At 50.8% G+C, this 55808-nt stretch carries 62 protein-coding genes (1 of these 62 running past the window's edge); 30 read left to right on the forward strand and 32 right to left on the reverse strand.

Annotated features, from left to right (window positions below; genetic code table 11):
- Positions 1-297 carry the 5' portion of a 7-methyl-GTP pyrophosphatase gene (gene yceF / locus ACJHX4_RS04470; protein ID WP_012896768.1) on the reverse strand. Its footprint begins 288 nt before the window's first position, so only the first 297 of its 585 coding nucleotides appear in the window; it begins with the start codon at positions 295-297; its stop codon lies beyond the left edge, outside the window.
- 198 nt (positions 298-495) lie between these two features.
- Here yceF and yceD point away from each other — a divergent pair, with 198 nt between their 5' ends.
- From yceD to ptsG, 14 genes are all read left to right on the forward strand, one after another.
- Positions 496-1017 (forward strand): 23S rRNA accumulation protein YceD, encoded by a 522-nt coding sequence (gene yceD / locus ACJHX4_RS04475; protein WP_001174481.1) that lies wholly within the window; start codon positions 496-498, stop codon positions 1015-1017.
- A gap of 51 nt (positions 1018-1068) precedes the next feature.
- Positions 1069-1242 (forward strand): 50S ribosomal protein L32, encoded by a 174-nt coding sequence (gene rpmF, locus ACJHX4_RS04480; protein ID WP_000290727.1) that lies wholly within the window; start codon positions 1069-1071, stop codon positions 1240-1242.
- A gap of 80 nt (positions 1243-1322) precedes the next feature.
- Entirely contained in the window at positions 1323-2393 is a 1071-nt protein-coding gene (plsX, locus tag ACJHX4_RS04485) for a phosphate acyltransferase PlsX (RefSeq protein ID WP_000197578.1), read from the forward strand.
- A 67-nt stretch (positions 2394-2460) separates the two neighbouring features.
- The gene (gene fabH, locus ACJHX4_RS04490) at positions 2461-3414 is read left to right on the forward strand and encodes a beta-ketoacyl-ACP synthase III (RefSeq protein WP_000288138.1); all 954 of its coding nucleotides are present in this window, start codon (positions 2461-2463) and stop codon (positions 3412-3414) included.
- 15 nt (positions 3415-3429) lie between these two features.
- Positions 3430-4359, forward strand: a complete 930-nt coding sequence (gene fabD / locus ACJHX4_RS04495) for an ACP S-malonyltransferase (RefSeq protein WP_000191372.1) — start codon at positions 3430-3432, stop codon at positions 4357-4359.
- Positions 4360-4371: 12 nt separating this feature from the next.
- Positions 4372-5106: a 3-oxoacyl-ACP reductase FabG gene (gene fabG, locus ACJHX4_RS04500; RefSeq protein WP_001008535.1), complete on the forward strand. Its 735-nt coding sequence runs from the start codon at positions 4372-4374 to the stop codon at positions 5104-5106.
- Between the two features lie 210 nt (positions 5107-5316).
- Positions 5317-5553 (forward strand): acyl carrier protein, encoded by a 237-nt coding sequence (acpP, locus tag ACJHX4_RS04505; protein ID WP_000103754.1) that lies wholly within the window; start codon positions 5317-5319, stop codon positions 5551-5553.
- 87 nt (positions 5554-5640) lie between these two features.
- The gene (fabF, locus tag ACJHX4_RS04510; protein WP_000044679.1) at positions 5641-6882 is read left to right on the forward strand and encodes a beta-ketoacyl-ACP synthase II; all 1242 of its coding nucleotides are present in this window, start codon (positions 5641-5643) and stop codon (positions 6880-6882) included.
- Positions 6883-7001: 119 nt separating this feature from the next.
- Positions 7002-7811 carry an aminodeoxychorismate lyase gene (gene pabC, locus ACJHX4_RS04515; protein ID WP_000478684.1) on the forward strand — a complete coding sequence of 270 codons (810 nt, stop codon included), beginning with the start codon at positions 7002-7004 and terminating at the stop codon, positions 7809-7811.
- Positions 7812-7813: 2 nt separating this feature from the next.
- Complete coding sequence (gene yceG / locus ACJHX4_RS04520) at positions 7814-8836, forward strand: cell division protein YceG (RefSeq protein WP_000756838.1); 1023 nt, start codon at positions 7814-7816, stop codon at positions 8834-8836.
- Complete coding sequence (tmk, locus tag ACJHX4_RS04525) at positions 8826-9467, forward strand: dTMP kinase (protein WP_001257002.1); 642 nt, start codon at positions 8826-8828, stop codon at positions 9465-9467. The genes yceG and tmk overlap by 11 nt, the downstream gene beginning before the upstream one ends.
- The gene (holB, locus tag ACJHX4_RS04530) at positions 9464-10468 is read left to right on the forward strand and encodes a DNA polymerase III subunit delta' (RefSeq protein WP_001267919.1); all 1005 of its coding nucleotides are present in this window, start codon (positions 9464-9466) and stop codon (positions 10466-10468) included. Before tmk ends, holB begins: the two co-directional genes overlap by 4 nt.
- 10 nt (positions 10469-10478) lie before the next feature.
- On the forward strand, positions 10479-11276 hold the full coding sequence (locus ACJHX4_RS04535) for a metal-dependent hydrolase (protein ID WP_000480245.1): 798 nt from the start codon (positions 10479-10481) through the stop codon (positions 11274-11276).
- A gap of 294 nt (positions 11277-11570) precedes the next feature.
- On the forward strand, positions 11571-13004 hold the full coding sequence (ptsG, locus tag ACJHX4_RS04540; RefSeq protein WP_000475726.1) for a PTS glucose transporter subunit IIBC: 1434 nt from the start codon (positions 11571-11573) through the stop codon (positions 13002-13004).
- Between the two features lie 59 nt (positions 13005-13063).
- Here the strand turns inward: ptsG and fhuE are convergent, their stop codons facing one another.
- Positions 13064-15253, reverse strand: coding sequence for a ferric-rhodotorulic acid/ferric-coprogen receptor FhuE (gene fhuE / locus ACJHX4_RS04545; RefSeq protein ID WP_000953406.1), 2190 nt, complete (start codon positions 15251-15253; stop codon positions 13064-13066).
- A gap of 333 nt (positions 15254-15586) precedes the next feature.
- Here fhuE and hinT point away from each other — a divergent pair, with 333 nt between their 5' ends.
- From hinT to ACJHX4_RS04585, 8 genes are all read left to right on the forward strand, one after another.
- Entirely contained in the window at positions 15587-15946 is a 360-nt protein-coding gene (gene hinT / locus ACJHX4_RS04550; protein ID WP_000807125.1) for a purine nucleoside phosphoramidase, read from the forward strand.
- Positions 15947-15948: 2 nt separating this feature from the next.
- Complete coding sequence (locus ACJHX4_RS04555) at positions 15949-16326, forward strand: YcfL family protein (RefSeq protein WP_001225291.1); 378 nt, start codon at positions 15949-15951, stop codon at positions 16324-16326.
- A gap of 13 nt (positions 16327-16339) precedes the next feature.
- Positions 16340-16981: a penicillin-binding protein activator LpoB gene (gene lpoB, locus ACJHX4_RS04560; protein ID WP_000164453.1), complete on the forward strand. Its 642-nt coding sequence runs from the start codon at positions 16340-16342 to the stop codon at positions 16979-16981.
- A complete protein-coding gene (thiK, locus tag ACJHX4_RS04565; RefSeq protein ID WP_001116601.1) occupies positions 16962-17786 on the forward strand; it encodes a thiamine kinase in 825 nt (274 codons plus the stop codon). The genes lpoB and thiK overlap by 20 nt, the downstream gene beginning before the upstream one ends.
- A gap of 10 nt (positions 17787-17796) precedes the next feature.
- Positions 17797-18822: a beta-N-acetylhexosaminidase gene (nagZ, locus tag ACJHX4_RS04570; RefSeq protein ID WP_000529298.1), complete on the forward strand. Its 1026-nt coding sequence runs from the start codon at positions 17797-17799 to the stop codon at positions 18820-18822.
- Between the two features lie 22 nt (positions 18823-18844).
- A complete protein-coding gene (gene ycfP, locus ACJHX4_RS04575) occupies positions 18845-19387 on the forward strand; it encodes an alpha/beta hydrolase YcfP (RefSeq protein WP_000587933.1) in 543 nt (180 codons plus the stop codon).
- 398 nt (positions 19388-19785) lie between these two features.
- Positions 19786-21090: an NADH-quinone dehydrogenase gene (ndh, locus tag ACJHX4_RS04580; protein WP_001295966.1), complete on the forward strand. Its 1305-nt coding sequence runs from the start codon at positions 19786-19788 to the stop codon at positions 21088-21090.
- Between the two features lie 226 nt (positions 21091-21316).
- A complete protein-coding gene (locus ACJHX4_RS04585; RefSeq protein ID WP_001043459.1) occupies positions 21317-21856 on the forward strand; it encodes a glycine zipper 2TM domain-containing protein in 540 nt (179 codons plus the stop codon).
- 61 nt (positions 21857-21917) lie between these two features.
- Here ACJHX4_RS04585 and comR read toward each other — a convergent pair whose 3' ends face one another.
- Complete coding sequence (gene comR / locus ACJHX4_RS04590) at positions 21918-22550, reverse strand: TetR family copper-responsive transcriptional repressor ComR (RefSeq protein ID WP_001295967.1); 633 nt, start codon at positions 22548-22550, stop codon at positions 21918-21920.
- 240 nt (positions 22551-22790) lie between these two features.
- Between comR and bhsA the strand changes: the two genes are divergently transcribed.
- Positions 22791-23048, forward strand: coding sequence for a multiple stress resistance protein BhsA (gene bhsA, locus ACJHX4_RS04595; protein WP_000800153.1), 258 nt, complete (start codon positions 22791-22793; stop codon positions 23046-23048).
- An 82-nt stretch (positions 23049-23130) separates the two neighbouring features.
- On the opposite strand, the gene ldtC is transcribed toward bhsA, so the two are convergent.
- From ldtC to ACJHX4_RS04610, 3 genes are all read right to left on the reverse strand, one after another.
- Positions 23131-24093, reverse strand: a complete 963-nt coding sequence (ldtC, locus tag ACJHX4_RS04600) for a L,D-transpeptidase LdtC (protein ID WP_012578883.1) — start codon at positions 24091-24093, stop codon at positions 23131-23133.
- Between the two features lie 142 nt (positions 24094-24235).
- Positions 24236-27682 (reverse strand): transcription-repair coupling factor, encoded by a 3447-nt coding sequence (mfd, locus tag ACJHX4_RS04605; RefSeq protein WP_001295968.1) that lies wholly within the window; start codon positions 27680-27682, stop codon positions 24236-24238.
- 126 nt (positions 27683-27808) lie between these two features.
- Entirely contained in the window at positions 27809-28882 is a 1074-nt protein-coding gene (locus ACJHX4_RS04610) for an acyltransferase family protein (protein ID WP_000810241.1), read from the reverse strand.
- A 260-nt stretch (positions 28883-29142) separates the two neighbouring features.
- Between ACJHX4_RS04610 and lolC the strand changes: the two genes are divergently transcribed.
- Genes lolC through cobB form a run of 5 tightly spaced genes read left to right on the forward strand, consistent with a single transcriptional unit; the run spans position 29143 to position 34057 of the window.
- Positions 29143-30342 (forward strand): lipoprotein-releasing ABC transporter permease subunit LolC, encoded by a 1200-nt coding sequence (gene lolC, locus ACJHX4_RS04615; protein WP_000284714.1) that lies wholly within the window; start codon positions 29143-29145, stop codon positions 30340-30342.
- A complete protein-coding gene (gene lolD / locus ACJHX4_RS04620; RefSeq protein ID WP_001033695.1) occupies positions 30335-31036 on the forward strand; it encodes a lipoprotein-releasing ABC transporter ATP-binding protein LolD in 702 nt (233 codons plus the stop codon). Before lolC ends, lolD begins: the two co-directional genes overlap by 8 nt.
- Positions 31036-32280, forward strand: a complete 1245-nt coding sequence (lolE, locus tag ACJHX4_RS04625) for a lipoprotein-releasing ABC transporter permease subunit LolE (RefSeq protein ID WP_001251354.1) — start codon at positions 31036-31038, stop codon at positions 32278-32280. Before lolD ends, lolE begins: the two co-directional genes overlap by 1 nt.
- 28 nt (positions 32281-32308) lie before the next feature.
- A complete protein-coding gene (gene nagK, locus ACJHX4_RS04630; RefSeq protein WP_000291272.1) occupies positions 32309-33220 on the forward strand; it encodes an N-acetylglucosamine kinase in 912 nt (303 codons plus the stop codon).
- A 15-nt stretch (positions 33221-33235) separates the two neighbouring features.
- A complete protein-coding gene (gene cobB / locus ACJHX4_RS04635) occupies positions 33236-34057 on the forward strand; it encodes a Sir2 family NAD+-dependent deacetylase (protein ID WP_000952746.1) in 822 nt (273 codons plus the stop codon).
- A gap of 137 nt (positions 34058-34194) precedes the next feature.
- Here cobB and ACJHX4_RS04640 read toward each other — a convergent pair whose 3' ends face one another.
- From ACJHX4_RS04640 to potA, 6 genes are read right to left on the reverse strand one after another with little or no spacing between them, the layout of a single operon-like run.
- Positions 34195-34983 (reverse strand): TPM domain-containing protein, encoded by a 789-nt coding sequence (locus ACJHX4_RS04640; RefSeq protein ID WP_000720215.1) that lies wholly within the window; start codon positions 34981-34983, stop codon positions 34195-34197.
- Positions 34980-35441, reverse strand: a complete 462-nt coding sequence (locus ACJHX4_RS04645; RefSeq protein WP_001295970.1) for a DUF3592 domain-containing protein — start codon at positions 35439-35441, stop codon at positions 34980-34982. The genes ACJHX4_RS04640 and ACJHX4_RS04645 overlap by 4 nt, the downstream gene beginning before the upstream one ends.
- A 57-nt stretch (positions 35442-35498) precedes the next feature.
- Positions 35499-36545, reverse strand: a complete 1047-nt coding sequence (gene potD / locus ACJHX4_RS04650; RefSeq protein ID WP_000759309.1) for a spermidine/putrescine ABC transporter substrate-binding protein PotD — start codon at positions 36543-36545, stop codon at positions 35499-35501.
- Complete coding sequence (potC, locus tag ACJHX4_RS04655; RefSeq protein ID WP_000580316.1) at positions 36542-37336, reverse strand: spermidine/putrescine ABC transporter permease PotC; 795 nt, start codon at positions 37334-37336, stop codon at positions 36542-36544. Before potC ends, potD begins: the two co-directional genes overlap by 4 nt.
- The gene (potB, locus tag ACJHX4_RS04660; protein WP_000799401.1) at positions 37333-38190 is read right to left on the reverse strand and encodes a spermidine/putrescine ABC transporter permease PotB; all 858 of its coding nucleotides are present in this window, start codon (positions 38188-38190) and stop codon (positions 37333-37335) included. Before potB ends, potC begins: the two co-directional genes overlap by 4 nt.
- Positions 38174-39310, reverse strand: a complete 1137-nt coding sequence (gene potA, locus ACJHX4_RS04665) for a spermidine/putrescine ABC transporter ATP-binding protein PotA (protein ID WP_000531594.1) — start codon at positions 39308-39310, stop codon at positions 38174-38176. Before potA ends, potB begins: the two co-directional genes overlap by 17 nt.
- Before the next feature lie 249 nt (positions 39311-39559).
- Here potA and pepT point away from each other — a divergent pair, with 249 nt between their 5' ends.
- The gene (gene pepT / locus ACJHX4_RS04670) at positions 39560-40786 is read left to right on the forward strand and encodes a peptidase T (protein WP_000359446.1); all 1227 of its coding nucleotides are present in this window, start codon (positions 39560-39562) and stop codon (positions 40784-40786) included.
- Positions 40787-40834: 48 nt separating this feature from the next.
- On the opposite strand, the gene roxA is transcribed toward pepT, so the two are convergent.
- From roxA to rluE, 8 genes are all read right to left on the reverse strand, one after another.
- Positions 40835-41956 (reverse strand): [50S ribosomal protein L16]-arginine 3-hydroxylase, encoded by a 1122-nt coding sequence (gene roxA, locus ACJHX4_RS04675; protein WP_001295435.1) that lies wholly within the window; start codon positions 41954-41956, stop codon positions 40835-40837.
- A 75-nt stretch (positions 41957-42031) separates the two neighbouring features.
- Positions 42032-43492: a two-component system sensor histidine kinase PhoQ gene (phoQ, locus tag ACJHX4_RS04680; protein WP_000735412.1), complete on the reverse strand. Its 1461-nt coding sequence runs from the start codon at positions 43490-43492 to the stop codon at positions 42032-42034.
- A complete protein-coding gene (phoP, locus tag ACJHX4_RS04685; RefSeq protein ID WP_001265481.1) occupies positions 43492-44163 on the reverse strand; it encodes a two-component system response regulator PhoP in 672 nt (223 codons plus the stop codon). The genes phoQ and phoP overlap by 1 nt, the downstream gene beginning before the upstream one ends.
- 168 nt (positions 44164-44331) lie before the next feature.
- Positions 44332-45702, reverse strand: coding sequence for an adenylosuccinate lyase (gene purB / locus ACJHX4_RS04690; RefSeq protein ID WP_000423736.1), 1371 nt, complete (start codon positions 45700-45702; stop codon positions 44332-44334).
- A 3-nt stretch (positions 45703-45705) separates the two neighbouring features.
- Positions 45706-46347: a high frequency lysogenization protein HflD gene (gene hflD / locus ACJHX4_RS04695; RefSeq protein ID WP_001295971.1), complete on the reverse strand. Its 642-nt coding sequence runs from the start codon at positions 46345-46347 to the stop codon at positions 45706-45708.
- A gap of 35 nt (positions 46348-46382) precedes the next feature.
- The gene (gene mnmA, locus ACJHX4_RS04700; protein ID WP_001295972.1) at positions 46383-47489 is read right to left on the reverse strand and encodes a tRNA 2-thiouridine(34) synthase MnmA; all 1107 of its coding nucleotides are present in this window, start codon (positions 47487-47489) and stop codon (positions 46383-46385) included.
- 53 nt (positions 47490-47542) lie between these two features.
- The gene (gene nudJ / locus ACJHX4_RS04705; protein WP_000476093.1) at positions 47543-48004 is read right to left on the reverse strand and encodes a phosphatase NudJ; all 462 of its coding nucleotides are present in this window, start codon (positions 48002-48004) and stop codon (positions 47543-47545) included.
- A 9-nt stretch (positions 48005-48013) separates the two neighbouring features.
- The gene (gene rluE / locus ACJHX4_RS04710) at positions 48014-48667 is read right to left on the reverse strand and encodes a 23S rRNA pseudouridine(2457) synthase RluE (RefSeq protein ID WP_001248677.1); all 654 of its coding nucleotides are present in this window, start codon (positions 48665-48667) and stop codon (positions 48014-48016) included.
- Between the two features lie 171 nt (positions 48668-48838).
- On the opposite strand from rluE, the gene icd reads away from it, so the two are divergent.
- A complete protein-coding gene (icd, locus tag ACJHX4_RS04715; protein ID WP_000444487.1) occupies positions 48839-50089 on the forward strand; it encodes an NADP-dependent isocitrate dehydrogenase in 1251 nt (416 codons plus the stop codon).
- Between the two features lie 113 nt (positions 50090-50202).
- Here the strand turns inward: icd and ACJHX4_RS04720 are convergent, their stop codons facing one another.
- From ACJHX4_RS04720 to ACJHX4_RS04775, 12 genes are all read right to left on the reverse strand, one after another.
- The gene (locus tag ACJHX4_RS04720) at positions 50203-51345 is read right to left on the reverse strand and encodes a site-specific integrase (RefSeq protein ID WP_000741335.1); all 1143 of its coding nucleotides are present in this window, start codon (positions 51343-51345) and stop codon (positions 50203-50205) included.
- A complete protein-coding gene (locus ACJHX4_RS04725) occupies positions 51335-51571 on the reverse strand; it encodes an excisionase (protein ID WP_000088653.1) in 237 nt (78 codons plus the stop codon). The genes ACJHX4_RS04720 and ACJHX4_RS04725 overlap by 11 nt, the downstream gene beginning before the upstream one ends.
- Positions 51572-51710: 139 nt before the next feature.
- Positions 51711-51950 (reverse strand): DUF4222 domain-containing protein, encoded by a 240-nt coding sequence (locus tag ACJHX4_RS04730; RefSeq protein ID WP_000490213.1) that lies wholly within the window; start codon positions 51948-51950, stop codon positions 51711-51713.
- Positions 51934-52260: an ASCH domain-containing protein gene (locus ACJHX4_RS04735; RefSeq protein ID WP_000002139.1), complete on the reverse strand. Its 327-nt coding sequence runs from the start codon at positions 52258-52260 to the stop codon at positions 51934-51936. The genes ACJHX4_RS04730 and ACJHX4_RS04735 overlap by 17 nt, the downstream gene beginning before the upstream one ends.
- On the reverse strand, positions 52260-52481 hold the full coding sequence (locus ACJHX4_RS04740; protein ID WP_000763374.1) for a TraR/DksA family transcriptional regulator: 222 nt from the start codon (positions 52479-52481) through the stop codon (positions 52260-52262). The genes ACJHX4_RS04735 and ACJHX4_RS04740 overlap by 1 nt, the downstream gene beginning before the upstream one ends.
- A 98-nt stretch (positions 52482-52579) precedes the next feature.
- Positions 52580-52795, reverse strand: coding sequence for a hypothetical protein (locus tag ACJHX4_RS04745; protein WP_000188879.1), 216 nt, complete (start codon positions 52793-52795; stop codon positions 52580-52582).
- A gap of 76 nt (positions 52796-52871) precedes the next feature.
- Positions 52872-53063 carry a DUF1382 family protein gene (locus ACJHX4_RS04750; RefSeq protein WP_000548516.1) on the reverse strand — a complete coding sequence of 64 codons (192 nt, stop codon included), beginning with the start codon at positions 53061-53063 and terminating at the stop codon, positions 52872-52874.
- On the reverse strand, positions 53036-53218 hold the full coding sequence (locus tag ACJHX4_RS04755) for a DUF1317 domain-containing protein (protein WP_000149537.1): 183 nt from the start codon (positions 53216-53218) through the stop codon (positions 53036-53038). The genes ACJHX4_RS04750 and ACJHX4_RS04755 overlap by 28 nt, the downstream gene beginning before the upstream one ends.
- Positions 53215-53895: a lambda exonuclease family protein gene (locus ACJHX4_RS04760; RefSeq protein WP_000186848.1), complete on the reverse strand. Its 681-nt coding sequence runs from the start codon at positions 53893-53895 to the stop codon at positions 53215-53217. Before ACJHX4_RS04760 ends, ACJHX4_RS04755 begins: the two co-directional genes overlap by 4 nt.
- Positions 53892-54677 (reverse strand): phage recombination protein Bet, encoded by a 786-nt coding sequence (gene bet, locus ACJHX4_RS04765; protein ID WP_000100847.1) that lies wholly within the window; start codon positions 54675-54677, stop codon positions 53892-53894. The genes ACJHX4_RS04760 and bet overlap by 4 nt, the downstream gene beginning before the upstream one ends.
- 5 nt (positions 54678-54682) lie before the next feature.
- Positions 54683-54979, reverse strand: coding sequence for a host-nuclease inhibitor Gam family protein (locus ACJHX4_RS04770; RefSeq protein WP_000995418.1), 297 nt, complete (start codon positions 54977-54979; stop codon positions 54683-54685).
- Positions 54980-55054: 75 nt separating this feature from the next.
- Entirely contained in the window at positions 55055-55261 is a 207-nt protein-coding gene (locus ACJHX4_RS04775) for a phage encoded cell division inhibitor protein (protein ID WP_000233576.1), read from the reverse strand.
- Positions 55262-55808 lie beyond the last annotated feature (547 nt).

The raw sequence follows: 55808 nt of genomic DNA on the forward strand, positions 1-55808 counted from the left end.
GATATTGCCGCTGGCTTTGCGTAATTGCAGACGGGCATTTTCTTCCGTTAACGGTTTACCGGTGATTTCGCCATCAAGAACACATACCTGGTCTGAACCAATAATTAAATGATCCGGATAACGTGACGCCAGAGATTGCGCTTTTTCTTGTGCCAGTCGAAGCACCAACTGTCGCGGTGATTCGTCGCTGCGTGGAGTTTCGTCGACCTCGGGTGCTGCACATTCAAAAGAGATTTGCAGTTTTTCCAGAAGAGCGCGACGCCAGGGCGAGGTGGAGGCTAAAATAAGTTCAGGCATATTTTTTTCCATCAGATATAGCGTATTGATGATAGCCATTTTAAACTATGCGCTTCGTTTTGCAGGTTGATGTTCGTTATCAGCACTGAACGAAAATAAAGCAGTAACCCGCAATGTGTGCGAATTATTGGCAAAAGGCAACCACAGGCTGCCTTTTTCTTTGACTCTATGACGTTACAAAGTTAATATGCGCGCCCTATGCAAAAGGTAAAATTACCCCTGACTCTCGATCCGGTTCGTACGGCTCAAAAACGCCTTGATTACCAGGGTATCTATACTCCTGATCAGGTTGAGCGCGTCGCCGAATCCGTAGTCAGTGTGGACAGTGATGTGGAATGCTCCATGTCGTTCGCTATCGATAACCAACGTCTCGCAGTGTTAAACGGCGATGCGAAGGTGACGGTAACGCTCGAGTGTCAGCGTTGCGGGAAGCCGTTTACTCATCAGGTCTACACAACGTATTGTTTTAGTCCTGTGCGTTCAGACGAACAGGCTGAAGCACTGCCGGAAGCGTATGAACCGATTGAGGTTAACGAATTCGGTGAAATCGATCTGCTTGCAATGGTTGAAGATGAAATCATCCTCGCCTTGCCGGTAGTTCCGGTGCATGATTCTGAACACTGTGAAGTGTCCGAAGCGGACATGGTCTTTGGTGAACTGCCTGAAGAAGCGCAAAAGCCAAACCCATTTGCCGTATTAGCCAGCTTAAAGCGTAAGTAATTGGTGCTCCCCGTTGGATCGGGGATAAACCGTAATTGAGGAGTAAGGTCCATGGCCGTACAACAGAATAAACCAACCCGTTCCAAACGTGGCATGCGTCGTTCCCATGACGCGCTGACCGCAGTCACCAGCCTGTCTGTAGACAAAACTTCTGGTGAAAAACACCTGCGTCACCACATCACTGCCGACGGTTACTACCGCGGCCGCAAGGTCATCGCTAAGTAATTACGCGTCTGCGTGATGAAGCTTAGTGAGGATTTTCCCCAGGCAACTGGGGAAAGACCAAACCGGGCGGCGACGATACCTTGACACGTCTAACCCTGGCGTTAGATGTCATGGGAGGGGATTTTGGCCCTTCCGTGACAGTGCCTGCAGCATTGCAGGCACTGAATTCTAATTCGCAACTCACTCTTCTTTTAGTCGGCAATCCCGACGCCATCACGCCATTACTTGCTAAAGCTGACTTTGAACAACGTTCGCGTCTGCAGATTATTCCTGCGCAGTCAGTTATCGCCAGTGATGCCCGGCCTTCGCAAGCTATCCGCGCCAGTCGTGGGAGTTCAATGCGCGTGGCCCTGGAGCTGGTGAAAGAAGGTCGAGCGCAAGCCTGTGTCAGTGCCGGTAATACCGGGGCGCTAATGGGGCTGGCAAAATTATTACTCAAGCCCCTGGAGGGGATTGAGCGTCCGGCGCTGGTGACGGTATTACCGCATCAGCAAAAGGGCAAAACGGTGGTCCTCGATTTAGGGGCCAACGTCGATTGTGACAGTACAATGTTGGTGCAATTTGCCATTATGGGCTCAGTTCTGGCTGAAGAGGTGGTGGAAATTCCTAATCCTCGCGTGGCGTTGCTCAATATTGGTGAAGAAGAAGTAAAGGGTCTCGACAGTATTCGGGATGCCTCAGCGGTGCTTAAAACAATCCCTTCTATCAATTATATCGGCTATCTTGAAGCCAATGAGTTGTTAACTGGCAAGACAGATGTGCTGGTTTGTGACGGCTTTACAGGAAATGTCACATTAAAGACGATGGAAGGTGTTGTCAGGATGTTCCTTTCTCTGCTGAAATCTCAGGGTGAAGGGAAAAAACGGTCGTGGTGGCTACTGTTATTAAAGCGTTGGCTACAAAAGAGCCTGACGAGGCGATTCAGTCACCTCAACCCCGACCAGTATAACGGCGCCTGTCTGTTAGGATTGCGCGGCACGGTGATAAAAAGTCATGGTGCAGCCAATCAGCGAGCTTTTGCGGTCGCGATTGAACAGGCAGTGCAGGCGGTGCAGCGACAAGTTCCTCAGCGAATTGCCGCTCGCCTGGAATCTGTATACCCAGCTGGTTTTGAGCTGCTGGACGGTGGCAAAAGCGGAACTCTGCGGTAGCAGGACGCTGCCAGCGAACTCGCAGTTTGCAAGTGACGGTATATAACCGAAAAGTGACTGAGCGTACATGTATACGAAGATTATTGGTACTGGCAGCTATCTGCCCGAACAAGTGCGGACAAACGCCGATTTGGAAAAAATGGTGGACACCTCTGACGAGTGGATTGTCACTCGTACCGGTATCCGCGAACGCCACATTGCCGCGCCAAACGAAACCGTTTCAACCATGGGCTTTGAAGCGGCGACACGCGCAATTGAGATGGCGGGCATTGAGAAAGACCAGATTGGCCTGATCGTTGTGGCAACGACTTCTGCTACGCACGCTTTCCCGAGCGCAGCTTGTCAGATTCAAAGCATGCTGGGCATTAAAGGTTGCCCGGCATTTGACGTTGCAGCAGCCTGCGCAGGTTTCACCTATGCATTAAGCGTAGCCGATCAATACGTGAAATCTGGGGCGGTGAAGTATGCTCTGGTCGTCGGTTCCGATGTACTGGCGCGCACCTGCGATCCAACAGATCGTGGGACTATTATTATTTTTGGCGATGGCGCGGGCGCTGCGGTGCTGGCTGCCTCTGAAGAGCCGGGAATCATCTCCACCCATCTGCATGCCGACGGTAGCTATGGTGAGTTGCTGACGCTGCCTAATGCTGACCGTGTGAATCCAGAGAATTCAATTCATCTGACGATGGCGGGCAACGAAGTCTTCAAGGTTGCGGTAACAGAACTGGCGCACATCGTTGATGAGACGCTGACGGCGAATAATCTTGACCGTTCTCAACTGGACTGGCTGGTTCCGCATCAGGCTAACCTGCGTATTATCAGTGCAACAGCGAAAAAACTCGGCATGTCGATGGACAATGTCGTGGTGACGCTGGATCGCCACGGTAATACCTCTGCGGCCTCTGTCCCGTGCGCTCTGGATGAAGCTGTACGCGACGGGCGCATTAAGCCGGGGCAGTTGGTTCTGCTTGAAGCCTTTGGCGGTGGATTCACCTGGGGCTCCGCGCTGGTTCGTTTCTAGGATAAGGATTAAAACATGACGCAATTTGCATTTGTGTTCCCTGGACAGGGTTCTCAAACCGTTGGAATGCTGGCTGATATGGCGGCGAGCTATCCAATTGTCGAAGAAACGTTTGCTGAAGCTTCTGCGGCGCTGGGCTACGACCTGTGGGCGCTGACCCAGCAGGGGCCAGCTGAAGAACTGAATAAAACCTGGCAAACCCAGCCAGCGCTGTTGACTGCATCTGTTGCGCTGTATCGCGTATGGCAGCAGCAGGGCGGTAAAGCACCGGCAATGATGGCCGGTCACAGCCTGGGGGAATACTCCGCGCTGGTTTGCGCTGGTGTGATTGATTTCGCTGATGCGGTGCGTCTGGTTGAGATGCGCGGCAAGTTCATGCAAGAAGCCGTACCGGAAGGAACGGGTGCTATGGCGGCAATCATCGGTCTGGATGATGCGTCTATTGCGAAAGCGTGTGAAGAAGCTGCAGAAGGTCAGGTCGTTTCTCCGGTAAACTTTAACTCTCCGGGACAGGTGGTTATTGCCGGTCATAAAGAAGCGGTTGAGCGTGCGGGTGCTGCTTGTAAAGCTGCGGGCGCAAAACGCGCTCTGCCGCTACCAGTGAGCGTACCGTCTCACTGTGCGCTGATGAAACCAGCAGCCGACAAACTGGCAGTAGAATTAGCGAAAATCACCTTTAACGCACCAACAGTTCCTGTTGTGAATAACGTTGATGTGAAATGCGAAACCAATGGTGATGCCATTCGTGACGCACTGGTACGTCAGTTGTATAACCCGGTTCAGTGGACGAAGTCTGTTGAATACATGGCAGCGCAAGGCGTAGAACATCTCTATGAAGTCGGCCCGGGCAAAGTGCTTACTGGCCTGACGAAACGCATTGTCGACACCCTGACCGCCTCGGCGCTGAACGAACCTTCAGCGATGGCAGCGGCGCTCGAGCTTTAAAAGAGGAAAATCATGAATTTTGAAGGAAAAATCGCACTGGTAACCGGTGCAAGCCGCGGAATTGGCCGCGCAATTGCTGAAACGCTCGCAGCCCGTGGCGCGAAAGTTATTGGCACTGCGACCAGTGAAAATGGCGCTCAGGCGATCAGTGATTATTTAGGTGCCAACGGCAAAGGTCTGATGTTGAATGTGACCGACCCGGCATCTATCGAATCTGTTCTGGAAAAAATTCGCGCAGAATTTGGTGAAGTGGATATCCTGGTCAATAATGCCGGTATCACTCGTGATAACCTGTTAATGCGAATGAAAGATGAAGAGTGGAACGATATTATCGAAACCAACCTTTCATCTGTTTTCCGTCTGTCAAAAGCGGTAATGCGCGCTATGATGAAAAAGCGTCATGGTCGTATTATCACTATCGGTTCTGTGGTTGGTACCATGGGAAATGGCGGTCAGGCCAACTACGCTGCGGCGAAAGCGGGCTTGATCGGCTTCAGTAAATCACTGGCGCGCGAAGTTGCGTCACGCGGTATTACTGTAAACGTTGTTGCTCCGGGCTTTATTGAAACGGACATGACACGTGCGCTGAGCGATGACCAGCGTGCGGGTATCCTGGCGCAGGTTCCTGCGGGTCGCCTCGGCGGCGCACAGGAAATCGCCAACGCGGTTGCATTCCTGGCATCCGACGAAGCAGCTTACATCACGGGTGAAACTTTGCATGTGAACGGCGGGATGTACATGGTCTGACCGCGATTTGCACAAAATGCTCATGTTGCGCGCAGTCTGCGTGGTTATGAGTAATAATTAGTGCAAAATGATTTGCGTTATTGGGGGGTAAGGCCTCAAAATAACGTAAAATCGTGGTAAGACCTGCCGGGATTTAGTTGCAAATTTTTCAACATTTTATACACTACGAAAACCATCGCGAAAGCGAGTTTTGATAGGAAATTTAAGAGTATGAGCACTATCGAAGAACGCGTTAAGAAAATTATCGGCGAACAGCTGGGCGTTAAGCAGGAAGAAGTTACCAACAATGCTTCTTTCGTTGAAGACCTGGGCGCGGATTCTCTTGACACCGTTGAGCTGGTAATGGCTCTGGAAGAAGAGTTTGATACTGAGATTCCGGACGAAGAAGCTGAGAAAATCACCACCGTTCAGGCTGCCATTGATTACATCAACGGCCACCAGGCGTAAGTGAACATCTCCAGGCGGTCGTTCGACCGCCTGAGTTTTATCTTTTTGTCCCACTAGAATCATTTTTTCCCTCCCTGGAGGACAAACGTGTCTAAGCGTCGTGTAGTTGTGACCGGACTGGGCATGTTGTCTCCTGTCGGCAATACCGTAGAGTCTACCTGGAAAGCTCTGCTTGCCGGTCAGAGTGGCATCAGCCTAATCGACCATTTCGATACTAGCGCCTATGCAACGAAATTTGCTGGCTTAGTAAAGGATTTTAACTGTGAGGACATTATCTCGCGCAAAGAACAGCGCAAGATGGATGCCTTCATTCAATATGGAATTGTCGCTGGCGTTCAGGCCATGCAGGATTCTGGCCTTGAAATAACGGAAGAGAACGCAACCCGCATTGGTGCCGCAATTGGCTCCGGGATTGGCGGCCTCGGACTGATCGAAGAAAACCACACATCTCTGATGAACGGTGGTCCACGTAAGATCAGCCCATTCTTCGTTCCGTCAACGATTGTGAACATGGTGGCAGGTCATCTGACTATCATGTATGGCCTGCGTGGCCCAAGCATCTCTATCGCGACCGCCTGTACTTCCGGCGTGCACAACATTGGCCATGCTGCGCGTATTATCGCGTATGGCGATGCTGACGTGATGGTTGCAGGTGGCGCAGAGAAAGCCAGTACGCCGCTGGGCGTTGGTGGTTTTGGCGCGGCACGCGCATTATCTACCCGCAATGATAACCCGCAAGCGGCGAGCCGCCCGTGGGATAAAGAGCGTGATGGTTTCGTACTGGGCGATGGTGCCGGTATGCTGGTACTTGAAGAGTACGAACACGCGAAAAAACGCGGTGCGAAAATTTACGCTGAACTCGTCGGCTTTGGTATGAGCAGCGATGCTTATCATATGACGTCACCGCCAGAAAATGGCGCAGGCGCAGCTCTGGCGATGGCAAATGCTCTGCGTGATGCAGGCATTGAAGCGAGTCAGATTGGCTACGTTAACGCGCACGGTACTTCTACGCCGGCTGGCGATAAAGCTGAAGCGCAGGCGGTGAAAACCATCTTCGGTGAAGCTGCAAGCCGCGTGTTGGTAAGCTCCACGAAATCTATGACCGGTCACCTGTTAGGTGCGGCGGGTGCAGTAGAATCTATCTACTCCATCCTTGCGCTGCGCGATCAGGCTGTTCCGCCAACCATCAACCTGGATAACCCGGATGAAGGTTGCGATTTGGATTTCGTACCGCACGAAGCGCGTCAGGTTAGCGGAATGGAATACACTCTGTGTAATTCCTTCGGCTTCGGTGGCACTAATGGTTCTTTGATCTTTAAAAAGATCTAAATTGTCATTTTCCACCCTTATAAAAGGTCCGCTTGCGGGCCTTTTTTCTTAGCTTTTATTCCGACTTGTTCCGTAGTGAACATGCTGCCACACTAACAATTCTCTGATAAGGAGCCGGTATGTTCTTAATTAACGGTCATAAGCAGGAATCGCTGGCAGTAAGCGATCGGGCAACGCAGTTTGGTGATGGTTGTTTTACCACCGCCAGAGTTATCGACGGTAAAGTCAGTTTGTTATCGGCGCATATCCAGCGACTACAGGATGCTTGTCAGCGGTTGATGATTTCCTGTGACTTCTGGCCTCAGCTTGAACAAGAGATGAAAACGCTGGCAGCAGAACAGCAAAATGGTGTACTGAAAGTCGTGATCAGTCGCGGTAGTGGCGGGCGAGGGTACAGCACATTGAACAGTGGACCGGCAACGCGGATTCTCTCCGTTACGGCTTATCCTGCACATTACGACCGTTTGCGTAACGAAGGGATGACGTTGGCGCTAAGCCCGGTGCGGCTGGGGCGCAATCCTCATCTTGCAGGTATTAAACATCTTAATCGGCTTGAGCAAGTATTGATCCGCTCTCATCTTGAGCAGACAAACGCTGATGAGGCGCTGGTCCTTGACAGCGAAGGGTGGGTTACGGAATGCTGTGCGGCTAATTTGTTCTGGCGGAAGGGCAACGTAGTTTATACGCCGCGACTGGATCAGGCAGGTGTTAACGGCATTATGCGACAATTCTGTATCCGTTTGCTGGCACAATCCTCTTATCAGCTTGTCGAAGTGCAAGCCTCTCTGGAAGAGGCGTTGCAGGCAGATGAGATGGTTATTTGTAATGCGTTAATGCCAGTGATGCCCGTACGTGCCTGTGGCGATGTCTCCTTTTCGTCAGCAACGTTATATGAATATTTAGCCCCACTTTGTGAGCGCCCGAATTAGTCATGAAAAAAGTGTTATTGATAATCTTGTTATTGCTGGTGGTACTGGGTATCGCCGCTGGTGTGGGCGTCTGGAAGGTTCGCCATCTTGCCGACAGCAAATTGCTTATCAAAGAAGAGACGATATTTACCCTGAAGCCAGGGACCGGACGTCTGGCGCTCGGTGAACAGCTTTATGCCGATAAGATCATCAATCGCCCACGGGTTTTCCAATGGCTGCTGCGTATCGAACCGGATCTTTCTCACTTTAAAGCCGGGACTTACCGCTTTACACCGCAGATGACCGTGCGCGAGATGCTGAAATTGTTGGAAAGCGGTAAAGAAGCACAGTTCCCGCTGCGACTGGTAGAAGGGATGCGTCTGAGCGACTACCTCAAGCAATTGCGTGAGGCTCCGTATATCAAGCACACGCTGAGCGACGATAAGTACGCCACCGTAGCGCAGGCACTTGAACTGGAAAACCCGGAGTGGATTGAAGGTTGGTTCTGGCCAGACACCTGGATGTATACCGCCAATACCACCGATGTCGCGTTACTCAAACGAGCGCACAAGAAAATGGTGAAAGCGGTCGATAGCGCCTGGGAAGGGCGTGCGGACGGTCTGCCTTATAAAGATAAAAACCAGTTGGTGACGATGGCATCAATTATCGAAAAAGAAACCGCCGTTGCCAGTGAACGCGATCAGGTTGCCTCAGTATTTATCAACCGTTTACGCATTGGTATGCGCCTGCAGACCGACCCGACCGTGATTTACGGGATGGGAGAGCGTTATAATGGCAAACTTTCTCGTGCAGACCTGGAAACGCCGACAGCGTATAACACCTATACCATTACCGGTCTGCCGCCAGGTGCGATAGCGACGCCGGGGGCGGATTCGCTGAAGGCTGCTGCGCATCCGGCAAAAACGCCGTATCTCTATTTTGTGGCCGATGGTAAAGGTGGTCACACGTTTAATACCAATCTTGCCAGTCATAACAAGTCTGTGCAGGATTATCTGAAAGTGCTTAAGGAAAAAAATGCGCAGTAAGTATATCGTCATTGAGGGGCTGGAAGGCGCAGGCAAAACTACCGCGCGTAACGTGGTGGTTGAGACGCTTGAGCAACTGGGTATCCGCGACATGGTTTTCACTCGGGAACCTGGCGGTACGCAACTTGCCGAAAAGTTAAGAAGCCTGGTGCTGGATATCAAATCGGTAGGCGATGAAGTCATTACCGATAAAGCCGAAGTTTTGATGTTTTATGCCGCGCGCGTTCAACTGGTAGAAACGGTCATCAAACCTGCGCTGGCTAACGGCACCTGGGTGATTGGCGATCGCCACGATCTCTCCACTCAAGCCTATCAGGGTGGAGGACGTGGTATTGACCAACATATGCTGGCAACACTGCGTGATGCTGTTCTCGGGGATTTTCGCCCTGACTTAACGCTTTATCTTGATGTCACCCCAGAGGTCGGCTTAAAACGTGCTCGCGCCCGTGGTGAGCTGGATCGTATTGAGCAAGAGTCATTCGATTTCTTTAATCGCACCCGCGCCCGCTATCTGGAACTGGCAGCACAAGATAAAAGCATTCATACCATTGATGCCACCCAGCCGCTGGAGGCCGTGATGGATGCAATCCGCACTACCGTGACCAATTGGGTGAAGGAGTTGGACGCATGAGATGGTATCCATGGTTACGACCTGATTTCGAAAAACTGGTAGCCAGCTATCAGGCCGGAAGAGGTCACCATGCGCTACTCATTCAGGCGTTACCGGGCATGGGCGATGATGCTTTAATCTACGCCCTGAGCCGTTATTTACTCTGCCAACAACCGCAGGGCCACAAAAGTTGCGGTCACTGTCGTGGATGTCAGTTGATGCAGGCTGGCACACATCCCGATTACTACACCCTGGCTCCCGAAAAAGGGAAAAATGCGCTGGGCATTGATGCGGTACGTGAGGTCACCGAAAAGCTGAATGAGCACGCACGCTTAGGTGGTGCGAAAGTTGTCTGGGTAACCGATGCTGCCTTACTAACCGACGCCGCGGCTAACGCATTGCTGAAAACGCTTGAAGAGCCACCAGCAGAGACGTGGTTTTTCCTTGCTACCCGCGAGCCAGAACGTTTACTGGCAACATTACGTAGTCGTTGTCGGTTACATTACCTTGCGCCGCCGCCGGAACAGTACGCCGTGACCTGGCTTTCACGCGAAGTGACAATGTCACAGGATGCACTACTTGCCGCATTGCGCTTAAGCGCCGGTTCGCCTGGGGCGGCACTGGCGTTGTTTCAGGGAGATAACTGGCAGGCTCGTGAAACATTGTGTCAGGCGCTGGCATATGGCGTGCAATCGGGCGACTGGTATTCGCTGCTAGCGGCCCTTAATAATGAACAAGCTCCGGCGCGTTTACACTGGCTGGCAACGTTGCTGATGGATGCGCTAAAACGCCATTATGGCGCTGCGCACGTGACCAATGTTGATGTGCCGGGGCTGGTCGTCGAACTGGCAAACCATCTTTCTCCCTCGCGCCTGCAGGCTATACTGGGGGATGTTTGCCACATTCGTGAACAGTTAATGTCTGTCACAGGTATCAACCGCGAGCTTCTCATCACCGATCTTTTACTGCGTATTGAGCATTACCTGCAACCGGGCGTTGTGCTACCGGTTCCTCATCTTTAAGAGAGACATCATGTTTTTAGTCGACTCACACTGCCATCTCGATGGTCTGGATTATGAATCTTTGCATAAGGACGTGGATGACGTTCTGGCGAAAGCCGCCGCACGCGATGTGAAATTTTGTCTGGCAGTCGCCACAACATTACCGGGTTATTTACACATGCGGGATCTGGTAGGCGAACGCGACAACGTCGTATTTTCTTGTGGCGTGCATCCACTCAACCAGAATGATCCCTACGATGTAGAAGATTTACGTCGTCTGGCGGCAGAAGAGGGCGTTGTAGCGCTGGGTGAAACCGGGCTGGATTATTATTACACGCCGGAAACTAAAGTACGTCAGCAAGAGTCCTTCATCCATCATATCCAGATTGGTCGTGAACTGAACAAGCCGGTTATCGTCCACACCCGTGACGCCCGCGCCGATACGCTGGCAATTCTGCGCGAAGAAAAAGTGACGGATTGCGGTGGCGTACTACACTGTTTTACAGAGGACAGAGAAACGGCGGGTAAATTACTGGATCTCGGATTTTACATCTCCTTTTCCGGCATTGTGACCTTCCGTAATGCGGAGCAACTGCGCGATGCTGCGCGTTATGTCCCCCTGGATCGGTTACTGGTGGAAACTGACTCACCTTACCTTGCGCCAGTACCGCATCGAGGAAAAGAGAATCAACCTGCGATGGTTCGTGACGTTGCAGAATACATGGCTGTGTTGAAAGGTGTTGCCGTTGAAGAACTGGCGCAGGTAACCACCGATAACTTCGCCCGTCTGTTTCACATCGATGCTTCCCGCCTTCAATCCATCCGTTGAATGAGTTTTTTTAAAGCTCGTAATTAATGGCTAAAACGAGTAAAGTTCACCGCCGAAAATCGGGCGGTGAATAACCACGTTTGAAATATTGTGACATATGTTTTGTCAAAATGTGCAACTTCTCCAATGATCTGAAGTTGAAACGTGATAGCCGTCAAACAAATCGGCACTGAATTATTTTACTCTGTGTAATAAATAAAGGGCGCTTAGATGCCCTGTACACGGCGAGGCACTCCCCCCTTGCCACGCGTGAGAACGTAAAAAAAGCACCCATACTCAGGAGCACTCTCAATTATGTTTAAGAATGCATTTGCTAACCTGCAAAAGGTCGGTAAATCGCTGATGCTGCCGGTATCCGTACTGCCTATCGCAGGTATTCTGCTGGGCGTCGGTTCCGCGAATTTCAGCTGGCTGCCCGCCGTTGTATCGCATGTTATGGCAGAAGCAGGCGGTTCCGTCTTTGCAAACATGCCACTGATTTTTGCGATCGGTGTCGCCCTCGGCTTTACCAATAACGATGGCGTATCCGCGCTGGCCGCAGTTGTTGCCTATGGCATCATGGTTAAAACCATGGCCGTGGTTGCGCCACTGGTACTGCATTTACCTGCTGAAGAAATCGCCTCTAAACACCTGGCGGATACTGGCGTACTCGGGGGGATTATCTCCGGTGCGATCGCAGCGTACATGTTTAACCGTTTCTACCGTATTAAGCTGCCTGAGTATCTTGGCTTCTTTGCCGGTAAACGCTTTGTGCCGATCATTTCAGGCCTGACTGCCATCTTTACTGGCGTTGTGCTGTCCTTCATTTGGCCGCCTATTGGCTCTGCAATCCAGACCTTCTCTCAGTGGGCTGCTTACCAGAACCCGGTAGTTGCGTTTGGCATTTACGGTTTCATCGAACGTTGCCTGGTACCGTTTGGTCTGCACCACATCTGGAACGTACCTTTCCAGATGCAGATTGGTGAATACACCAACGCAGCAGGTCAGGTTTTCCACGGCGACATTCCGCGTTATATGGCGGGTGACCCGACTGCGGGTAAACTGTCTGGTGGCTTCCTGTTCAAAATGTACGGTCTGCCAGCTGCCGCAATTGCTATCTGGCACTCTGCTAAACCAGAAAACCGCGCGAAAGTGGGCGGTATTATGATCTCCGCGGCGCTGACCTCGTTCCTGACCGGTATCACCGAGCCGATCGAGTTCTCCTTCATGTTCGTTGCGCCGATCCTGTACATCATCCACGCGATTCTGGCAGGCCTGGCATTCCCAATCTGTATTCTTCTGGGGATGCGTGACGGTACGTCGTTCTCGCACGGTCTGATCGACTTCATCGTTCTGTCTGGTAACAGCAGCAAACTGTGGCTGTTCCCGATCGTCGGTATCGGTTATGCCATTGTTTACTACACCATCTTCCGCGTGCTGATTAAAGCACTGGATCTGAAAACGCCGGGTCGTGAAGACGCGACTGAAGACGCAAAAGCGACAGGTACCAGCGAAATGGCACCGGCTCTGGTTGCTGCATTTGGTGGTAAAGAAAACATTACTAACCTCGACGCATGTATTACCCGTCTGCGCGTCAGCGTTGCTGATGTGTCTAAAGTGGATCAGGCTGGCCTGAAGAAACTGGGCGCAGCGGGCGTAGTGGTTGCTGGTTCTGGTGTTCAGGCGATTTTCGGTACTAAATCCGATAACCTGAAAACCGAGATGGATGAGTACATCCGTAACCACTAATCCGTAAGACGTTGGGGAGACTAAGGCAGCCAGATGGCTGCCTTTTTTACAGGCGTTATTCAGAATTGATACGTGCCGGTAATGCTTAAATTACGCGGTGCGCCGTAGACAATAGAACCTTCCACGTTGGTATCGTAGGTTTTGTCGAACAGGTTATTGACGTTCCCCTGTAACGAGAAGTTTTTCGTCACCTGGTAGCGGGTGAAGAGATCCACCAGCGCGTAGCTACCTTGCTCGGCGCGGAAGGTGCCATACGGTGTCACGGTGTCGGTATACACGCGATTTTGCCAGTTAACACCACCGCCGACCGTCAACTCTGGCATGACAGGCAACCGATAGCTGGTGAACATTTTAACCGTGGTGCGTGGCAGATTAGGATTAACGGCGTTTCCTTCGTTATCCTCTGCAATATAGCGCGTTGCGCCAAACGTCAGCTGCCAGTTGTCGGTAATTGCGCCGTTGAGTTCAAATTCCACACCTTTACTGACTGTCCCATCCACCGCTTTATAGGCGGTTTCGCCGTTGCTGCCGGGGATAGGTGTACCGGTGGACTGAGCGACATTATCCTGCTCAATACGGAAGATGGCTAACGTGGTGGTCAGACGGCTATTCATCCAGTCCGATTTCAGACCCAGCTCGTAGTTGTTACCGGTGATTGGTGCCAGATATTTGCCTGAACTGTCACGATCATTTTGCGGCTGAAAAATAGAGGTATAGCTGGCGTAGGTCGACCAGTTATCATTGATGTCAAACACCAGTCCAGCATAAGGCGTGGTGTGGTTTTTCTCCATGCTGTAAGTCAGCGTATCAACCCGCCACTTGGTATAACGTGCGCCGAGGATCAGATGCAGCGGATCGGCAAGGGTGACACGAGTGGCAGCATATAACGATTTCATATGTGTGGTATCGTCCTGCGCCAGACTCTGTGGTGACCTGTCGGTTTGTGGGAAATTGCCATTAAAGTTGTAGAAACTGCCAATTTCATCCGGGAAAATGTTGGCCCATGAACTGAAGTAACGATTGTTTTGTTTGCTGTAACTGCCACCAAACATTAAATTGTGCTGACGACCAAACAATTCATAACTACCGTCAGCGAACAGATCCAGCGCATCAACTTTACGTTTGCCGCTGTTCCAACCGGTGCCTCCGACATAATCAAAACCAGGGCCATAATTACTGTATGGCCCAACCAGCATACCATCCGCTTTGTTTACATAGGCATCGACATACATCATTTTGCTGTCAAATTCGACTTCAGAGTGGGTGGCATTCAGCGTCGCTTGCCAGGTATCAGCAAACCGCTGCTTCAGGGTCATAAAGACCTTGTTGATCTCTTTATCGTTGTACGCCCAGTCAGGTGCGGTACTGCGTGCGCGATCGTAACTGTTGCTGCTGCCATCAGTATTCCAGCGCGGTAAACCGCCCCAGGTTGGGCTATTAACATCAATACGCTGATATTCGTAACCGGCTGAAAGCATCGTAAGATCGCCTAAATCAGCATCGACAATGCCGGAGAAGAAGGTCTTTTCACTGTTGTAGCGGTCCAGCCATGAGTCGTTATTCTGGTAGCCGCCGACAATTCGTGCGCGGATTTTACCGTCTTCGGTGAGTGGGCTTTGTAAATCCGCCACATACCGTTCTTTGTTCCAGCTACCGTATTCCGCCGAGACATCGCCTTTAAATTCACGACTGGTCGCGTGTTTTCGAACCATATTAATTGCCGCAGATGGATTACCCGTCCCGGTCATGAGGCCTGTCGCGCCACGCACTACTTCTACGCGTTCAAACAGTGCCATATCAGAAAGTGCGTCGCCCAGATTCCAGCGCGATTCAAAATAGGTGGGGATACCATCAACCATATAGTTATCGATCTGGAATCCGCGGGAATAATAAAGAGCACGATCGGAATCCGCCTGACTTTTGCTGATCCCCAGCGTGTTTTCCATCACTTCGCCCAGCGTTTGTAACTGCTGATCTTCCATCCGCTGCTGGCTAACAATAGTGACCGACTGAGGAATATCACGTTGAGTCATCTGCATTTTTGTACCCGCAGAGGTAGACGTTACGTTGTAATCATTTTCGCCATCATCTGGGGCTGTGGCTGAACCCTCAACAATCACCGTTTCTTCAGTGGCTGGTGCAGCAAAAGCGGCGGAAGGTAATAGTGCCAGTGCTATGCAACCGGCAAGGAGTGACGGTTTGATGATGGCTTGATGTTGATTATCCCTGTTAAATTGTGTCGAAAGCATTTGAAATCTCTTGGTTTATGTTGGCGTCAGGCTCATGCCGGAGCAGGGTGATGAGCGGTTATATTTAGTGTGCGAATAATTTTGTATGTAAATGCAAATGAGAAATATACGCATTCATATTTGGTGTGTAAACCAAACAGAAAATGTCTTTTCAGCGCATTCGCAGGCAGAAATGGGAATAATGGCGATATATACGGCAGCAAAACGGTTTTTTGCTTAAGAAATCGTGAGTTAAGGTTGAAAGAGCAGGTTTAACTCGACCATACTCTATACTCGCAGTGTGGCGCGGCGTAGCATGGCGCAACGCATGGCTATTTGAAAAAGGAAAATGTCGTGGCAGAAGAAACTATATTCAGCAAAATTATTCGTCGTGAGATCCCCTCCGATATCGTCTACCAGGATGATCTGGTAACGGCGTTTCGCGATATTTCGCCGCAAGCGCCAACGCATATTCTGATCATTCCGAATATCCTCATTCCGACTGTGAACGACGTGTCAGCTGAGCATGAGCAGGCGCTGGGACGCATGATCACCGTAGCGGCAAAAATTGCTGAGCAAGAAGGTATTGCCGAAGATGGCTATCGTCTGATCATGAACACCAACCGCCATGGCGGACAAGAGGTTTACCACATCCATATGCACTTGTTGGGTGGCCGTCCGCTGGGACCAATGCTGGCGCATAAAGGTCTGTAACGATGAGAAAAGGATGCTTTGGGCTGGTGTCTCTGGCGTTGTTAGTGCTGGTGGGCTGTCGTTCACATCCGGAAATTCCGGTGAATGATGAGCAATCGCTGGTGATGGAGTCATCTTTATTGGCTGCGGGCATCAGTGCAGAAAAGCCCGTCCTTTCGACATCTGATATTCAACCTTCAGCATCCTCAACGCTTTATAACGAAAGGCAAGAACCCGTTACCGTTCATTATCGTTTTTACTGGTATGACGCCAGAGGGCTGGAGATGCATCCTCTGGAAAGGCCACGCAGCGTTACCATTCCCGCACATTCGGCGGTCACGCTGTACGGCAGCGCCAATTTTCTGGGGGCGCACAAAGTCAGACTTTATCTATATTTGTAAGGGGTGAATCTTGATGACAAAAATGAGTCGCTACGCCTTGATTACCGCGCTGGCGATGTTTCTTGCCGGGTGTGTGGGGCAACGTGAACCTGCACCGGTAGAAGAAGTGAAACCAGCGCCGGAACAACCAACCGAGCCACAACAGCCTGTCCCCACAGTGCCATCGGTGCCGACGATACCGCAGCAGCCAGGCCCAATTGAGCACGAAGATCAAACTGCACCGCCTGCGCCGCATATTCGCCATTATGACTGGAATGGCGCAATGCAGCCGATGGTCAGTAAGATGCTTGGGGCTGATGGCGTGACTGCGGGTAGCGTCCTGCTGGTTGATAGCGTTAACAACCGTACTAACGGTTCGTTGAATGCCGCAGAAGCGACCGAAACGCTGCGAAATGCGCTGGCTAATAACGGTAAATTTACCCTGGTTTCCGCCCAGCAGCTGTCGATGGCTAAGCAACAATTAGGTTTGTCGCCGCAGGACAGTTTAGGCACCCGTAGTAAAGCCATAGGCATTGCCCGCAATGTTGGCGCTCATTACGTGCTGTACTCCAGCGCCTCTGGCAACGTTAACGCTCCGACCCTACAAATGCAGCTGATGCTGGTGCAGACGGGCGAAATTATCTGGTCAGGTAAAGGTGCCGTTTCGCAGCAATAATCCCCTCACGCGCGACGAATTGCTGTCGCGCTTTTTCCCGCAGTTTCATCCCGTCACGACGTTTAATAGTGGGCTTAGTGGCGGGAGTTTTCTCATTGAACATCAGGGCCAGCGTTTTGTTGTGCGTCAGCCGCACGATCCTGATGCGCCGCAGTCCGCGTTCTTGCGCCAGTATCGGGCTTTATCACAACTACCCGCATGCATTGCACCGAAGCCGCATTTATATCTCCGTGACTGGATGGTGGTTGACTATCTGCCCGGCGAGGTAAAAACGTATTTGCCGGATACCAACGAACTGGCAGGCTTGCTGTATTATCTACATCAACAACCGCGTTTTGGCTGGCGAATAACGCTGTTGCCGTTACTGGAACTGTACTGGCAGCAAAGCGATCCGGCGCGGCGGACAGTGGGTTGGCTGCGAATGTTAAAACGTCTGCGCAAAGCGCGGGAACCACGGCTTTTACGCTTAAGTCCATTGCATATGGATGTCCACGCCGGAAATTTAGTGCATAGCGCGTCAGGGTTAAAACTCATCGACTGGGAGTATGCCGGAGATGGTGATATCGCGCTGGAACTGGCGGCGGTGTGGGTGGAAAATACTGACCAGCATCGGCAATTGGTCAATGACTATGCCACTCGCGCGAAGATTTATCCGGCGCAATTATGGCGTCAGGTCAGGCGATGGTTTCCCTGGCTGCTGATGCTCAAAGCAGGGTGGTTTGAGTACCGCTGGCGACAAACCGGCGATCAACAATTTATCAGGCTGGCCGATGACACCTGGCGGCAGCTATTAATAAAACAATAAGGAGAGCAGTGTGGGTCCAGTAATGTTGGATGTCGAAGGTTACGAACTGGACGCGGAAGAGCGTGAAATACTGGCGCATCCGCTGGTGGGAGGGCTGATTCTCTTTACGCGAAACTATCATGATCCTGCCCAGTTACGTGAACTGGTGCGCCAGATCCGCGCAGCATCGCGAAATCATCTGGTGGTGGCGGTAGATCAGGAAGGTGGACGCGTGCAGCGTTTTCGTGAAGGTTTTACCCGCTTGCCAGCGGCACAATCATTCGCTGCGCTGTTGGGAATGGAAGAAGGCGGAAAACTGGCGCAAGAGGCAGGTTGGTTGATGGCCAGCGAAATGATTGCTATGGATATTGATATCAGCTTTGCGCCAGTGCTGGACGTCGGGCATATCAGCGCGGCGATTGGCGAGCGTTCTTATCATGCCGATCCACAAAAAGCCCTGGCAATTGCCAGCCGGTTTATTGATGGTATGCATGAAGCCGGAATGAAAACTACCGGGAAACACTTCCCAGGTCACGGTGCAGTAACGGCAGACTCACACAAAGAAACACCGTGCGACCCACGTCCGCAAGCGGAGATTCGCGCTAAAGATATGTCGGTCTTCAGTTCCTTAATCCGCGAAAATAAACTCGACGCCATTATGCCTGCGCATGTGATCTACAGTGATGTTGATCCGCGTCCGGCGAGCGGTTCTCCCTACTGGCTGAAAACCGTTTTGCGTCAGGAATTGGGTTTTGACGGCGTGATTTTCTCTGACGATTTATCGATGGAAGGCGCAGCGATTATGGGCAGTTATGCCGAGCGTGGACAGGCATCACTGGATGCAGGTTGCGATATGATCCTGGTCTGCAATAATCGTAAAGGGGCCGTCAGCGTGTTAGATAATCTGTCACCGATCAAGGCAGAACGTGTTACACGTTTGTATCATAAAGGTTCATTTTCGCGACAGGAACTGATGGACTCGGCTCGCTGGAAAGCGATCAGCGCCCGTCTGAATCAGTTACATGAACGCTGGCAGGAAGAGAAGGCAGGTCATTAACCCTGGCTTATGTGAGGAAGCGATGATTATCTATTTGCACGGTTTTGACTCTAACAGTCCGGGTAACCACGAGAAAGTCTTACAATTGCAGTTTATTGACCCGGATGTACGGCTAATAAGCTACAGTACGCGGCATCCAAAACATGATATGCAGCATTTGCTCAAAGAAGTGGACAAAATGTTGCAACTGAACGTCGACGAGCGCCCGCTCATTTGTGGTGTTGGTCTGGGCGGTTATTGGGCTGAGCGGATTGGTTTTCTCTGTGATATCCGCCAGGTGATCTTCAACCCCAATTTGTTCCCTTATGAGAACATGGAAGGGAAGATTGATCGCCCGGAAGAGTATGCCGATATTGCCACTAAGTGTGTGACCAACTTCCGTGAGAAGAATCGCGATCGTTGCCTGGTGATTTTGTCGCGTAATGATGAAGCGCTTAACAGCCAGCGGACATCTGAAGAGTTGCATCATTATTACGAGATTGTCTGGGACGAAGAGCAGACGCACAAATTCAAGAATATCTCCCCGCATTTACAGCGCATTAAAGCGTTCAAAACCCTCGGGTAAATGCCCTCGTCGCATCAGGTAACCTTGCCGGTACCTGATGCGCTCCTGATTCTGTGGGTTGGATAAGGCGTTCCGCCGCATCCGACAGTCGAGCATCAATGCCTGATGCGCCTCTTATCAGGCCTACCGAACGCCCTCCATACACACCTCACTCTATATCATTCTCACAAATCAGCTCAAATAATGAACAACAAACTCTGTTTTTTGATCTCACCCGGTAAAGTCGCCTATCTTTTCAGCAACAAAACTTGATTAACATCAATTTTGGTATGACCAATGCACCATTCATGTTATTCTCAATAGCGAAGAACATTTTCATTGCTATAACCTGTTGTTAATTAAGAGCTATGTTAATAACCATTAATTAACAATTGGTTAATAAATTTAAGGGGGTCACGTTGACTACGCCATTGAAAAAAATTGTGATTGTCGGCGGCGGTGCTGGTGGGCTGGAAATGGCAACACAGCTGGGGCATAAGCTGGGACGCAAGAAAAAAGCCAAAATTACGCTGGTCGATCGTAACCACAGCCACTTGTGGAAACCGCTGCTGCACGAAGTGGCGACTGGCTCGCTTGATGAAGGCGTCGATGCGTTGAGCTATCTGGCCCATGCGCGCAATCATGGTTTCCAGTTCCAGCTGGGTTCCGTAATTGATATTGATCGTGAAGCGAAAACAATCACTATTGCAGAACTGCGCGACGAGAAAGGTGAACTGCTGGTTCCGGAACGTAAAATCGCCTATGACACCCTGGTAATGGCGCTGGGTAGCACCTCTAACGATTTCAATACACCAGGTGTCAAAGAGAACTGCATTTTCCTCGATAACCCGCACCAGGCGCGTCGCTTCCACCAGGAGATGCTGAATCTGTTCCTGAAATACTCCGCCAACCTGGGCGCGAATGGCAAAGTAAACATTGCGATTGTCGGCGGCGGCGCGACGGGTGTAGAACTCTCCGCTGAATTGCACAACGCGGTCAAGCAACTGCACAGTTACGGTTATAAAGGTCTGACCAACGAAGCCCTGAACGTAACGCTGGTAGAAGCGGGCGAACGTATTTTGCCTGCATTGCCGCCACGTATCTCTGCTGCGGCCCATAGTGAGTTAACGAAACTTGGCGTTCGCGTGCTGACGCAAACCATGGTCACCAGTGCTGATGAAGGCGGCCTGCACACTAAAGATGGCGAATATATTGAGGCTGATCTGATGGTGTGGGCAGCCGGGATCAAAGCGCCAGACTTCCTGAAAGATATCGGTGGTCTTGAAACCAACCGTATCAACCAGCTGGTGGTGGAACCGACGCTGCAAACCACTCGCGATCCAGACATATACGCTATTGGCGACTGCGCGTCATGCCCGCGTCCGGAAGGGGGCTTTGTTCCGCCGCGCGCTCAGGCCGCACATCAGATGGCAACCTGCGCAATGAACAACATTCTGGCGCAGATGAACGGTAAGCCGCTGAAAAATTATCAGTATAAAGATCACGGTTCGCTGGTATCGCTGTCGAACTTTTCCACAGTCGGTAGCCTGATGGGTAACCTGACGCGCGGCTCAATGATGATTGAAGGACGAATTGCGCGCTTTGTATACATCTCGCTGTACCGAATGCACCAGATTGCGCTGCATGGTTACTTTAAAACCGGATTAATGATGCTGGTGGGGAGTATTAACCGCGTTATCCGTCCACGTTTGAAGTTGCATTAATCGACTTGTACTGGCGGATGGGGCATAAACGCCTTATCCGCCCTGGACAAATGGTACGAGCGGTAGGCCTGATAAGACGCGTTAAGCGTCGCATCAGGCATTCCTTCAGACTCCTCCGAATCCCTGAGTATTTCCAGCCATTCCCGCGCTTTTCATCTTCTGTCTGATAGCTGCTTTTCTCCTTCGCTTGCATGATTGGCATAACTACAAAGAAGGAGGTGTTCCCGTGAATAAGTCAATGTTGGCGGGTATCGGGATTGGTGTCGCAGCTGCGCTGGGCGTAGCGGCAGTGGCCAGTCTGAACGTGTTTGAACGTGGCCCGCAATACGCTCAGGTTGTTTCTGCAACCCCAATCAAGGAAACGGTTAAAACACCGCGTCAGGAGTGTCGCAACGTTACAGTGACCCATCGTCGACCGGTGCAGGATGAAAATCGCATTACCGGGTCGGTGCTCGGCGCTGTTGCTGGCGGCGTGATTGGGCATCAGTTTGGAGGTGGTCGCGGTAAAGATGTCGCCACTGTTGTGGGGGCGCTGGGGGGTGGATATGCAGGTAACCAGATCCAGGGCTCTCTCCAGGAAAGCGATACTTACACGACTACGCAACAGCGTTGTAAAACGGTGTATGACAAGTCAGAAAAAATGCTCGGTTATGATGTGACCTATAAGATTGGCGATCAGCAGGGCAAAATCCGCATGGACCGCGATCCGGGTACGCAGATCCCGCTAGATAGCAACGGGCAGCTGATTTTGAATAACAAAGTATAACAAGGCTGTACTCTGCAATTTAGCCCCTCATTCGCTCAGGCTGAGGGGCTTTTTTTGCGACCTATTTCAGCAGTTCCGGCCATAAACGCAAAGTCGTTCGGGCAATCTGCATCAGTTTTTCCAGTGATGCACCTTCGCGTGCGCTGATCGACATCCCCTGAATAATACAATTAAGGAATTCTGCCAGATGCGTCACGTCACAGTGGGTCGGGATTTCCCCGCGCGCTTGTCGTTGACATAAAAACTGCTGCAAAGTGCGCTCTTGCATCGCATGGCGTGATTTCAGCGTATTGGCGATATCTCCTGAATCCGGGGAGAGGGTGGTGCAGTTGTTGATCATGAAGCAGCCAGCCGGAGTGTCTTTGCTGGTAAAGCAGTTGGCGATGGCAGCAAAATAGTCAGCCAGCGCAGACTCCACGCTTTTCTCTTCACAAAACAGCTGTGCTTCATGCTTGGCGGCAAAACGATCGATATAGTGGTCGAGTACGGCGCGGAATAACCCCTCTTTGTTGGTAAATTCCGCGTATAGCGTGGGCGCTTTAGCTCCGGTCGCTTCAACGAGGTCCGCAAGAGAAGTCGCTTCATAACCGTGCTGCCAGAACAATTTCATGGCCTTATCAAGCGCGGCATCCCTGTCGAACACTTTTGGGCGGCCACGGCTTTTTTTTACACATTGTGTTGAGTCAGTTGCCATGATGCCGTTGTACCTGGTGACTGTGAATGAAAGGTTATTATAAAAATAATCACCTCCGTTCACCAGTCCAGAAACCATAAAAATAATCGCTTTCTATTTAACTGAAATTTAAAGGTTTTTAAATTAATTAATGATTGTTATAAAAAATATCTTGTATGTGATCCAGATCACATCTATCATTTAGTTATCGATCGTTAAGTAATTGCTTGCGACGTCATTCATCTGCATAAGGCCACTATTATGAAAAACGTAAAAACCCTCATCGCTGCGGCGATTTTAAGCTCCATGTCATTTGCCAGCTTTGCGGCTGTCGAAGTTCAGTCAACGCCAGAAGGCCAACAAAAAGTCGGTACTATCAGTGCTAACGCGGGGACAAATCTGGGATCGCTGGAAGAGCAGCTGGCGCAAAAAGCGGATGAGATGGGCGCAAAATCTTTCCGTATTACTTCTGTAACCGGTCCGAATACCCTCCATGGAACAGCAGTAATTTATAAATAAGCATTAACCCTCATTAATGCCTGCTACTGCTTGTTTTTTTCCCCGCGACATGCCGTGTCGCGGGGATTTTTTTATCCGAGCTTTACAGAGTTTGTGGGCTCACTTGATGACGGCGGACATCCACCGGCATCCCGGAACGGACATCCATCACATGTTGCATCACTTCAGCGTCAGTTTGTGCTGCATCTTTAAATGATTGCATTGCGCTATTCAGCGTAATTGGCAGCAGCTGCGGATCGTCATCAATCTTCTCTGACAGCGGCTGATGTACTTCAACCAGACGCGCACCGTTTGGTTCGGCAGAGACTTTAATCGGGGTGTTGATGATATTCACTTTGGTGCCTGGGGTGACCTGGCTAAAGAGTGTTTTGATATCGTCATCCCGCAGACGAATACAGCCAGAACTTACCCGCATGCCAATGCCGAAATCAGCGTTCGTACCGTGAAGCAAATAAACGCCGCCATAGGCCGCCAGACGAATCGCATGATGGCCCATTGGGTTATCCGGTCCAGCCGGAACTACCGCAGGCAACTCAATTCCCTGTGCCTTATACCGCGCGCGAATGTTTGCCGTTGGCGTCCAGGTTGGGTTTGCACGCTTGTCAGAAACGGTGGTCACCATTGTCGGTGTCAGCGTGTCACCACCTAATTGACCAATGCCGATGGGATATACGGTTACCGAATTTTTTCCCGGCGGATAATAATAGAGACGCAGCTCCGCAATGTTGATCACAATGCCTTCGCGCGGCGCGTCTGGAAGTAGGGTTTGCAACGGGATCGTTAACACGCTACCCGCGCGCGGTACGTAAGGATCAACGCCGGGGTTAGCCTGTAACAGAGCGAGAAAGCCGACGTTATATTTTTTGGCGATGGCTTCCAGAGAACCACCGTCATTTTCCACAACATGAAATTTGTTTTCACCAACCAGACGACTGCCTGCTGACGGCAGCGGCCAGGTGTTGGCTTTTGCCGGTAGCGCCAGCGCCACGGCAGCGGCGAACGTAAAAAATGTTAGCCAGCGAGAAAAACGCGTTTTGATCATCACCAAAGTCCATAATAAATATAAGGTTATTGTAATAAAAAGGTAAGTCTGAATTATGGAGGGTGACAGTGTCGGATAATGCAGGGAAGTGCAAAGAATTTGTAAATATTGCAGATGGGGGCGCAGAAACGCCCCCGATTTACCATTAAGCGATCGCGTTCTCTTCCAGTTCACGCATAAACTGGCGTACCCATTCGATACGCGTTTTCCGCTCGCTCAAATCCTGAATAAACTTCAGACGCGTCGGACCATCAAGGCGGTAATGCTGCGGCTGTTTTTGCAGCAAACCAATCAACCAGGCCGGATTAACGTGATTCTTCTCGGCAAATTCGATCACGCCGCCTTTCTCATTACCTTCCAGCTTCCTGATCCCCAGTTTCTGCGCTTGCTGGCGCAGACGGGCAATATCCAGCAGGGTACGCGCCGGATCCGGCAGCAGGCCGAAGCGATCGATAAGCTCGACTTTGATCTCTTCCAGTTCGTTTTCCGTTTTGGCGCTGGCAATACGTTTGTAGAACGACAGACGCGTGTTCACGTCAGGGATGAAATCATCTGGCAATAGCGACGGCATCCGCAGCTCGACTTCTGTTTGCTGGCTGGTGAGATCTTCCAGCGACGGCTCGCGTCCGGCTTTCAGCGCATCGACGGCGTTTTCCAGCAACTCCATATACAGCGAGAAACCGATGGTTTCCATTGAGCCGCTTTGTTCTTCGCCAAGCAGTTCACCCGCGCCGCGGATCTCCAGATCGTGCGTTGCCAGCGCAAAACCTGCACCGAGATCTTCCAGCGAGGCAATCGCTTCAAGACGTTTTTGCGCATCGGTAGTCATCGCTTTTGGATGCGGCGTCAGCAGCCATGCATATGCCTGGTGGTGCGAACGCCCGACGCGACCGCGCAACTGGTGCAACTGTGCCAGACCGAAGTGATCCGCGCGTTCAATGATAATGGTGTTGGCGGTAGGAATGTCGATCCCGGTTTCGATAATGGTGGTACAAACCAGCACGTTGAAACGTTGATGATGGAAATCATTCATCACCCGTTCCAGTTCGCGCTCACGCATTTGCCCGTGACCGATAGCAATCCGCGCTTCAGGTACCAGTTCTGCCAGCCGTTCGGCGGCTTTCTGGATGTTTTCCACATCATTGTAGAGATAATAAACCTGTCCTCCGCGCAAAATTTCACGCAGGATCGCCTCCCGGACCACCAGACTGTCATACTCACGGACAAAGGTTTTAACTGCCAGACGACGGGCGGGCGGCGTGGCGATAATCGACAGATCGCGCATTCCGCTCATTGCCATATTCAGCGTACGTGGGATCGGCGTTGCGGTAAGCGTCAGAATATCCACGTTCGCGCGCATCGCTTTAATGCGCTCTTTATGACGCACCCCGAAGCGGTGTTCTTCATCGACAATCAGCAGGCCTAAATCTTTAAACTTGACGTCACTTTGCAGCAGTTTGTGCGTACCGATCAGAATATCAATTTTCCCTTCCGCCACTTCCGCAAGGATTTGCGTCTGCTCTTTGGCGCTGCGGAAACGGGAGATCATTTCGATACGTACCGGCCAGTTGGCGAAACGGTCGCGGAAGTTGTCGTAATGCTGCTGCGCGAGAAGGGTGGTAGGCACCAGCACCGCCACCTGTTTGTGGTTATCTACCGCCATGAAAGCGGCGCGCATCGCCACTTCTGTTTTACCAAAGCCAACATCGCCGCACACCAGACGATCCATTGCCAGCGGCTGACACATGTCACTAAGCACCGCATTAATGGCCTGCGCCTGATCCGGCGTGGTTTCAAACGGGAAGCTGTCGCAGAACAACTGATACTGCTCGCGATCGTGTTTAAACGCGAAGCCCTCTTTGGCGGCGCGTTGCGCGTAGATATCCAGCAATTCCGCCGCCACATCACGCACTTTTTCCGCCGCTTTCTGCCGCGCGCGTGACCAGGCATCGCCACCAAGTTTATGCAGTGGTGCGTTTTCTTCTGCGCCACCCGCGTAACGGCTAATCAGATGCAGTGACGACACCGGAACATACAGTTTGGCGTCGTTGGCATAGGTGAGCATCAAATACTCGCCAGTAATGCCTCCAGCTTCGAGCGTGGTCATTCCGGCATAACGACCGACGCCGTGCTCCAGATGGACCACCGGCTGACCAATATGCAGCTCCGCAAGGTTACGGATCAGTGTATCGGGGTTGATGGCGCGGCGAGAATCCTGACGACGACGGGCAACGCGTTCACCGAGCAGATCGCTTTCGCAAATCAGCGCCAGATTACGTACCGTATCGACAAAACCATGCTCTGCAGCGCCAATCATCAGATAACGCCCACGGTCGCTGGCTTCATCAAGACGCATAATGCGTTGCGGAGCAATTTTAATTCGCGCGAGCAGTTCACCCAACGCTTCACGGCGGCCTTCACTTTCTACCGAGAACACCACCGGACCGTCGAAAGACTCGAGGAACTTACGCAGCGCATCCAGCGGCGCTTTTTGTTGTGCCTGAATGGCCAGGTCTGGCAGTTTCTGGAAACCTAAATTGGCATTCGCTGCTTTTGTCGGTAAATGTTCAGTTTTTAGCTGCACACGGGGCCAGTTTTTCAGCTCTGAGAAGAGCTCATCCACCCGCAGCCAGAGCGATTGTGGTGGCAACAGTGGGCGCATTGGGTCGATGCCGCGATTCTCAAAACGCGCGAGCGTGTCAGCCTGGAAACGTTCGGCACTGTTTTCCAGATCGCCAGTATTCACCAACAGCGTATTGGCAGGGAAATAACTGAACAGTGGCGGCAGCGGTTCGCTGAAGAATAGCGGCTGCCAGTACTCGATCCCGGCAGGTAATGTGCCTTTACTCACTTGCTGATAAATATGTTCCGGGTCGCGCTTCACTTCGAAGGTATCACGCCACTGGCTGCGGAACAGTTCAATTGCCGCTTTATCGGTCGGAAATTCGTGCGCGGGCAACAGATTGATCGCTTCTACTTCCTCCAGCGTGCGCTGGCTATCGACGTCAAACACCCGCAGGCTGTCGATTTCATCATCAAAGAAATCAAGACGATAAGGCAGCTCACTCCCCATCGGGAAGAGATCCAACAACGCGCCGCGCGTGGCGTATTCGCCGTGCTCCATCACCTGGTCAACATGGCGATAACCGGCGCTGTCCAGTTGGGTTCGTAATGCATCTCGTGACAGGCGCTGACCTTTTTTCATCACCAGCGCATGACCGTGGAGAAAGCTGTGCGGGCAAACGCGCTGCATAAGCGTATTCACCGGAACAATCAGTACGCCACGCTGCATCGATGGTAACTGGTAAAGGGTGGAAAGACGCGAGGAGATAATGTCCTGATGAGGCGAAAAACTGTCGTAAGGGAGGGTTTCCCAGTCCGCCAGATTCATCACCATCTGATCGGTGAACTGGCTGATTTCATCATGCAAACGCAGAGCATTTTGCATATCTGGTGCAATGAGTACCACCGGACCGGCGTGACGTTCGGCAATTTCTGCTACCAGCGTCGCGCAGGCAGCGCCGGTTAACTCGCCCAGCAGACGCTGCTCACCCGCTTTGACGGGCAGCGTATAACGATATTGTTCAGGCATAACGGTTGTCAGATTCTCGTTAGGATATGCCTCAACATATGGGGCATATCTCTGATAAGCAATGCTGTTCATTATCCGTAATCGACATGGTTTAGCAAATTGAATCGCCCCGGCTGGGGCGATGGCTTAGCGGGAGTAACTGACGGTAGCGGGCAGAGAAGGCGGGGAGAACAACAGATCGCTGAATGCGCGCTGTGAAAGTTTTCTTACCAGCAAGCCCGCAACAGTACAAATCAACAAACTGACAAAGGGGTAAATCAGCAGGAGCGTCAGTTCGACTTGCGGCGACCAGCGTACCGCGTTCATTTGCGGAATCAGGCTTAAGCTGAATATTTCTACCAGAATGCGATGGGTGGTATAGATAGCAATGGTGTTGGAGCCAATCACATTCAGCAGGCTGGAGGAACGCATACCGAAACGCTGCTCGTACTGATAAAACAGCTTCATGATTACCACAATCGATACCAGCGACAACAGCAGCGAGATATTAAACAACCAGGCACCGACCGCCAGAACGGTCAGCAAAGAAGCCATCAGCAGATGGCGGCGCAACGGTACCGCTTTAACACAGGTCATTAATGTTGCGCCAAACCATGCGCCAAGGCTGTAATAAGGCAAATTGCGGATCACACTGTTCATTCCCCACCACGGTGTGGGTACGAAATTAACAGCCACACTCATCAGTACAAACAGAACAAATAACGGCAGGGCCAGGGGGTTAAAAATTTTACATATCACGAAATAGACAATTAACGCATACAGATACCACAAGCTGGTGCTGGCGGTGATCATCCCGTGCAGGAACTCACCGGTGGAATCGGCATAAGCGGCATTGGAGGCATTGCTTAAATCGCGCTCAGGTGCCAGCCACTGGTTCAGCGCACTTAACGCCAGCCACTGCACCACGCCCCAAAGCGCCAGCACCCAGAAGATGTTCCAGATGCGTTTATCGAGACAATTTCCCCACGGTACGCTGTCGATATAGCGGCGAATCAAATAGCCAGAGATAAAGAAAAAAACCGGCATACGAAAGGGTGCAAGGTAAAGATTGAAATAGATCCAGCATTTGCTCAGGACTTCCGATAACGGATGCTGAAAAGTGGTCAGATGCGGATAAAAGGTAATGACCGAGTGATAAATCACCACCAGACAAATACATAACCCTTTGATCTGGTTAATCCATAGCTCTTTTTGTTTCATCGGGACAACACGCTCTTTTTATTTAACATGCGGTTGATCCTGCGGGGCGAGTCGCGTGGTGTAATGCGTATCTGTCTGTATTTGGTTATTTTTCAGATAAAGATCAGGCCACATGGCCGATGATAAAATGAGGCACTTTAGCCGATTGATTTGCTGGTACTTTTCAGATTAGCCCTGACGATCACTTACAGTTCAGACGTTTACCCATCCTGCTTTCGCTTATATACTCGTGTCTTTGCTACAGCAACCAGACGGATTTCATGTACCAACCTGTCGCTCTATTTATTGGCCTGCGTTACATGCGTGGGCGTGCAGCGGATCGCTTCGGTCGTTTCGTCTCCTGGCTTTCTACCATCGGCATTACCCTCGGGGTGATGGCGCTGGTCACAGTATTGTCAGTGATGAACGGCTTTGAGCGCGAGCTGCAAAACAACATCCTTGGCCTGATGCCACAGGCAATTCTCTCTTCTGAGCATGGCTCTCTTAACCCGCAGCAACTCCCGGAAACGGCAGTCAAACTGGACGGCGTTAATCGCGTCGCACCTATTACTACCGGTGATGTGGTACTGCAAAGCGCGCGCAGCGTGGCGGTCGGGGTGATGCTGGGTATCGACCCGGCGCAAAAAGATCCACTAACGCCGTATCTGGTCAATGTGAAACAAACTGACCTCGAGCCGGGGAAATATAATGTCATCCTCGGTGAACAGCTTGCCTCACAGTTGGGCGTCAATCGCGGTGATCAAATCCGCGTGATGGTGCCATCTGCTAGCCAGTTCACGCCGATGGGGCGTATTCCAAGTCAGCGCCTGTTCAATGTGATTGGCACTTTCGCCGCCAACAGTGAAGTCGATGGCTATGAAATGCTGGTGAATATTGAGGATGCCTCGCGTCTGATGCGTTATCCGGCAGGCAATATTACCGGCTGGCGTTTGTGGCTGGATGAGCCGCTGAAAGTCGACTCATTAAGTCAGCAAAAACTGCCTGAAGGCAGCAAATGGCAGGACTGGCGTGACCGTAAAGGCGAGCTGTTCCAGGCCGTACGCATGGAAAAAAATATGATGGGCTTGCTGCTGAGCCTGATTGTCGCCGTTGCGGCGTTTAACATTATTACCTCGCTGGGACTGATGGTGATGGAGAAGCAGGGCGAAGTGGCCATTCTTCAGACTCAGGGGCTGACTCCGCGGCAAATCATGATGGTCTTTATGGTGCAAGGGGCCAGCGCCGGGATTATCGGTGCGATCCTCGGAGCGGCGCTTGGCGCACTGCTTGCCAGCCAGTTGAATAATCTGATGCCGATAATCGGCGTCCTGCTTGATGGCGCGGCGCTGCCGGTCGCTATCGAGCCTTTACAGGTCATTGTTATTGCGCTGGTGGCGATGGCTATCGCGCTGCTGTCTACGCTTTACCCTTCCTGGCGCGCTGCCGCCACTCAACCCGCTGAGGCTTTACGTTATGAATAAGATCCTGTTGCAATGCGACAACCTGTGCAAACGCTATCAGGAAGGCAGTGTGCAAACCGATGTACTGCACAATGTCAGTTTCAGCGTGGGCGAAGGTGAAATGATGGCGATCGTCGGCAGCTCTGGTTCCGGTAAAAGCACCTTGCTGCACCTGTTAGGCGGGCTGGATACGCCAACCTCCGGCGATGTGATCTTTAACGGTCAACCGATGAGCAAACTGTCTTCGGCGGCGAAAGCAGAACTGCGCAACCAGAAGCTGGGATTTATTTATCAGTTTCACCACCTGCTGCCGGATTTTACCGCCCTGGAAAACGTGGCTATGCCGCTGTTGATTGGCAAGAAAAAGCCCGCTGAAATCAACAGCCGTGCGCTGGAGATGTTAAAAGCGGTGGGGCTGGAGCATCGTGCGAATCACCGCCCATCTGAACTTTCTGGCGGCGAACGCCAGCGTGTGGCGATTGCCCGTGCGCTGGTCAATAACCCGCGGCTGGTACTGGCGGATGAACCTACTGGTAACCTCGATGCACGTAACGCCGACAGCATCTTCCAGTTGCTTGGGGAATTGAATCGCTTGCAGGGCACCGCCTTCCTGGTGGTTACTCACGACCTGCAACTGGCGAAACGTATGAGCCGCCAACTAGAAATGCGTGATGGACGTCTGACGGCGGAACTGAGCCTGATGGGGGCGGAGTAATGGCGATGCCTTTATCGTTATTGATTGGCCTGCGTTTTAGCCGCGGACGGCGACGCGGCGGCATGGTGTCGTTGATCTCCGTCATTTCTACCATTGGCATTGCCCTCGGCGTGGCGGTATTGATCGTCGGCTTAAGCGCGATGAACGGCTTTGAACGCGAACTGAATAACCGCATTCTGGCGGTAGTACCGCACGGTGAAATTGAGGCGGTAGATCAGCCGTGGACCAACTGGCAGGAAGCACTGGATAACGTGCAGAAAGTGCCGGGCATTGCCGCCGCTGCGCCGTATATCAATTTCACCGGGCTGGTGGAAAGTGGCGCGAATCTGCGCGCAATCCAGGTCAAGGGCGTTAACCCGCAACAGGAACAGCGTTTGAGCGCATTACCCTCGTTTGTCCAGGACGATGCGTGGAGCAATTTTAAAGCAGGCGAACAGCAAATTATCATCGGCAAAGGCGTGGCGGATGCGCTGAAAGTGAAGCAGGGGGATTGGGTGTCGATTATGATCCCAAATTCGAATCCCGAGCATAAACTGATGCAGCCAAAACGTGTGCGTTTGCACGTTGCCGGTATTTTGCAGTTGAGTGGTCAACTCGATCACAGTTTTGCCATGATCCCGCTGGCCGATGCTCAGCAATATCTTGATATGGGTTCCAGCGTGTCAGGTATTGCCCTTAAAATGACGGATGTTTTCAACGCCAATAAGCTGGTACGCGATGCGGGTGAAGTGACCAACAGCTATGTTTATATTAAAAGCTGGATTGGTACTTACGGCTATATGTATCGCGATATTCAGATGATCCGCGCCATTATGTATCTGGCGATGGTACTGGTGATTGGTGTGGCCTGTTTCAACATCGTCTCCACCTTAGTGATGGCGGTGAAAGACAAGAGTGGCGATATCGCAGTATTAAGAACGTTGGGTGCGAAAGATGGTTTAATCCGCGCCATCTTTGTCTGGTATGGATTGCTGGCAGGGCTGTTCGGCAGCCTGTGTGGTGTGATTATCGGCGTAGTTGTTTCACTGCAACTTACCCCGATTATTGAGTGGATTGAAAAGCTGATCGGCCATCAGTTCCTCTCCAGCGATATCTATTTTATTGACTTCCTGCCATCGGAATTGCACTGGCTGGACGTCTTCTACGTACTGGTCACAGCATTGTTGCTGAGTCTTTTGGCAAGTTGGTATCCGGCGCGGCGCGCCAGTAATATTGACCCTGCGCGAGTCCTTAGCGGCCAGTAAAGGCAGTACATTAAAACAAGGAGCGGCAATGTATTACGGGTTTGATATTGGTGGAACAAAAATTGCGCTAGGCGTGTTTGATAGCGGTCGGCAGTTGCAGTGGGAAAAGCGGGTGCCGACACCGCGTGACAGCTATGACGCATTTTTAGATGCAGTGTGCGAGCTGGTAGCCGAAGCTGACCAACGTTTTGGCTGTAAAGGTTCTGTCGGCATTGGTATTCCGGGTATGCCGGAAACAGAAGATGGTACGCTGTATGCCGCCAATGTCCCTGCTGCCAGCGGTAAACCGCTGCGTGCCGACCTGAGCGCACGTCTTGATCGCGATGTACGCCTTGATAACGATGCCAACTGTTTTGCCCTTTCTGAAGCATGGGATGATGAATTTACTCAATATCCACTGGTGATGGGGTTGATTCTCGGCACCGGCGTTGGCGGCGGGCTGATTTTCAACGGTAAACCAATTACCGGTAAAAGCTATATTACCGGCGAGTTTGGCCATATGCGTCTGCCGGTTGATGCGTTAACCATGATGGGGCTGGATTTCCCGTTACGCCGCTGCGGCTGTGGTCAGCATGGCTGCATTGAAAATTATCTGTCTGGTCGCGGTTTTGCGTGGCTGTATCAACACTATTATCATCAACCGTTGCAGGCTCCTGAGATCATTGCGCTTTATGATCAAGGCGATGAGCAGGCAAGGGCGCACGTTGAGCGTTATCTGGATTTATTAGCGGTTTGTCTGGGAAATATCCTGACCATTGTTGACCCTGACCTGGTCGTCATTGGTGGTGGCTTATCGAATTTCCCGGCAATCACAACGCAACTGGCGGAAAGGTTGCCTCGTCATCTCTTACCTGTAGCTCGTGTTCCGCGCATTGAACGCGCGCGCCACGGTGATGCGGGAGGAATGCGTGGTGCGGCCTTCCTACATCTAACCGATTAATCAACAGAGGTTGCTATGCTGTCGCGTCGGGGTCATCGGTTAAGTCGTTTTCGTAAAAATAAACGCCGCCTGCGCGAGCGTTTGCGTCAGCGTATTTTTTTCAGAGATAAAGTGGTGCCGGAAGCAATGGAAAAACCAAGAGTACTCGTACTGACAGGGGCAGGGATTTCTGCGGAATCAGGTATTCGTACCTTTCGCGCCGCAGATGGCCTGTGGGAAGAACATCGGGTTGAAGATGTGGCAACGCCGGAAGGTTTTGATCGCGATCCTGAACTGGTGCAAACGTTTTATAACGCCCGTCGTCGACAGTTGCAGCAGCCAGAAATTCAGCCTAACGCTGCACATCTTGCGCTGGCGAAACTGCAAGATGCTCTCGGCGATCGCTTTTTGCTGGTGACGCAAAATATCGATAACCTGCATGAACGCGCAGGCAATACCAATGTGATTCATATGCATGGGGAATTGCTGAAAGTACGTTGTTCGCAAAGTGGCCAGGTCCTCGACTGGACCGGAGACGTTACGCCAGAAGATAAATGCCATTGTTGCCAGTTCCCGGCACCCTTGCGCCCGCACGTAGTGTGGTTTGGCGAAATGCCACTCGGCATGGATGAAATTTATATGGCGTTGTCGATGGCCGATATTTTCATTGCCATTGGTACTTCGGGGCATGTTTATCCGGCGGCTGGGTTTGTTCACGAAGCGAAACTGCATGGCGCGCACACCGTGGAACTGAATCTTGAACCGAGTCAGGTTGGTAATGAATTTGCCGAGAAATATTACGGTCCGGCAAGCCAGGTGGTGCCAGAGTTTGTTGAAAAGTTGCTGAAGGGATTATAAAGCGGGAAAAATTGCCTGATGCGCTACGCTTGTCAGGCCTGTGAAGGGGCGCAATTAATTGAATTTGCGGGTTTTGTGGGCCGGATAAGGCGTTCGCGCCGCATCCGGCATAATACACGCGAACTTTACTGCCTCTTTTACCGTTTACTCGTCCATAGTAACGCGGCAATAAACGTACAGACACCAATCAGCCCTGCCCAGAGTGGCGATATTCTGGTAATCGCAAAGCTGTTATCGATATACAAACATAAAGCCTGATAACCCATATTGGCAACAGCCATCGCCACTGCAAATTTTAACGCATAATAAAGGCGCGTTGTGTAGTTAAAAAATGCAGCAAAGACGATGAATGCAACTGCCCAGGCAAAAAGGCCTAATGTCGTGGTACTGCCGGGTGGATCATTTTCATGCTGTTGTCCGGGATGCGGATAATATGTCAGTGGTGGCGTCGGTTGTTTTAATATCTGTGCTTGTAAAACAGCCAATGCATTATTGATACCCTGATACCAGAGGTCCGCATGTAAATAAGCCAGCGTGTGATTTTCTACCAGAAGGCCGAGATGTTTATCGTCCAGACCGCTTTCAACCTGGCCGTTGGTTATCATAATTAACCGTGGCTCGCGGGTAGTAAAGAGTAACAGAACACTTCCTTTTACATTACTCATTGAAGATGCCGCATGCGCCAGCATCGCTTTGCCATTTTGCCTGAGACTGGCTTCATTATTAATGTCGGGTAAAACCACAATAAACGGTGCAACTCCGGTTTGTTGGCGAAAAAGCTCGGCTTTATGCGCGATCTCTTCAGCATCTGGTACAGTACCGGTAACATCCGTAAAAAGTGTCTTCATTATTGGAATTAAGGGCTTACTGGTTGCCGTCAGAGGCAGGAGTATCAGTAAACTGAGCAATATTATGATTTTTTTCATGGGCGGGACTTCCGTTTCCTGCGTGTCTTTTTAGAGGAGGGCATACTGATTAATAAACCGACGGAGATAAAAATAACGCCCATAATGCCGATAAACCCCCATTTAAAAAAATTAACCCACGGGTTATTTATCTCAGCCTTTTCAGGATGTCCTGGAGAATAATAAACATTAACTTTATCGCCTTCGCTGCCTTCATAAAAATCGCTGCCAATACTCGAATTGAAAATTAGCGTGTAATCTGGCGTCGGACGAAAGGCAACGACGGGATACCACGAACCATTTTTACCCGTGCGATGAGAATGACTGGAGTGCCAGACGGTATCAACAATGACGCCTTCAGTATGAATCGCGTCTTTGCTATAGGTGAACTGGTTATAAAAGATAACAACAGAAATGAGGATCAGTACCAGACCGATACCGAAGAATATACGAAAGAAAACTCTACTGTCCTGGCTCATTAGCCACATCCTTGCTAAATAAAAAACGGGCGGTAATATCACCGCCCGCTTGCTGAATTAACGTCCTGCTTTCAGCTTCTGATAATACTCTTCATAAATGCTGCTGGCTGCGCCAACGTCATTCTGCCATTCACCATTTTTAATGGTTTCAGCATCCGGGTAGAGCGTTTTATCGTTCGCCACTTCCGGACTTAACAGCTTACGCGCCGCAAGGTTTGGCGTTGGATAACCGATAGTTTCAGCAACCTGTTTTGCCACATCCGGGCGCAGCAGGAAGTTGATCAATTTCAGCGCGCCTTCTTTGTTTTTGGCATTTGCCGGGATCGCCAGGCTGTCCATCCAGAAAATACCGCCTTCTTTCGGCCACACCACATCAATTGGCGTACCCGCCTGGCGTGCAACGAAAGCAGAACCGTTCCAGATCATGCCGAGGTTAACTTCGCCTTCCATATACGGGTTCGCCGGGTTATCGGAGTTAAACGCCGCGACGTTTGGCATCAGCTTTTTCAGCTCGTTGTATGCAGCTTCAATCTCTTTCGGATCGGTGGTGTTACCGGAGTAGCCCAGCTTACGCAGCGCCATCTGGAACACTTCACGGGCATCGTCGGTCAGCAGCAGGCTGCCTTTGTACTCAGGCTTCCACAGATCGGCCCAGCTGGTGACAGATTTCGGATCCACCGCATCACCGTTAACGCCAATCGCCGTCGCACCCCAGATATACGGAATGGAATAGTCGTTATTCGGGTCAAACGGCTTGTTGAGCATGTCTGGATCGAGGTTGCTGAAATTGCTTAACTTCGACTTGTCGATCTTCTGGATCATCCCTTCTTTACGCATTTTATCGACGTAATAGGTTGAAGGAACCACCAGGTCATAGGCACCGTCTTTGTACGTTTTCAGCTTCGCGTACATGGTTTCGTTCGACTCGTAAGTCGAATAGATAACCTTAATACCGGTTTCTTTGGTGAACTGTTCAAGCAGTCCTGGCGGCACGTACTCGGTCCAGTTGTAGAAATACAGCGTGTTGTTGTCATCGGCGTGAGCGGCGCTCATGCCCAGTGCCAGAGCACCCGCCGCGAGCAGGTGGCGTGACCATTTTTTCATTTAACGTCCCCTGTGTTACCTTTCGTTTTATCACGAGCAATAAGCTGGCTGGCAATTACCATCACCAGCGACAGCACCAGTAATATGGTTGCCAGCGCGTTAACTTCCGGCGATACGCCGACTTTGACCATCGAATAAATTTTTAACGGCAGAATTTCATAACTCGGCCCGGTGACAAACGAAGAAACCACCACGTCGTCCATCGACAGGGTAAAGCTTAACACCCAGCCCGCCGCTACCGCTGGCATTGCCAGTGGCAGAATGATTTTTCGCAGAATGGTAAATTCGCTGGCACCGAGATCTTTCGCCGCTTCCAGCATTCGCACGTCAAAACCTTTCAGGCGCGAATACACTGTCACTACCACAAATGGCAGGCAGAAGGTGATATGCGAGAACAGCAGCGACCAGAAGCCAAGCTGAATACCCAGCAGCATAAACAGCACCAGCAGCGAAATCGCCATTACGATATCTGGTGACATCATCACCACAAACAGCATTCCGCTAACGAACGGCTTACCACGAAAGCGATAACGGTACAGCGCAACTGCCGTCAGTGAACCGATAAGCGTAGCAAACGTCGCCGAAAACACCGCCATTGTAAGTGAATGCTGCGCTGCCTGTAACAGGCTGTCGTTGTTCATCAGCAGGCTATACCATTTGGTGGTAAAACCCTGCCAGTTGATGCCAAAGCGCGAGCTGTTAAAGGAGTTCACAATCAAAATAATGATTGGGATATACAGGTACGCGTAGATAGCGGTCATAAAACCGCCGCGAAGCAGTCGACCGATCATTCGAGTTCCACCTTCTTATTCAGCAAACGAGAAGCGCGCCAGTAAACCAGCAACATCAGGCCCATTACGATAGTCAGCGTAATGCTGGTGGCTGCACCAAACGGCCAGTCACGAATATTGAGGAACTGTACCTTGATGACGTTACCGATCAGCAGGTTTTTCGCACCGCCCATCAGGTCGGACACATAGAACAGGCCCATCGCTGGCAGCATCACCAGCAGACATCCGGCAATAATTCCCGGCATCGTCAGTGGGATAATGATGCGAATAAAGGTCTGCAACTTGCTGGCACCGAGATCGCGCGCCGCCTCAAGCAACGGCTTATCCAGTTTTTCGATACTGGAGTACAGCGGCATCACCATAAACGGCAGCAGAATGTAAACCAGACCGATAATCACCGCACTAGGCGTGAACATGATGCGAATTGGTGTATCGATAACGCCCAGCCAGAGCAAAAACTCGTTGAGATAGCCTTTGGTGCTGAGGAAAATTTTCAGCCCGTAAATACGAATCAATGAGTTGGTCCAGAACGGAACAATCAGCAGAAACAGCAGCAGCGGACGCACCTTGTGTGGCAGCTTCGCCAGAAACCAGGCAAAAGGATAGCCCAGCACCAGGCAGGCGAGGGTGGCGATCAGCGCCATATTCAGCGAGTGCAATAGCACTTCAAAATAGAGCGGATCGAGCAGACGCGTGTAGTTATCCAGCGTAAAGACCATTTTGACGAAACTGGCGTCGTCGCGGGTCAAAAAGCTGGTGCCAATGATCATCAGGTTGGGCAGAAAGACAAACAACACAAGCCAACCGACAATAGTGACAATCACTACATTCTGGAACTTACTTGTGTTCTTCATCAGCCAGTACGACCTCCCAGCTTTCTACCCAATTAATGGCCATTTTTTGGTCGAGAGAGTGGTCAAAGTCAGGATCGTCTTCATTGAAGAATTCGCTGACCATCACCATCTTGCCATTTTCCAGCTCAACAACCGACTCCAGCGTCATGCCTTTGTAGTTACGCTCGCGAACGTAACCAATCAGCCCTTCGGCGTGGTTGTCGTCGTTAATCTCTTCAACACGTAAGTCTTCCGGGCGCAGCAGAACATGCAGTTTTTGCCCCGGTTCAACGGCGAAGTTAACGTAGATATTACATTCGCGGCCTTCAACGTTGGCGCGTACGCGCTGCTCGTCGAGACGTTCGATGACAGTGGCGTTAAACATATTGATTTCGCCAATAAACCCGGCAACAAACAGGTTTTTCGGCTCTTCGTAGATTTCACGCGGCGTGCCGTCTTGCTCAATGCGACCATCGCGCATCACCACGATCCTGTCCGACATGGTAAGTGCTTCTTCCTGGTCGTGAGTTACGAACACGAATGTAATGCCAAGCTTACGCTGTAACGCTTTCAGCTCGTTCTGCATTTGCTTACGCAGTTTGTAATCCAGCGCTGAGAGCGACTCATCCAGCAACAACAGACGAGGCTTGTTAACCACCGCGCGAGCAATGGCGACGCGTTGCTGTTGACCACCAGAGAGCTGATGCGGTTTGCGTTGAGCGAAGGTTTCCAGCTGCACCATCCGCAGGGCTTCCATCACGCGGGGCGTAATTTCAGCTGCGGGGGTTTTTTGCATGCGCAACCCAAAGGCCACATTTTCGAACACGGTCATGTGGGGGAAAAGTGCGTAGCTTTGGAAAACAGTGTTCACATAGCGGTTTTCCGCCGGAACGTGGGTGATGTCCTCGTTATCCAGCATGATGCGTCCGGAATCAACAGTTTCCAGACCTGCAATCAGGCGAAGAACGGTTGTTTTACCGCAGCCAGAAGGGCCAAGCAGCGTGAGGAACTCGCCATTGTTGATAGTCAGATCCAGCTGGGGAATGACCTCTTTACCATCAAAGCATTTGCGAATTCCCGCCAATTGCACCAGCGGTGAAAGCGAACTCGGTTGTTTATTCAATTTTTTACTCTGTCCCATGTAAACGCAACGGATGGCTTACCGATGCGGGGTTTGTGGTTAACCACCTTGGTGACTCTTAATGAGGGCGGTAATTCTACGGCAAACCGCTTGAATCGCCAATCTTTGTTGTGAATTACTGGCTTAGCTTTATATTCATTAAGGTAATGCTGATAAATATTCCCGCTTGCAGGGCTAAAAGTGACCTGACGCAATATTTGTCTTTTCTTGCTTCTTAATAATGTTGTCACAAAAAGTGAGGGTGACTACATGGATAAACTACTTGAGCGATTTTTGAACTACGTGTCTCTTGATACCCAATCAAAGGCAGGGGTGAGACAGGTTCCCAGCACGGAAGGCCAATGGAAGTTATTGCATCTGCTGAAAGAGCAGCTCGAAGAGATGGGGCTTATCAATGTGACCTTAAGTGAGAAGGGCACTTTGATGGCGACGTTACCGGCTAACGTCCCTGGCGATATCCCGGCGATTGGCTTTATTTCTCATGTGGATACCTCACCGGATTGCAGCGGCAAAAATGTGAATCCGCAAATTGTTGAAAACTATCGCGGTGGCGATATTGCGCTGGGTATCGGCGATGAAGTTTTATCACCGGTTATGTTCCCGGTGCTGCATCAGCTACTGGGTCAGACGCTGATTACCACCGATGGTAAAACCTTGTTAGGTGCCGATGACAAAGCAGGTATTGCAGAAATCATGACCGCGCTGGCGGTATTGCAACAAAAAAACATTCCGCATGGTGATATTCGCGTCGCCTTTACCCCGGATGAAGAAGTGGGCAAAGGGGCGAAACATTTTGATGTTGACGCCTTCGATGCCCGCTGGGCTTACACCGTTGATGGTGGTGGCGTAGGTGAACTGGAGTTTGAAAACTTCAACGCCGCGTCGGTCAATATCAAAATTGTCGGTAACAATGTTCACCCGGGCACGGCGAAAGGAGTGATGGTAAATGCGCTGTCGCTGGCGGCACGTATTCATGCGGAAGTTCCGGCGGATGAAAGCCCGGAAATGACAGAAGGCTATGAAGGTTTCTATCACCTGGCGAGCATGAAAGGCACCGTTGAACGGGCCGATATGCACTACATCATCCGTGATTTCGACCGTAAACAGTTTGAAGCGCGTAAACGTAAAATGATGGAGATCGCCAAAAAAGTGGGCAAAGGGTTACATCCTGATTGCTACATTGAACTGGTGATTGAAGACAGTTACTACAATATGCGCGAGAAAGTGGTTGAGCATCCGCATATTCTCGATATCGCCCAGCAGGCGATGCGTGACTGCGATATTGAACCGGAACTGAAACCGATCCGCGGCGGTACCGACGGCGCGCAGTTGTCGTTTATGGGATTACCGTGCCCGAACCTGTTCACTGGCGGTTACAACTATCATGGTAAGCATGAGTTTGTGACTCTGGAAGGTATGGAAAAAGCGGTGCAGGTGATCGTCCGTATTGCCGAGTTGACGGCGCAACGGAAGTAAGCGAAAAGGGATGCGGCATGTGATGCCGCATCCGGCTTAAATCCAAACTTACCCTTCGAAGAACCAGTATCCGCTATTGACCAGCGCCGCGAGCATCGCGAGGAATGACGGATCTTCCAGCGCATCGCCAAAATTCTCCGCGGTCAGCGCAATGTTGCTGGCGAGCGCATCCAGTGCCGGACGGTGCGGGGAATCGATCTTCTCACCATTGGCATACACGTCGTCGCCAATGCGCAATACGCGCAGACCCCCCAGGCGCACCAGCACATCACCTTGTTTCAGCGCATCGTAGATTTCATCCGGCTGATAAGGCGGCTCTGGCGGCGCGATATCCAGTTCATGACGTGACTGGGATATAAACTCGCCAAACCATTGCTTAAAATGTTCTGGCTGGTTGATCAATTCGAGCATCATCTCACGCAGTTTATCCATCTCTTGCGGCAGAACGTCCGCAGGATGAGCGCGAGGTGGAACATCAGGATCGCTGTAGTAGTTGCCGCCCAGTTCACGTTGCAGCACATAATCGGCAAATCCGCTAATCAGTTCCCGCGTATTTGGCGCGCGAAAACCCACGGAATAGTTCATCGCATTTTCCAGCGCGTAGCCTTCATGCGGGAATCCTGGCGGAATATAAAGAATATCGCCAGGCTCCAGCTCTTCATCGATGATGGCTTCGAACGGATCGACCTGTAACAGATCCGGGTGAGGGCAGTGCTGTTTCATTTGCAGCTTTTCGCCCACTCGCCAGCGACGACGACCGGTACCCTGAATGATAAACACGTCGTACTGATCGAGATGCGGGCCGACGCCGCCGCCCGGTACAGAAAAAGAGATCATCAGATCATCAATACGCCAGTCCGGTAGTTCACGGAACGGTCGCATTAGCGCGGCGGTCGGCTCATGCCAGTGGTTCACTGCTTGCACTAACAATGACCAGTTAGTTTCACCGAGATGATCGTAGCTTTCGAATGGACCGTGGCTGACCTGCCATTTGCCATCCTGATGACTGACCAGTCGACTGTCGACTTCGCTTTCCATCGCCAAACCCGCCAACTCGTCTGGAGAGATCGGGTCAATAAAATTATTAAAGCCGCGTTTTAACACCACCGGACGTTTCTGCCAGTGACGTTCAAGAAAATCGGGCCAGTTAAGAGTGAGTTGGTATTCCATGTTAAGCATCCACAGGCTGGTATCTGCAACCGATTATAACGGATGCTTAACGTAATGCGTGAAGTATGGACATATTTATTCATCTTTCGGTGCAGAATGCTGGCGACCAAAAATCACCTCCATCCGCGCACCGCCCAGCATGCTCTCTCCGGCGACGATTTTACCCTCATATTGCTCGGTGATTTCGCGGGCTACCGCCAGCCCTACACCTTGCCCAGGGCGTAAAGTATCAACCCGTTGACCACGGTCGAAAATGACCTCTCGCTTGCTTAATGGAATACCGGGGCCATCATCCTCGACCACAATATAGAGATGCTCGTCTGTTTGCCTTGCAGATATTTCGACAAACTCGAGGCAATATTTACAGGCATTATCCAGCACGTTGCCCATCACCTCGACAAAATCGTTCTGCTCACCGACAAAGCTGATCTCTGGCGAAATATCGAGAGAGATATTGACCCCTTTGCGTTGATACACTTTGTTCAGCGCCGAGGTGAGATTGTCCAGCAGTGGGGCGACCGGATGCAGCTCGCGGCTAAGCAATGTCCCGCCGCGCATACTGGCACGATGCAGGTAGTAGCCAATTTGCTGTGAAATGCGGCTGATTTGCTCCAGCATTACCGGCTCAGCATCACTGACGCTCATCTTCTCACTACGCAGAGAACGCAGCGTACTTTGCAGCACCGCCAGTGGCGTTTTCAGACTATGGGTCAGGTCGGTGAGCGTCGTACGATATTTGTCGTAACGTTCGCGTTCACTTTTTAACAGTCGGTTCAGGTTTCGTACCAGACTAGTCAGTTCCCGCGTTGTGGCTGGATTGAGCAATTCGCGGTTATGTTCTTCCAGTTCGCGGACTTCTTTTGCCAGGGCTTCGATGGGGCGTAAACTCCACCAGGCGGCGACCCACAGCAGCGGGATCACTAACAGCAGATTGGCTGAGAGCACATAGATAAACCAGCTCCAGACCATATAGGAACTTTTTAGCTCCACCGGAATGGTATCCACCACCACAATGGTTAACTTTGGCATCCGCGATGTTGCCGGGTAGACGTTTACCGCCACCGAGTGGGTCATCTCCGCGTCGTCATCATCTTCCCGCACTTCCTGCAACTGTTGCTGTATCGAATGATCTCCACTCAGCAAGAGGCTGGTATCGTTAACATCCGCTTCAATTTCATGAAAACCGTTCGATTTTAGCCAGTCGGGCTGGATCATCTTCATCAGCCAGGGCACGTCACGTTGCGCCCATAAAAGCTGCCCGTTCTCATCATAAATTAGTGTCATCGTGGGGCTTTGCTTGTCGATATTTTCGGGTAACTCGACATGCAACTTATTGTTTTCCCACTTCGCAAGGGTATAGAACAGATTGCTCTCGCCACGTAACAGCCGAAACGTGGTTTTATCGAAACTGACGCTATAACCGATCAGCGCAACCATTCCGTAGGCAAGCGAAAGCACCAATACTACTGCTGCCGTTGCTAACAGAAAACGTACCCGCAGCGAGAGCGGGAAAAAAAGACGCAGTAATTTTTTCATCAGCGCAATTCGAACAGATAGCCCTGGCCGCGAACGGTGGTAATCACTTCTTGCGGATATTGTGCCTGAATTTTTTTGCGCAGACGTCCCATCAGTACATCAATGGTATGGCTTTCCCGCAGCTCCGCATCCGGGTAGAGTTGTAGCATTAACGAATCTTTGCTGACCACTTTGCCATTATTGCGTATCAACGTTTCCATAATGGTGTATTCGAACGCGGTCAGTTTGATCACTTCGTCATTAATAGATAATTCACGGCGGGAGAGATCAACCTGAAACGGTGGTAGCGAAATGACCTGTGAAGCCAGACCGCTATTACGCCGCATTAATGCCTGCATTCGCGCCATCACCTCTTCAATATGAAACGGTTTAGTCACGTAATCATCAGCACCGGCACTTAATACTTCGACTTTGTCCTGCCAGCTCTCACGGGCGGTTAATACCAGAATCGGCAGTGAAACATCATTGCTACGCCAGCGGCGAATCAGTGACAGACCATCCTCGTCAGGCAATCCGAGATCGACAATCGCAATATCCGGTAAATGTTCATTGAGATAATAATCGGCTTCTTTGGCATCTTCTGCGTCATCGACCTGATGACCAGCATCCTGTATCTGAACTTTAAGATGGTGACGTAACAACGCATTGTCTTCAACAACCAGTACGCGCATTTTTATTTCTCCCTGTCTTAATTATTAAAATAGTGTAACGCGATTATGTGGTTATGGGGGTAAACATTAAATAAACCAGCGGGAAGGGGAGGTAAAGTGAAAAAATAAAAAGCGGATAATCTTAATAAGCAGGCCGGACAGCATCGCCATCCGGCACTGATTTGAGGCTTATTTCAGCTCATCAACCATGGTGATGGCGCGACCAATATAGTTAGCCGGCGTCATCGCTTTCAGGCGGGCTTTCTCTTCTTCTGGCAGCGCGAGACCGTCGATAAATTGCTTCATGCCTTCGGCGTCAACGCGCTTACCGCGAGTCAGCTCTTTCAGCTTCTCGTACGGTTTTTCGATGCCATAGCGACGCATAACTGTCTGGATTGGCTCAGCCAGCACTTCCCAGTTGTGATCCAGCTCCTCCAGCAGATGGTCATGGTTCACTTCCAGTTTGCTCACGCCTTTCAGGGTGGATTGATACGCAATCAGCGCATAACCGATACCCACGCCGAGGTTACGCAGCACGGTGGAGTCGGTCAGGTCACGCTGCCAGCGGGAAACTGGCAGTTTGCTTGCCAGGTGCTGCAATACCGCGTTGGAAAGGCCCAGGTTCCCTTCGGAGTTTTCGAAGTCGATCGGGTTAACTTTATGCGGCATGGTGGAAGAACCAATCTCACCAGCAATGGTTTTCTGTTTGAAGTGGTTAAGGGCGATATAACCCCAGACGTCACGGTCAAAGTCGATCAGAATGGTGTTGAAGCGCGCAACGCAATCAAACAGTTCGGCAATGTAGTCGTGCGGTTCGATCTGGGTGGTGTACGGGTTCCACTGAATACCCAGCGAGGTGACGAACTCTTCGCTGAACTGATGCCAGTCAACTTCCGGGTAAGCGGCGATGTGGGCGTTGTAGTTACCGACAGCGCCGTTGATTTTGCCGAGGATCTCCACCTGGTTAAGCTGGCGGTACTGGCGCTCCATACGGTAGGCGACGTTAGCCATCTCTTTACCAATGGTTGACGGCGTGGCTGGCTGACCGTGGGTACGGGACAGCAGCGGGATATCGCGATACTGAACGGCGAGATCTTTAATGCCATCAATCAGTTGACGCCAGTACGGCAGGATCACTTCATCACGCGCGGTTTTCAGCATTAATGCGTGGGAGAGGTTATTGATATCTTCCGAAGTACAGGCAAAATGGATGAATTCAGAAACCGCGTGCAGTTCCGGGATATCCGCCACTTTTTCTTTCAGGAAATACTCAACCGCTTTAACGTCGTGGTTAGTGGTACGCTCGATGGTTTTGATGCGTGCTGCATCTTCTTCGCTGAAACTGGCGACAATTGCATCAAGGTAACCGATTGCGTCGGCAGCAAAAGCAGGAACTTCCTTGATCGCTGCGTGCGCGGCCAGTTTTTGCAGCCAACGTACTTCAACTTGTACACGGAATTTCAGCAAACCGTATTCGCTGAAAATCCCGCGCAGCGCGCTGACTTTATCGCCGTAGCGTCCATCGACAGGGGAAACGGCGGTCAGTGAGGATAATTCCATAGATCACAACTCCGGGGTTAAATGAGCAAGAATTTGTTTTGCCTGAGTGGTCAGGCGATTACGAGAAAACATCAGTTGCAGACGACCGCCGCCGACCTGGTGCCAGAGCACGGCGGCGCGAATGCCTGCCAGCAGGGTTGCGCGAACTTTCGCCTGCACCTGTGGGCTTTGCAGTACAGCAGGGGAACCCGTGACCTGAATGCGCGGGCCAAGCGGGCTGATAACATCAACATAGATGGCAGCCATCGCGCTCATCAGCGTTTCGGACTGTAAATCGAAGTGTTCGAGCTGGCGTTGCAGGCCGTTGATCCGGTTGCCCAGAGTGTCGAGCGCACCTTTCGCTGAGGAGAGTTTGCGCTCAAGCACCATCAGACTGAGTGTGTAGCGGGTTAATTCGGCGTTTAAGCCTTGGCGACTGCTGGCATTGAGTACGCCGAGCAAGGTTTCCAGCCCGACGCGCAGGTTGGCTTCGCTGCCGCCAAAAACCGCCAGCGTTGAGCTGGGGTTCATATCGATAATACTGTTGAGTGAGACGTGTAGCGCATCGCCATCACAATGCCCCTGGTGAGCGAGTTGTTGCACCAGGCGTGCCGACTGACAAATACCGGCCAGGGCGAGGGTGATGTCATAGTAATTCTTTGCCACGTTCACTGCTTCCTTGTTTTAAGTAAAGATAATAATCAGACCGGCAGCGGCAGACGCTGCTCAATAATACCGCCACCGAGGCACACTTCACCGTTATAGAAAACGGCAGACTGGCCCGGCGTCACGGCGGCAACCGGCTCATCGAAAATCACTTCAATGCGATCATCGTCCAGCGCCTTGACGGTGCACGGGATGTCGGTCTGGCGATAGCGGGTTTTTACTGTGCAACGCATAGTACCGGTGAACGGTTCGCGATCGACCCAGTGCAGCTGCTGGGCAATCAGACCGACAGACATCAGACGCGGGTGTTCATGGCCTTGCGCAACAATCAGAATGTTGTTTTCGACGTCTTTATCGACCACATACCACGGTTCTTCGGTGCCGTCTTTGGTGCCACCGATACCCAGACCTTTACGCTGACCGAGGGTGTGATACATCAGCCCCTGGTGCTCACCAATTTCATCGCCATCGACGGTAATGATTTTGCCCGGTTGCGCCGGGAGATAACGGCCCAGGAACTCGCGGAATTTACGTTCGCCAATGAAGCAAATGCCGGTAGAGTCTTTTTTCTTCGCGGTGACCAGACCAAGATCTTCAGCAATCTTACGCACCTGCGGTTTTTCCAGTTCGCCGACCGGGAACAGGCTTTGCGCAATCTGCTCATGGCTGAGCGTATAAAGGAAGTAGCTCTGGTCTTTATTGCTGTCCAGACCACGCAGCAGGCGGCTCTTGCCATCGACATCTGCCCGACGTACGTAATGACCGGTAGCGATATAATCGGCACCTAAATCTTCGGCGGCAAATTCGAGGAAAGCTTTAAATTTGATCTCTTTGTTGCACAGAATATCCGGATTCGGCGTGCGACCGGCTTTATATTCGGCAAGGAACAGTTCGAAGACGTTGTCCCAGTACTCGGCAGCAAAGTTAACGGTGTGCAGTTCAATGCCGAGCTTGTCGCAGACAGCCTGGGCATCAGCCAGATCCGCTGCCGCTGTGCAATATTCCTCACCGTCGTCTTCTTCCCAGTTCTTCATAAACAGGCCTTCGACCTGATATCCCTGTTGTTGTAACAGCCAGGCAGAAACGGAGGAATCGACACCGCCGGACATGCCGACGATTACTTTTTTTGCGGTTTCAGACATTGGATCACTCACGACATTGAACTTCAAGGCGGCGTATTCTATCACGCAGCCTTTTAGATGACACCCTTTGTAAAAGGCCAGTTAAAATCGCCAATCATCTCCAGCGGATAGCGTTGCCCGCTTTGATAACAACGAATACTTTCCGCCACCAGCGGCGAACGAAGATTTGACGCCTGTAAAATTTCTTCGGCGCTGACCCAACGGCAGCAGTCGATATCGCTGTCATGAGGCTGCGTCGGGCATATTTGCTCAAGCTCAATGGCAAAGAGGAAACGCAAAAACGGCGTTTTATCGGGCGCAATCCACTGATGCATACGAATAAAGTGTTGCGGCTGCGCGCTAATGCCGGTTTCTTCCCACAGCTCACGGGCGGCGGCTTCCACTAAGGTTTCATCGGCTTCCAGGTGCCCGGCAGGTTGGTTCCATAACGCTTTACCATTAATCGTCTCTTCAACGACTAAAAATTTGCCTTCTGCGTGCACCACGCAAGCAACGGTAACGTGCGGTTTAAACATTTTGCATCCTTAATCTGTCGCGTCTCGCCATTCGCCATTGGCAAGATTATCCAAAGAGTAATCCCCCATCGCATAGCGAATCAGTCGCAGCGTGGGGAAACCAACATGGGCGGTCATGCGGCGCACCTGGCGATTACGTCCTTCATATAAGGTGATCTTCAGCCAGCTGGTGGGAATACTTTTGCGCTCACGAATTGGTGGATTCCGCGGCCATAACCACGCGGGTTCTTCAACCAGCTCCGCGCCTGCGGGCAGGGTAGGGCCATCATTTAAGGTTACGCCATTGCGCAAGGCTTCAAGTGCGTCTTGTGTGGGAATACCTTCCACCTGCACATAATAGATTTTTCCGGTGCGTTTACCCGGCTGGGTTAAACGCGCCTGCAACGCGCCGTTATTGGTCAGCACCAGTAACCCTTCGCTGTCGCGGTCGAGACGACCTGCCGCATACACCCCCTGAACCGGGATGAATTCTTTTAATGTTTTGCGTCCGGCTTCATCGGTGAACTGCGGAAGAACATCGTAGGGTTTATTGAACAGGATCACACGCGTGGGCTGGTTGTCAGGTTTACGCCTGGTAGAACGTTGCGAGCTGAATCGCTTAACCTGGTGATTTCTAAAAGAAGTTTTTTGCATGGTATTTTCAGAGATTATGAATTGCCGCATTATAGCCTAATAACGCGCATCTTTCATGACGGCAAACAATAGGGTAGTATTGACAAGCTAATTACAAATCATTAACAAAAAATTGCTCTAAAGCATCCGTATCGCAGGACGCAAACGCATATGCAACGTGGTGGCAGACGAGCAAACCAGTAGCGCTCGAAGGAGAGGTGAATGGAAAGTAAAGTAGTTGTTCCGGCACAAGGCAAGAAGATCACCCTGCAAAACGGCAAACTCAACGTTCCTGAAAATCCGATTATCCCTTACATTGAAGGTGATGGAATCGGTGTAGATGTAACCCCAGCCATGCTGAAAGTGGTCGACGCTGCAGTCGAGAAAGCCTATAAAGGCGAGCGTAAAATCTCCTGGATGGAAATTTACACCGGTGAAAAATCCACACAGGTTTATGGTCAGGACGTCTGGTTGCCTGCTGAAACCCTTGATCTGATTCGTGAATATCGCGTTGCCATTAAAGGCCCGCTGACCACTCCGGTTGGTGGCGGTATTCGCTCTCTGAACGTTGCCCTGCGCCAGGAACTGGATCTCTACATCTGCCTGCGTCCGGTACGTTACTATCAGGGCACTCCAAGCCCGGTTAAACACCCTGAACTGACCGATATGGTTATCTTCCGTGAAAACTCGGAAGACATTTATGCGGGTATCGAATGGAAAGCAGACTCTGCCGACGCTGAGAAAGTGATTAAATTCCTGCGTGAAGAGATGGGCGTGAAGAAAATTCGCTTCCCGGAACATTGCGGTATCGGTATTAAGCCGTGTTCGGAAGAAGGCACCAAACGTCTGGTTCGTGCAGCGATCGAATACGCAATTGCTAACGATCGTGACTCTGTGACCCTGGTGCACAAAGGCAACATCATGAAGTTCACCGAAGGCGCGTTTAAAGACTGGGGCTACCAACTGGCGCGTGAAGAATTTGGCGGTGAACTGATCGACGGCGGCCCGTGGCTGAAAGTTAAAAACCCGAATACCGGCAAAGAGATCGTCATTAAAGACGTGATTGCTGATGCATTCCTGCAACAGATCCTGCTGCGTCCGGCTGAATATGATGTTATCGCCTGTATGAACCTGAACGGTGACTACATTTCTGACGCCCTGGCAGCGCAGGTTGGTGGTATCGGTATCGCCCCTGGCGCAAACATCGGTGACGAATGCGCCCTGTTTGAAGCCACCCACGGTACTGCGCCGAAATATGCCGGACAGGACAAAGTAAACCCAGGCTCTATTATTCTCTCCGCTGAGATGATGCTGCGCCATATGGGTTGGACTGAAGCGGCTGACCTGATTGTTAAAGGTATGGAAGGCGCAATCAATGCCAAGACCGTAACCTATGACTTCGAACGTCTGATGGAAGGCGCTAAACTGCTGAAATGTTCAGAGTTTGGTGACGCGATCATCAAGAATATGTAATCACTACATGTGTTAAATATTGAAACGGGCGTATAACACGCCCGTTGTTTTATGATGATGTAAAATCTTCCCCAAAACTTTCCCCAAAACCCTTCCCCAAAACTGGCTATTTTCTATGCTGTTTTGATATCTACGATAATCCAGTCTTTACCACGATCATCATTGTATCGGTCGGTCATTTTTCTGGATTTATGGCCTAACAACTTTTGCGTATCCAGACCCTGTTCCCGATATAACCGTTCTGACAGAGATCGCTGCTCATGAAATGTGGGCGCAGTTCCTTGCTCCCATTTTATGCCACATTTTTCCCGGGCCTTTTTAAAAGCCGTTGTCAGAGTATTTGCAGAAACCTGGTCTCCTCTGTTTGCTTGAGAGGTAGTGTGACGGTAATGGACCAGATATTTACTAACAACAGCATCCCTGCACTGAGATATAACTTCACGAAGGGTAATATTCAGAGCATCGCATTTCAGGTTAAGCGGAATAGCAAGTTTTGAACCGGTTTTTTCCTGAGTAATGTGCAACATGTCGTCCCATATATCAGAGAATTTCAAATTGCAGATATCGCCTAAACGTTGTCCAGTAACAAGAGCAAGTAGCATGCCGCATTTTAAATAGGGCTGCCGTCTGCTTACGCTGTCAAATATTGCCTGCCATTCGGGCAGTGACAATCTTTGGCGGTTTACTCGATTTCGCGGTTGTTTTGTTGCCTGCGCTGGGTTAAATCCTGGCGGAACATGTCCTGCGTGTTGTGCTTCTTTGAAGACGTCGATCAACACCATTCTCACGACTTGCGCCATCCTGTTATGACCTTCAGCCTTTACAGCATCAATTATTTCGGCAATATCAAGTGCGGTAATATCCTTGAGGTGTTGCATTCCACAATGCTCACGGAAAAGACGAATGGGTTTGCCTTTTTGCCGATAGGAGTTGGGTCTTAGTTCATTATGTTGCAGCCTGTCCTCTTGGATAGAAATATATTTATCAAGCCATTCTGTCACCGTAATGTCTGAGCGCCTGCCTTTCATTCTTTCCAGACGCTCATTGACGCTTAATATTTGTCTGGTACGTTGTTCAGCAATAATGGTATTTGCTTCAGTAGCAACTTGTTTTGCTTCATTCTCATCAGTTCCTAAGCTATGAAAACGACCGGATAGTGGATGTTTGTATTGCCAATATACCTTTCCGGTTCGCTTATCTAATTTGCAATATAAATTGGGTATAGAGATTTTGTGAGATCGGGGTCTAGCAGCCATCAGCGATTATCCTTTGGAGTTTTGGGTTTGCGTTTATTGGGAGTTGCGGTTCTGCAAGCGTTCCTACAAAACGGGAATTTCGGTCAATCATCCAGTAGCGACCAACTTTTATAGCGGGTGGGGCCATCATTTTCCCTTGCGCGTATTTTTTCAGAACTCGCTCACTTGGTGCTAAGTCCCCAAATTCTTCTTTAGCCCAGTCCTGTAAAGTGATTAGTCGAGACATTTGTCCTCCTCTTAGCTGCTGAGGGAGTTTGTGACCGATATATCTGACATGATATTAAGCTCATGGCAGGTACATCTCTTGACTGGTCATAGAGATAAATTTAATGCTGAGAAATGCAGTATTGAATTTATCAATTTTTCTATTTCCTGCGCATGTCACGTAACTTCTTAATGTGTTCTGCCGTTTCGATCTCTTCTGCTATCCGATCTGCATCAGCTTTATTCACAGGTTCAAAGTCATGATTAAAGCGGAACATGCTGGCGATACATGTTCTGCCTTTTCGGATGTAGTGAACTTTGTTGTGGGTAGAACGCAGGATTTTGCAGGGAGTGCCGTGGTGGTCGACGTACCAGGTGTTAGGGTCAATCACTCTGAACATTCTTGACCTTGTGTTGTGCGGATTGATATTCAGTGCTGATATTCACCTTTATAGCGAACACCTTTACCGGTTTATCGCCAAAGTGCGGATGTGTGATTGTCTTCACTTCATATCCGTCATACGGAACATCAATTCTGCGACTGGAATCGTCGCGCTTCGGATATCCCTTTGTGATAATCAGGCGGTCATATTCCCGGAACATAATTCGCTTATTCCAGTAGTCATTACACAAGCGATACTCTTCCGTTTTCTCTCCGCGAATCATGGCATCGAAGTATTCACTTTTAACAGCAAGTTGCAGGTTAGCCATCACTTAATCCCCCTTTGTTTGCGGATAAGCTCCAGATCTTGCTGGCAACTGGCGCAAGTCCGACAACCCTGAACGGCCAGGCGTCTTCGTTCATCTATCGGATCGCCACACTCACAACAATGAGTGGCAGATACAGCCAGGTAGTTCAGGCGGCGCATTTTTATTGCTGTGTTGCGCTGTAATTCTTCTATTTCTGATGCTGAATCAATGATGTCTGCCATCTTTCATTAATCCCTGAACTGTTGGTTAATACGCTTGAGGGTGAATGCGAACAATAAAAAAGGAGCCTGTAGCTCCCTGATAATTTTGCTTTTCATGTTCATCGTTCCTTAAAGACGCCGTTTAACATGCCGATTGCCAGGCTTAAATGAGTCGGTGTGAATCCCTTCAGCGTTACCGTTTCGCGGTGCTTCTTCAGTACGCTACGGCAAATGTCATTGACGTTTTTATCCGGAAACTGCTGTCTGACTTTTTTGATTTCAGAATTAGCCTGACGGGCAATGCTGCGAAGGGCGTTTTCTTGCTGAGGTGTCACTGAACAAGCCCCATGTCGGCAAGCATAAGCACACAGAATATGAAGCCCGCTGCCAGAAAAATGCATTCAGTGGTTGTCATACCTGGTCTCTCTCATCTGCTTCTGCTTTCGCCACCATCATTTCCAGCTTTTGTGAAAGGGATGTGGCTAACGTATGAAATTCTTCGTCTGTTTCTGCTGGTATTGGCACAAACCTGACTCCAATTTGAGCAAGGCTATGTGCCAAATCAATACTCGTTCTTAACTCAACAGGAGATGCTTTGTGCATACCGCCCCCCGTTTATTATTTATCTCCTCAGCCAGCCGCTGGGCTTTCAGCGGATTTCGGATAACAGAAAGACCGTGAAATACCCAGCCTCGCTTTGTAACGGAGTAGACGAAAGTGATCGCGCCTACCCGGATATTATCGTGAGGATGGGTCATCGCCATTGCTCTCCAAATACAAAACCAATTTCAGCCAGTGCTTCGTCCATTTTTTCGATGAACTCCGGCACCATCTCGTCAAAACTCGCCATGTACTTTTCATCCCGCTCAACCACGACATAATGCAGGCCTTCACGCTTCATTCGTGGGTCATAGTTGGCAAAGTACCAGGCATCTTTTCGTGTCACCCACATGCTGTACTGCACCTGGGCCATGTAAGCCGACTTTATGGCCTCGAAACCACCGAGCCGGAACTTCATGAAATCCCGGGAGGTAAACGGGCATTTCAGCTCAAGGCCATTGCCGTCACTGCATAAACCATCGGGAGAGCAGGCGGTGCGCATACTTTCGTCGCGATAGATGATCGGGGATTCAGTAACATTCACGCCGGAAGTGAATTCAAACAGGGTTCTGGCGTCGTTCTCGTACTGTTTTCCCCACGCCAGCGCCTTAGCATTAACTTCCGGAGCCACACCGGTGCAAACCTCAGCCAGCAGGGTGTGGAAGTAGGACATTTTCATGTCAGGCCACTTCTTTCCTGAGCGGGGCTTTGCTATCACGTTGTGAACTTCTGAAGCGGTGATGACGCCGAGCCGTAATTTGTGCCATGCATCATCCCCCTGTTCGACAGCTCTCACGTCGATCCCGGTACGCTGCAGGATAATGTCCGGTGTCATGCTGCCACCTTCTGCTCAGTGGCTTTCTGTTTCAGGAATCCAAGAGCTTTCACTGCTTCGGCCTGTGTCAGTTCTGACGATGCGCGAATGTCGCGGCGAAATATCTGGGAACAGAGCGGCAATAAGTCGTCATCCCATGTTTTGTCCAGGGCAATCAGCAGAGTGTTAATCTCCTGCATGGTTTCATCGTTAACCGGAGTGATGTCGCGTTCCGGCTGACGTTCCGCAGTGTATGCAGTATTTTCGACAATGCGCTCGGCTTCATCCTTGTCATAGATACCAGCAAATCCGAAGGCCAGACGGGCACACTGAATCATGGCTTTATGCCGTAACATCCGTTTGGGATGCGACTGCCACGGCCCCGTGATTTCTCTGCCTTCGCGAGTTTTGAATGGTTCGCGGCGGCATTCATCCATCCATTCGGTAACGCAGATCGGATGATTGCGGTCTTTGCGGTAAATCCGGCACGTACATGATTCATTGTCCTGCTCAAAGTCCATGCCATCAAACTGCTGGTTTTCATTGATGATGCGGGACCAGCCATCAACGCCCACCACCGGAACGATGCCGTTCTGCTTATCAGGGAAGGCGTAAATTTCTTTCGTCCACGGATTAAGGCCGTACTGGTTGGCGACGATCAGCAATGCGATGAACTGCGCATCGCTGGCATCACCTTTAAATGCCGTCTGACGAAGAGTGGTGATCAGTTCCTGTGGGTCGACAGAATCCATGCCGACACGTTCAGCCAGCTTCCCAGCCAGCGTTGCGAGTGCTGTACTCATCCGTTTTATACCTCTGAATCAATATCAACATGGTGGTGAGCAATGGTTTCAACCATGTACCGGATGTGTTCTGCCATGCGCTCCTGAAACTCAACATCGTCATCAAACGCACGGGTAATGGCTTTTTTGCTGGCCCCGCAGCGTTGCAAATGATCGATGCAGAGTGATTCAAACAGGTGCTGTGGAAGACCTTTTTCCATGTCGTCTGCCAGTTCTGCCTCTTTCTCTTCACGGGCGATCTGCTGGTAGTGACGCGCCCAGCTTTGAGCCTCAAGACGATCCTGAATGTAATAAGCGTTCATGGCTGAACTCCTGAAAATGGCTGTGAAAATATCGCCTGCGAAATGCCGGGCTGATTAGGTAAACAGGAAAGGGGATTAGTGATTCAGGCCGTTGCCGCGTCCGTCGAGAAAAACTTCCACGAGCAAATCACGGGTATAAGTGCGCTCGATGCCGCGATGCAGATAAAGCCGTCCGCGTAAATTAGCTGATGCAGTCCAGGTACCATCTTTGTGTTTGACCAGCATTCCTGGCATGACCGCACCGCGATTAACGGTCTGCGTTCCGTAATGTTGATGAACCATAAAAACTCCTGCCCGTAAGCTGGGCTGCTGAACATATAGAGACTTCTGCGCGTATTCAGGCGGTGGATGGCCGCCGGTTGTCATAACTAAGCCGCCTCGTTGAAGCGACTAAGGTATGAAATGTTGAGTTAATTTCAGCTGGTCACACCGACGTTCACGCGTCCGTTTCACCCCTCGCACTCCCCGAAGCCTGCTGAAATTCAAACTGCGGATCTAAGCGGTCATCGCAACGGTGAATCAGGTAGTTGCCGTATCGTTGTGTTGTTGCGATGAACTTATTTAAAACTATAGTTGTTTTATCGTCAACAACAAAAGTTGTTTTATTGGTTGTTTTAGATATAACTGGTTGTATTTAGGATGGATTTATTTTGTGACTTGAATCGCATAGCGATAACTGAAGCGAGGTTATGGTGGTTTTTTTAACGGTGTGTGTGATGAGGGGAGGGCAAAAGAAAACCCGGCACGGTGACCGGGATTCTTACGCCGTTAGGTAAAGATATTATTGCGGTGGCTTAATATTACTACCTAGAGCAAAGATAGGAATTAG

Source organism: Escherichia sp. WS2035, from assembly GCF_046487065.1.
Classification (GTDB): Bacteria; Pseudomonadota; Gammaproteobacteria; order Enterobacterales; family Enterobacteriaceae; genus Escherichia; species Escherichia coli.

What these genes read in the sequence shown, in the direction of transcription:
- ACJHX4_RS04610 (WP_000810241.1), bottom strand. Translation starts at nt 28,882, where the DNA reads ATGAAACAAAAAGAGCTATGGATTAACCAGATCAAAGGGTTATGTATT.
- ACJHX4_RS04725 (WP_000088653.1), bottom strand. Translation starts at nt 51,571, where the DNA reads ATGTCTCGACTAATCACTTTACAGGACTGGGCTAAAGAAGAATTTGGG.
- comR (WP_001295967.1), bottom strand. Translation starts at nt 22,550, where the DNA reads ATGGCAACTGACTCAACACAATGTGTAAAAAAAAGCCGTGGCCGCCCA.
- fabG (WP_001008535.1), top strand. Translation starts at nt 4,372, where the DNA reads ATGAATTTTGAAGGAAAAATCGCACTGGTAACCGGTGCAAGCCGCGGA.
- ycfP (WP_000587933.1), top strand. Translation starts at nt 18,845, where the DNA reads ATGATTATCTATTTGCACGGTTTTGACTCTAACAGTCCGGGTAACCAC.
- ACJHX4_RS04640 (WP_000720215.1), bottom strand. Translation starts at nt 34,983, where the DNA reads ATGAAAAAAATCATAATATTGCTCAGTTTACTGATACTCCTGCCTCTG.
- roxA (WP_001295435.1), bottom strand. Translation starts at nt 41,956, where the DNA reads ATGGAATACCAACTCACTCTTAACTGGCCCGATTTTCTTGAACGTCAC.
- yceD (WP_001174481.1), top strand. Translation starts at nt 496, where the DNA reads ATGCAAAAGGTAAAATTACCCCTGACTCTCGATCCGGTTCGTACGGCT.
- potD (WP_000759309.1), bottom strand. Translation starts at nt 36,545, where the DNA reads ATGAAAAAATGGTCACGCCACCTGCTCGCGGCGGGTGCTCTGGCACTG.
- rluE (WP_001248677.1), bottom strand. Translation starts at nt 48,667, where the DNA reads ATGCGGCAATTCATAATCTCTGAAAATACCATGCAAAAAACTTCTTTT.
- fabD (WP_000191372.1), top strand. Translation starts at nt 3,430, where the DNA reads ATGACGCAATTTGCATTTGTGTTCCCTGGACAGGGTTCTCAAACCGTT.
- ACJHX4_RS04735 (WP_000002139.1), bottom strand. Translation starts at nt 52,260, where the DNA reads ATGGCTAACCTGCAACTTGCTGTTAAAAGTGAATACTTCGATGCCATG.
- bhsA (WP_000800153.1), top strand. Translation starts at nt 22,791, where the DNA reads ATGAAAAACGTAAAAACCCTCATCGCTGCGGCGATTTTAAGCTCCATG.
- ACJHX4_RS04730 (WP_000490213.1), bottom strand. Translation starts at nt 51,950, where the DNA reads ATGTTCAGAGTGATTGACCCTAACACCTGGTACGTCGACCACCACGGC.
- ACJHX4_RS04740 (WP_000763374.1), bottom strand. Translation starts at nt 52,481, where the DNA reads ATGGCAGACATCATTGATTCAGCATCAGAAATAGAAGAATTACAGCGC.
- potC (WP_000580316.1), bottom strand. Translation starts at nt 37,336, where the DNA reads ATGATCGGTCGACTGCTTCGCGGCGGTTTTATGACCGCTATCTACGCG.
- nagK (WP_000291272.1), top strand. Translation starts at nt 32,309, where the DNA reads ATGTATTACGGGTTTGATATTGGTGGAACAAAAATTGCGCTAGGCGTG.
- tmk (WP_001257002.1), top strand. Translation starts at nt 8,826, where the DNA reads ATGCGCAGTAAGTATATCGTCATTGAGGGGCTGGAAGGCGCAGGCAAA.
- ACJHX4_RS04755 (WP_000149537.1), bottom strand. Translation starts at nt 53,218, where the DNA reads ATGACCCATCCTCACGATAATATCCGGGTAGGCGCGATCACTTTCGTC.
- ACJHX4_RS04720 (WP_000741335.1), bottom strand. Translation starts at nt 51,345, where the DNA reads ATGGCTGCTAGACCCCGATCTCACAAAATCTCTATACCCAATTTATAT.
- nudJ (WP_000476093.1), bottom strand. Translation starts at nt 48,004, where the DNA reads ATGTTTAAACCGCACGTTACCGTTGCTTGCGTGGTGCACGCAGAAGGC.
- yceG (WP_000756838.1), top strand. Translation starts at nt 7,814, where the DNA reads ATGAAAAAAGTGTTATTGATAATCTTGTTATTGCTGGTGGTACTGGGT.
- ACJHX4_RS04760 (WP_000186848.1), bottom strand. Translation starts at nt 53,895, where the DNA reads ATGACACCGGACATTATCCTGCAGCGTACCGGGATCGACGTGAGAGCT.
- icd (WP_000444487.1), top strand. Translation starts at nt 48,839, where the DNA reads ATGGAAAGTAAAGTAGTTGTTCCGGCACAAGGCAAGAAGATCACCCTG.
- bet (WP_000100847.1), bottom strand. Translation starts at nt 54,677, where the DNA reads ATGAGTACAGCACTCGCAACGCTGGCTGGGAAGCTGGCTGAACGTGTC.
- ACJHX4_RS04770 (WP_000995418.1), bottom strand. Translation starts at nt 54,979, where the DNA reads ATGAACGCTTATTACATTCAGGATCGTCTTGAGGCTCAAAGCTGGGCG.
- mfd (WP_001295968.1), bottom strand. Translation starts at nt 27,682, where the DNA reads ATGCCTGAACAATATCGTTATACGCTGCCCGTCAAAGCGGGTGAGCAG.
- lpoB (WP_000164453.1), top strand. Translation starts at nt 16,340, where the DNA reads ATGACAAAAATGAGTCGCTACGCCTTGATTACCGCGCTGGCGATGTTT.
- ACJHX4_RS04555 (WP_001225291.1), top strand. Translation starts at nt 15,949, where the DNA reads ATGAGAAAAGGATGCTTTGGGCTGGTGTCTCTGGCGTTGTTAGTGCTG.
- holB (WP_001267919.1), top strand. Translation starts at nt 9,464, where the DNA reads ATGAGATGGTATCCATGGTTACGACCTGATTTCGAAAAACTGGTAGCC.
- potB (WP_000799401.1), bottom strand. Translation starts at nt 38,190, where the DNA reads ATGAAGAACACAAGTAAGTTCCAGAATGTAGTGATTGTCACTATTGTC.
- lolD (WP_001033695.1), top strand. Translation starts at nt 30,335, where the DNA reads ATGAATAAGATCCTGTTGCAATGCGACAACCTGTGCAAACGCTATCAG.
- cobB (WP_000952746.1), top strand. Translation starts at nt 33,236, where the DNA reads ATGCTGTCGCGTCGGGGTCATCGGTTAAGTCGTTTTCGTAAAAATAAA.
- ACJHX4_RS04535 (WP_000480245.1), top strand. Translation starts at nt 10,479, where the DNA reads ATGTTTTTAGTCGACTCACACTGCCATCTCGATGGTCTGGATTATGAA.
- pabC (WP_000478684.1), top strand. Translation starts at nt 7,002, where the DNA reads ATGTTCTTAATTAACGGTCATAAGCAGGAATCGCTGGCAGTAAGCGAT.
- fabH (WP_000288138.1), top strand. Translation starts at nt 2,461, where the DNA reads ATGTATACGAAGATTATTGGTACTGGCAGCTATCTGCCCGAACAAGTG.
- pepT (WP_000359446.1), top strand. Translation starts at nt 39,560, where the DNA reads ATGGATAAACTACTTGAGCGATTTTTGAACTACGTGTCTCTTGATACC.
- purB (WP_000423736.1), bottom strand. Translation starts at nt 45,702, where the DNA reads ATGGAATTATCCTCACTGACCGCCGTTTCCCCTGTCGATGGACGCTAC.
- ACJHX4_RS04775 (WP_000233576.1), bottom strand. Translation starts at nt 55,261, where the DNA reads ATGGTTCATCAACATTACGGAACGCAGACCGTTAATCGCGGTGCGGTC.
- rpmF (WP_000290727.1), top strand. Translation starts at nt 1,069, where the DNA reads ATGGCCGTACAACAGAATAAACCAACCCGTTCCAAACGTGGCATGCGT.
- phoQ (WP_000735412.1), bottom strand. Translation starts at nt 43,492, where the DNA reads ATGAAAAAATTACTGCGTCTTTTTTTCCCGCTCTCGCTGCGGGTACGT.
- mnmA (WP_001295972.1), bottom strand. Translation starts at nt 47,489, where the DNA reads ATGTCTGAAACCGCAAAAAAAGTAATCGTCGGCATGTCCGGCGGTGTC.
- lolE (WP_001251354.1), top strand. Translation starts at nt 31,036, where the DNA reads ATGGCGATGCCTTTATCGTTATTGATTGGCCTGCGTTTTAGCCGCGGA.
- ACJHX4_RS04645 (WP_001295970.1), bottom strand. Translation starts at nt 35,441, where the DNA reads ATGAGCCAGGACAGTAGAGTTTTCTTTCGTATATTCTTCGGTATCGGT.
- potA (WP_000531594.1), bottom strand. Translation starts at nt 39,310, where the DNA reads ATGGGACAGAGTAAAAAATTGAATAAACAACCGAGTTCGCTTTCACCG.
- ACJHX4_RS04750 (WP_000548516.1), bottom strand. Translation starts at nt 53,063, where the DNA reads ATGCACAAAGCATCTCCTGTTGAGTTAAGAACGAGTATTGATTTGGCA.
- phoP (WP_001265481.1), bottom strand. Translation starts at nt 44,163, where the DNA reads ATGCGCGTACTGGTTGTTGAAGACAATGCGTTGTTACGTCACCATCTT.
- lolC (WP_000284714.1), top strand. Translation starts at nt 29,143, where the DNA reads ATGTACCAACCTGTCGCTCTATTTATTGGCCTGCGTTACATGCGTGGG.
- fhuE (WP_000953406.1), bottom strand. Translation starts at nt 15,253, where the DNA reads ATGCTTTCGACACAATTTAACAGGGATAATCAACATCAAGCCATCATC.
- ptsG (WP_000475726.1), top strand. Translation starts at nt 11,571, where the DNA reads ATGTTTAAGAATGCATTTGCTAACCTGCAAAAGGTCGGTAAATCGCTG.
- acpP (WP_000103754.1), top strand. Translation starts at nt 5,317, where the DNA reads ATGAGCACTATCGAAGAACGCGTTAAGAAAATTATCGGCGAACAGCTG.